Origin of the sequence: Variovorax boronicumulans (assembly GCF_019352895.1) — a bacterium.
Classification (GTDB): Bacteria; Pseudomonadota; Gammaproteobacteria; order Burkholderiales; family Burkholderiaceae_C; genus Variovorax; species Variovorax boronicumulans_A.
Genome location: NZ_JAAAFX010000014.1, coordinates 490499 through 546061, shown reverse-complemented (window position 1 = coordinate 546061; position 55563 = coordinate 490499). Strand labels below are relative to the sequence as shown.

52 protein-coding genes and 1 pseudogene (2 of these 53 only partly in view) are annotated in these 55563 nt (G+C 67.8%); 24 read left to right on the top strand and 29 right to left on the bottom strand.

Translation table 11 applies throughout. The features are described from left to right. The 3 genes and pseudogenes from K0H49_RS28960 to K0H49_RS28955 all read right to left on the bottom strand — a co-directional run. Positions 1-2991 carry the 5' portion of a hypothetical protein gene (locus tag K0H49_RS28960; RefSeq protein ID WP_257625275.1) on the bottom strand. Its footprint begins 11706 nt before the window's first position, so 2991 of the gene's 14697 nt are visible here — the first part of the coding sequence; it begins with the start codon at positions 2989-2991; its stop codon lies beyond the left edge, outside the window. A 3-nt stretch (positions 2992-2994) separates the two neighbouring features. Beyond that, positions 2995-3147: pseudogene (locus tag K0H49_RS31005) on the bottom strand (hypothetical protein); the annotation flags it as partial. After that, the gene (locus K0H49_RS28955) at positions 3144-3716 is read right to left on the bottom strand and encodes an ESPR domain-containing protein (RefSeq protein ID WP_219220123.1); all 573 of its coding nucleotides are present in this window, start codon (positions 3714-3716) and stop codon (positions 3144-3146) included. The gene K0H49_RS28955 and the pseudogene K0H49_RS31005, both read right to left, overlap by 4 nt. An 870-nt stretch (positions 3717-4586) precedes the next feature. Between K0H49_RS28955 and K0H49_RS28950 the strand changes: the two genes are divergently transcribed. After that, positions 4587-5078 carry a dihydrofolate reductase gene (locus tag K0H49_RS28950; RefSeq protein WP_219220122.1) on the top strand — a complete coding sequence of 164 codons (492 nt, stop codon included), beginning with the start codon at positions 4587-4589 and terminating at the stop codon, positions 5076-5078. Then, positions 5075-6109, top strand: coding sequence for an NAD(P)H-dependent flavin oxidoreductase (locus K0H49_RS28945; protein WP_219220120.1), 1035 nt, complete (start codon positions 5075-5077; stop codon positions 6107-6109). The genes K0H49_RS28950 and K0H49_RS28945 overlap by 4 nt, the downstream gene beginning before the upstream one ends. A 22-nt stretch (positions 6110-6131) precedes the next feature. Here the strand turns inward: K0H49_RS28945 and trhA are convergent, their stop codons facing one another. Further along, positions 6132-6746: a PAQR family membrane homeostasis protein TrhA gene (gene trhA / locus K0H49_RS28940; protein WP_219220118.1), complete on the bottom strand. Its 615-nt coding sequence runs from the start codon at positions 6744-6746 to the stop codon at positions 6132-6134. A gap of 221 nt (positions 6747-6967) precedes the next feature. Here trhA and K0H49_RS28935 point away from each other — a divergent pair, with 221 nt between their 5' ends. Continuing rightward, the gene (locus K0H49_RS28935) at positions 6968-8986 is read left to right on the top strand and encodes a sensor histidine kinase (RefSeq protein WP_219220116.1); all 2019 of its coding nucleotides are present in this window, start codon (positions 6968-6970) and stop codon (positions 8984-8986) included. Between the two features lie 182 nt (positions 8987-9168). On the opposite strand, the gene K0H49_RS28930 is transcribed toward K0H49_RS28935, so the two are convergent. Together K0H49_RS28930 and K0H49_RS28925 are read right to left on the bottom strand one after the other, a co-directional pair. Then, positions 9169-9897, bottom strand: a complete 729-nt coding sequence (locus K0H49_RS28930) for a hypothetical protein (protein ID WP_219220114.1) — start codon at positions 9895-9897, stop codon at positions 9169-9171. Positions 9898-10081: 184 nt separating this feature from the next. Beyond that, a complete protein-coding gene (locus K0H49_RS28925; protein WP_219220113.1) occupies positions 10082-12106 on the bottom strand; it encodes a putative bifunctional diguanylate cyclase/phosphodiesterase in 2025 nt (674 codons plus the stop codon). Positions 12107-12377: 271 nt separating this feature from the next. Here K0H49_RS28925 and K0H49_RS28920 point away from each other — a divergent pair, with 271 nt between their 5' ends. The 6 genes from K0H49_RS28920 to K0H49_RS28895 all read left to right on the top strand — a co-directional run bounded on the left by K0H49_RS28920 (position 12378) and on the right by K0H49_RS28895 (position 17258). Then, entirely contained in the window at positions 12378-13205 is an 828-nt protein-coding gene (locus K0H49_RS28920) for an ABC transporter substrate-binding protein (RefSeq protein ID WP_219220110.1), read from the top strand. A gap of 2 nt (positions 13206-13207) precedes the next feature. Then, the gene (locus tag K0H49_RS28915) at positions 13208-14035 is read left to right on the top strand and encodes an ABC transporter substrate-binding protein (protein WP_257625274.1); all 828 of its coding nucleotides are present in this window, start codon (positions 13208-13210) and stop codon (positions 14033-14035) included. An 88-nt stretch (positions 14036-14123) separates the two neighbouring features. Beyond that, positions 14124-14819, top strand: coding sequence for an amino acid ABC transporter permease (locus tag K0H49_RS28910; protein WP_219220107.1), 696 nt, complete (start codon positions 14124-14126; stop codon positions 14817-14819). Beyond that, positions 14816-15535 (top strand): amino acid ABC transporter permease, encoded by a 720-nt coding sequence (locus tag K0H49_RS28905; protein ID WP_219220104.1) that lies wholly within the window; start codon positions 14816-14818, stop codon positions 15533-15535. The genes K0H49_RS28910 and K0H49_RS28905 overlap by 4 nt, the downstream gene beginning before the upstream one ends. Further along, positions 15532-16266 carry an amino acid ABC transporter ATP-binding protein gene (locus tag K0H49_RS28900; protein WP_219220102.1) on the top strand — a complete coding sequence of 245 codons (735 nt, stop codon included), beginning with the start codon at positions 15532-15534 and terminating at the stop codon, positions 16264-16266. The genes K0H49_RS28905 and K0H49_RS28900 overlap by 4 nt, the downstream gene beginning before the upstream one ends. Next, a complete protein-coding gene (locus K0H49_RS28895) occupies positions 16263-17258 on the top strand; it encodes an isopenicillin N synthase family dioxygenase (protein WP_219220100.1) in 996 nt (331 codons plus the stop codon). The genes K0H49_RS28900 and K0H49_RS28895 overlap by 4 nt, the downstream gene beginning before the upstream one ends. A gap of 6 nt (positions 17259-17264) precedes the next feature. Here the strand turns inward: K0H49_RS28895 and K0H49_RS28890 are convergent, their stop codons facing one another. From K0H49_RS28890 to K0H49_RS28875, 4 genes are all read right to left on the bottom strand, one after another. Continuing rightward, positions 17265-17966 (bottom strand): amino acid ABC transporter permease, encoded by a 702-nt coding sequence (locus tag K0H49_RS28890; protein ID WP_219220098.1) that lies wholly within the window; start codon positions 17964-17966, stop codon positions 17265-17267. Next, positions 17963-18703: an amino acid ABC transporter permease gene (locus K0H49_RS28885; RefSeq protein ID WP_219220409.1), complete on the bottom strand. Its 741-nt coding sequence runs from the start codon at positions 18701-18703 to the stop codon at positions 17963-17965. The genes K0H49_RS28890 and K0H49_RS28885 overlap by 4 nt, the downstream gene beginning before the upstream one ends. Before the next feature lie 71 nt (positions 18704-18774). Next, entirely contained in the window at positions 18775-19413 is a 639-nt protein-coding gene (locus K0H49_RS28880; protein WP_219220096.1) for a cysteine dioxygenase family protein, read from the bottom strand. A 5-nt stretch (positions 19414-19418) separates the two neighbouring features. Further along, positions 19419-20249, bottom strand: a complete 831-nt coding sequence (locus tag K0H49_RS28875) for a transporter substrate-binding domain-containing protein (protein ID WP_219220094.1) — start codon at positions 20247-20249, stop codon at positions 19419-19421. 200 nt (positions 20250-20449) lie between these two features. Between K0H49_RS28875 and K0H49_RS28870 the strand changes: the two genes are divergently transcribed. The 6 genes from K0H49_RS28870 to K0H49_RS30855 all read left to right on the top strand — a co-directional run bounded on the left by K0H49_RS28870 (position 20450) and on the right by K0H49_RS30855 (position 25453). After that, positions 20450-21421, top strand: a complete 972-nt coding sequence (locus K0H49_RS28870; RefSeq protein ID WP_219220091.1) for an aliphatic sulfonate ABC transporter substrate-binding protein — start codon at positions 20450-20452, stop codon at positions 21419-21421. Beyond that, positions 21418-22647, top strand: a complete 1230-nt coding sequence (gene solA / locus K0H49_RS28865) for an N-methyl-L-tryptophan oxidase (protein WP_219220089.1) — start codon at positions 21418-21420, stop codon at positions 22645-22647. Before K0H49_RS28870 ends, solA begins: the two co-directional genes overlap by 4 nt. Before the next feature lie 69 nt (positions 22648-22716). Next, positions 22717-23640: a 2-dehydropantoate 2-reductase gene (panE, locus tag K0H49_RS28860; protein ID WP_219220087.1), complete on the top strand. Its 924-nt coding sequence runs from the start codon at positions 22717-22719 to the stop codon at positions 23638-23640. Positions 23641-23664: 24 nt separating this feature from the next. Further along, positions 23665-23994, top strand: coding sequence for a cupin domain-containing protein (locus K0H49_RS28855; protein WP_219220085.1), 330 nt, complete (start codon positions 23665-23667; stop codon positions 23992-23994). Between the two features lie 257 nt (positions 23995-24251). Then, a complete protein-coding gene (locus K0H49_RS30860) occupies positions 24252-24782 on the top strand; it encodes an MFS transporter (protein WP_257625273.1) in 531 nt (176 codons plus the stop codon). After that, positions 24782-25453, top strand: coding sequence for an MFS transporter (locus K0H49_RS30855; protein WP_257625272.1), 672 nt, complete (start codon positions 24782-24784; stop codon positions 25451-25453). The genes K0H49_RS30860 and K0H49_RS30855 overlap by 1 nt, the downstream gene beginning before the upstream one ends. Before the next feature lie 23 nt (positions 25454-25476). Here the strand turns inward: K0H49_RS30855 and K0H49_RS28845 are convergent, their stop codons facing one another. Then, the gene (locus tag K0H49_RS28845; RefSeq protein WP_219220083.1) at positions 25477-25689 is read right to left on the bottom strand and encodes a hypothetical protein; all 213 of its coding nucleotides are present in this window, start codon (positions 25687-25689) and stop codon (positions 25477-25479) included. Between the two features lie 1079 nt (positions 25690-26768). On the opposite strand from K0H49_RS28845, the gene K0H49_RS28840 reads away from it, so the two are divergent. The 3 genes from K0H49_RS28840 to K0H49_RS28830 all read left to right on the top strand — a co-directional run bounded on the left by K0H49_RS28840 (position 26769) and on the right by K0H49_RS28830 (position 30289). Next, positions 26769-27215, top strand: a complete 447-nt coding sequence (locus K0H49_RS28840) for a GNAT family N-acetyltransferase (protein ID WP_219220081.1) — start codon at positions 26769-26771, stop codon at positions 27213-27215. A 121-nt stretch (positions 27216-27336) separates the two neighbouring features. Further along, positions 27337-28689 (top strand): DUF4135 domain-containing protein, encoded by a 1353-nt coding sequence (locus K0H49_RS28835; protein ID WP_219220080.1) that lies wholly within the window; start codon positions 27337-27339, stop codon positions 28687-28689. Then, positions 28676-30289, top strand: coding sequence for an ATP-binding cassette domain-containing protein (locus K0H49_RS28830; RefSeq protein ID WP_219220078.1), 1614 nt, complete (start codon positions 28676-28678; stop codon positions 30287-30289). Before K0H49_RS28835 ends, K0H49_RS28830 begins: the two co-directional genes overlap by 14 nt. 567 nt (positions 30290-30856) lie before the next feature. Here the strand turns inward: K0H49_RS28830 and K0H49_RS28825 are convergent. The 13 genes from K0H49_RS28825 to K0H49_RS28765 form a co-directional block, all read right to left on the bottom strand. Further along, entirely contained in the window at positions 30857-32071 is a 1215-nt protein-coding gene (locus tag K0H49_RS28825; protein WP_219220076.1) for a YeeE/YedE family protein, read from the bottom strand. Between the two features lie 121 nt (positions 32072-32192). Further along, positions 32193-33143, bottom strand: coding sequence for a sulfurtransferase (locus K0H49_RS28820; protein WP_219220074.1), 951 nt, complete (start codon positions 33141-33143; stop codon positions 32193-32195). A gap of 131 nt (positions 33144-33274) precedes the next feature. After that, positions 33275-35203, bottom strand: coding sequence for a family 2A encapsulin nanocompartment cargo protein cysteine desulfurase (locus K0H49_RS28815; protein ID WP_219220407.1), 1929 nt, complete (start codon positions 35201-35203; stop codon positions 33275-33277). Positions 35204-35304: 101 nt separating this feature from the next. After that, positions 35305-36237 carry a family 2A encapsulin nanocompartment shell protein gene (locus K0H49_RS28810; RefSeq protein WP_183023048.1) on the bottom strand — a complete coding sequence of 311 codons (933 nt, stop codon included), beginning with the start codon at positions 36235-36237 and terminating at the stop codon, positions 35305-35307. Between the two features lie 67 nt (positions 36238-36304). Further along, entirely contained in the window at positions 36305-36601 is a 297-nt protein-coding gene (locus K0H49_RS28805) for a helix-turn-helix domain-containing protein (RefSeq protein ID WP_219220072.1), read from the bottom strand. After that, entirely contained in the window at positions 36598-37506 is a 909-nt protein-coding gene (epsC, locus tag K0H49_RS28800; RefSeq protein ID WP_219220070.1) for a serine O-acetyltransferase EpsC, read from the bottom strand. Before epsC ends, K0H49_RS28805 begins: the two co-directional genes overlap by 4 nt. A 30-nt stretch (positions 37507-37536) precedes the next feature. Then, the gene (locus K0H49_RS28795; protein ID WP_219220068.1) at positions 37537-38019 is read right to left on the bottom strand and encodes a rhodanese-like domain-containing protein; all 483 of its coding nucleotides are present in this window, start codon (positions 38017-38019) and stop codon (positions 37537-37539) included. Positions 38020-38147: 128 nt separating this feature from the next. After that, positions 38148-39497 (bottom strand): LLM class flavin-dependent oxidoreductase, encoded by a 1350-nt coding sequence (locus tag K0H49_RS28790; protein WP_257625271.1) that lies wholly within the window; start codon positions 39495-39497, stop codon positions 38148-38150. A gap of 109 nt (positions 39498-39606) precedes the next feature. Beyond that, the gene (locus K0H49_RS28785; RefSeq protein WP_219220066.1) at positions 39607-40482 is read right to left on the bottom strand and encodes a LysR substrate-binding domain-containing protein; all 876 of its coding nucleotides are present in this window, start codon (positions 40480-40482) and stop codon (positions 39607-39609) included. Positions 40483-40571: 89 nt separating this feature from the next. After that, the gene (locus K0H49_RS28780; RefSeq protein WP_219220064.1) at positions 40572-42716 is read right to left on the bottom strand and encodes a phosphocholine-specific phospholipase C; all 2145 of its coding nucleotides are present in this window, start codon (positions 42714-42716) and stop codon (positions 40572-40574) included. Between the two features lie 45 nt (positions 42717-42761). Then, entirely contained in the window at positions 42762-43019 is a 258-nt protein-coding gene (locus tag K0H49_RS28775) for a hypothetical protein (RefSeq protein WP_219220062.1), read from the bottom strand. Positions 43020-43028: 9 nt separating this feature from the next. Continuing rightward, positions 43029-45263 carry an alkaline phosphatase family protein gene (locus K0H49_RS28770; protein ID WP_219220060.1) on the bottom strand — a complete coding sequence of 745 codons (2235 nt, stop codon included), beginning with the start codon at positions 45261-45263 and terminating at the stop codon, positions 43029-43031. Positions 45264-45368: 105 nt separating this feature from the next. After that, a complete protein-coding gene (locus K0H49_RS28765; RefSeq protein ID WP_219220059.1) occupies positions 45369-46274 on the bottom strand; it encodes a LysR substrate-binding domain-containing protein in 906 nt (301 codons plus the stop codon). A gap of 125 nt (positions 46275-46399) precedes the next feature. On the opposite strand from K0H49_RS28765, the gene phnD reads away from it, so the two are divergent. From phnD to phnX, 5 genes are all read left to right on the top strand, one after another. Beyond that, the gene (gene phnD / locus K0H49_RS28760; protein ID WP_219220057.1) at positions 46400-47269 is read left to right on the top strand and encodes a phosphonate ABC transporter substrate-binding protein; all 870 of its coding nucleotides are present in this window, start codon (positions 46400-46402) and stop codon (positions 47267-47269) included. Further along, entirely contained in the window at positions 47266-48066 is an 801-nt protein-coding gene (gene phnC / locus K0H49_RS28755) for a phosphonate ABC transporter ATP-binding protein (RefSeq protein WP_219220055.1), read from the top strand. The genes phnD and phnC overlap by 4 nt, the downstream gene beginning before the upstream one ends. A 2-nt stretch (positions 48067-48068) precedes the next feature. Continuing rightward, on the top strand, positions 48069-48899 hold the full coding sequence (gene phnE / locus K0H49_RS28750; protein WP_219220053.1) for a phosphonate ABC transporter, permease protein PhnE: 831 nt from the start codon (positions 48069-48071) through the stop codon (positions 48897-48899). Between the two features lie 94 nt (positions 48900-48993). Further along, positions 48994-50082: an iron-containing alcohol dehydrogenase PsrA gene (psrA, locus tag K0H49_RS28745; RefSeq protein WP_219220052.1), complete on the top strand. Its 1089-nt coding sequence runs from the start codon at positions 48994-48996 to the stop codon at positions 50080-50082. Between the two features lie 32 nt (positions 50083-50114). Beyond that, positions 50115-50954 (top strand): phosphonoacetaldehyde hydrolase, encoded by an 840-nt coding sequence (gene phnX / locus K0H49_RS28740; protein ID WP_219220050.1) that lies wholly within the window; start codon positions 50115-50117, stop codon positions 50952-50954. Positions 50955-50964: 10 nt separating this feature from the next. Here phnX and K0H49_RS28735 read toward each other — a convergent pair whose 3' ends face one another. Genes K0H49_RS28735 through K0H49_RS28725 form a run of 3 tightly spaced genes read right to left on the bottom strand, consistent with a single transcriptional unit; the run spans position 50965 to position 54010 of the window. Then, entirely contained in the window at positions 50965-51783 is an 819-nt protein-coding gene (locus K0H49_RS28735; protein WP_219220048.1) for a hypothetical protein, read from the bottom strand. Next, positions 51780-53123, bottom strand: coding sequence for an LLM class flavin-dependent oxidoreductase (locus tag K0H49_RS28730; protein WP_219220403.1), 1344 nt, complete (start codon positions 53121-53123; stop codon positions 51780-51782). Before K0H49_RS28730 ends, K0H49_RS28735 begins: the two co-directional genes overlap by 4 nt. Positions 53124-53179: 56 nt before the next feature. Next, entirely contained in the window at positions 53180-54010 is an 831-nt protein-coding gene (locus K0H49_RS28725) for a MetQ/NlpA family ABC transporter substrate-binding protein (RefSeq protein ID WP_219220046.1), read from the bottom strand. 185 nt (positions 54011-54195) lie between these two features. Between K0H49_RS28725 and K0H49_RS28720 the strand changes: the two genes are divergently transcribed. Continuing rightward, positions 54196-54759 carry a GNAT family N-acetyltransferase gene (locus K0H49_RS28720; protein ID WP_219220044.1) on the top strand — a complete coding sequence of 188 codons (564 nt, stop codon included), beginning with the start codon at positions 54196-54198 and terminating at the stop codon, positions 54757-54759. A gap of 18 nt (positions 54760-54777) precedes the next feature. On the opposite strand, the gene K0H49_RS28715 is transcribed toward K0H49_RS28720, so the two are convergent. Further along, the gene (locus K0H49_RS28715; RefSeq protein WP_219220042.1) at positions 54778-55194 is read right to left on the bottom strand and encodes a GNAT family N-acetyltransferase; all 417 of its coding nucleotides are present in this window, start codon (positions 55192-55194) and stop codon (positions 54778-54780) included. A 103-nt stretch (positions 55195-55297) separates the two neighbouring features. After that, on the bottom strand, positions 55298-55563 hold the 3' end of the coding sequence (locus tag K0H49_RS28710; protein WP_219220040.1) for an amino acid permease. Its footprint extends 1237 nt past the window's final position; 266 of the gene's 1503 nt are visible here — the last part of the coding sequence; the start codon falls outside the window, past its right edge; its stop codon occupies positions 55298-55300.

Genomic DNA, 55563 nt, shown 5'->3' with positions numbered 1-55563 from the left:
GCCCACGCTCACCGTGCTGGTGGGTGCGGTGCCCGCGAAGGCGTAGCCGATGCCATTGATCGTCGTGCCCGTGGTCGCCTGGGCAGCCACGGCCGCCGAGCCATCGCCCAGCACCACGGCGCCGGTCAGGCTGGAGCCGACCGAGACGTTGTTGCCCATCACGAAGGCCCTGTCGGCCGCGATGGTGTTGTTGTTGCCGAACGCATACGAGCCCGCGCCGGTCACAGTGTTCGGGTCGCCGAAGGCACCCGAGTTGTTGCCACTGACCTTGTTGCCCGTGCCCACGCTCAACGACTGCGTGCCCGTGGCCTGCGCGCCGTTGCCGATGGCGATCGACTGCGTGCCCGATGCCAAGGCATTGTTGCCCAAGGCCAGCGCGCTGGTGTTGGACGCCTTCGAGTTGATGCCCACTGCCACGCTCTGCGCGCCGGAGGCCGTGGAACTGGCGCCGGCTGCGAGCGCGTCGGCGCCGGACGCCGCGGAGGCATTGCCGAGCGCTGAGGAGTTGCTGCCCGCGGCGTTGGCGTTATTGCCCACGGCCACCGCGTTGTCGAGGCGGGCGGCGGAGTTCGCGCCCACGCTGACCCCGCTGCTGCCGGCCGCATTGGCGCCCGCACCCACCGCCACCGCATTGGTGTTGGAAGCCTTGCTCAGGTAACCGACCGCCAGGCTCTGCAGGCCCGACGCATTGGAGGAGGCGCCGGCGGCCAGCGCGAAGTTGCTGCTCGTCTTGGCGCTTTCGCCCAAGGCCACCGTGCTGTTGCCGGCTGCACTGGCGCTGTTGCCCAGGGCGGTGGCGCTGCCGCCAATGGCGTTGCTGTTGACGCCCAGGGCGCTGGCACCGAAGCCATTGGCATTGGCATTGGCGCCGAGCGCCACGCTCTGGTCGCCTGAAGCCGCGCTGTTTCCCCCCAGCGCAGCGCTGGTGGCACCGGAAGCCTTGGCGTTCGGTCCCACCGCCACCGCATTGGCGTTGGACGCCTTGCTCAGATAACCGACCGCCAGGCTCTGCAAGCCGGACGCATTGGAGGTGGAGCCGACGGCCAGCGCGTAGTCGCTGCTCGCCTTGGCGCTGGCACCCACGGCCACGGCGTTGGTGCCCGTTGCGTTGGCACTTTCGCCCAAGGCCGCGGCGCTGTTACCCGCTGCAACGGCGCTGTTGCCCAGGGCGGTGGCACTGCCCCCCGTGGCCTTGCTGTTGACGCCCATGGCGCTGGCACCGAAGGCACTGGCATTGGCATTGGAGCCGACCGCCACACTCTGGTCGCCGGAGGCGACGCTGTTGACCCCGAAGGCAGCGCTGGTGCCACCCGAAGCACCCGCACCCGCACCTACGGCGATCGCAGCGGCACCGGTCGCATCGGCACTCGCTCCCAACGCCACCGCATTGGTTTTGGTGGCCGTCGTCAGAAAGCCGATCGCCACGCTCTGAAGACCTGACGCATTGGCGCTCGAGCCGGCGGCCAGCGTGTCGTCAGCCAGCGCTCTGGCGGTGTTGCCGAAGGCTGCGGACCGGCTGCCGGTGGCCGTGCTGCTTTCGCCCGCGGTCAATGCGCTGGCGCCGGATGCGACGGCGCTGGTGCCCAGGGCCATGGCGTTGGTATTGGACGCACTCGCACCATTGCCCAGAGCGACAGCACTGTTGCCAGTGGCCTTGCTGTTGACGCCCATGGCGCTGGCACCGAAGGCACTGGCATTGGCACTGGGGCCGACGGCCAGCGCGTAGTCACTGCTCGCCTTGGCGCTGGCACCCACGGCCACCGCGTTGGTGCCCGTTGCGTTGGAGCCTTCGCCCAAGGCCGCTGCGCTGTTACCGGCTGCAACGGCGCTGTTGCCCAGGGCCGTGGCACTGCCGCCAATGGCCTTGCTGTTCACGCCCAGGGCGCTGGCACCGAAGGCACTGGCGTTGGCATTGGGGCCGACAGCTACCGCAAGCTGCCCGGCGGATCGCGCGCCCTGACCTGCGGCCATGGAGTTCGCCCCCCCCGACACGGCATCCGGCCCGATGGCGATGCTGTTGGCGCCCGTGGGCACGCTGTCCGCGCCGCTCGAGTTGGCATTGAAGTACTTGGTGGGCACACCGTTGGTCGCGAGATTGGTCACCGCCAGGTTGGTCGCATTCAACTGGCTGCCATTGACCGCATCGGTGCTGCTGCCGTTCACGCGGCCTGCCGCCACGTTGGTGATCTGGCGCTCCGTCCCCGCCGCCCCCACGCTGACCGTGCTGGCAGGCGCGGTGCCGGCGAAGTTGTAGGTGGTGCCGTTGAGGACGACGTTGGTCACGGGCGCCGCGGCCACGGCGGCCGAGCCGTTGCCGAGCACCACGGTGCCGGCCAGGCCGGCGCCGACCGAGATGTTGTTGCCCATCACAAAGGCGTTGTTGGCCGCGACGGTGTTGTTGGTGCCGATCGCGCCCGAGTTGTTGCCGCTGACCTTGCTGAAATAGCCCACGCCCACGGCCTGCGTGCCCGCGGCCTGCGAGCCGTCGCCAATGGAGACCGCCGAACTGCCGCCCGCGTTGGCGCCCGTTCCCAAGGCGACCGTATTGAGGTTGGTCGCTTTGCTCAGGTAGCCGACCGCCAGGCTCTGCACGCCTGAAGCGGTGGCGGTGGGGCCGACGGCCGATGCGTAGTCATTGGTCGCCTGCGCGGCGGCCCCCACGGCCACGGCGCTGTTGCCGGATGCAGTGGCGCCATTGCCTGCTGCGACCGCGCTGGTGTTGGACGCCGTCGAGTTCACGCCCACGGCCACGCTCTGCCCGCCCGAAGCCGCGGCACTGGGGCCTGCTGCCGTGGAGTCGGTGCCGGACGCCGCGGAGGCGTTGCCAACAGAGAGCGCATTGCCGCCGGTTGCCCTGGCGTTGTTGCCGACCGCCACCGTGTTGGCAAGGCTGGCAAGGGTGTTCGCGCCGACCGCCAAGGCACTGTTGCCGGCGGCATTGGCGGTGTTGCCTGCCGCCAGTGCGTTGGTGTTCGAGGCCTTCGAATTCATCCCGACGGCCACGCTCTGTGCGCCAGAAGCCGTGCTCTGGGGTCCAAGCGCTACAGCTTGCGCTTTCGATGCCAGGGAGTCACGGCCCAAGCCGATGGACCACAATCCCTGCGCTTGCGCAGTTTGACCGATGGCAATCCCACCAACCTGCGTCACCAGGGTTTCCTCCCCAATGGCGACCCCCCCCCTGCATTGGTGAGCGTCCCGGCAATCGCCACCCCCTGCGAACTGTTGGTGACCGTGTTGCGCCCGTTGATGAAGACGAAGCTGTCCTGCGACTTGGTGACCGGCGAGAGGGTCGAGGGCGCCGCCCCGCCGGGCCGAAAGACAGCTGAACCACCCGACTCCCTGTCCAGGGTGAGGTCGTTCCCCATCACGATGGATGCAGCCGAGTTGGCGCGCACATTGAAACCAATGGCAATGGCATTGTTCGCAAAAACCGAGGCATTGCTGCCGATGGCGACCCCCGGGCCGATGCCAAGGACCTCCGAATCGGGACCATAGGCCAGCTGCTGGTTCTTGCTGGCGACGGTGCCACCGTCCAACTCCCCCGCCACCGCCACCGAGGGCGCCATCACCCCCGCCTGCAGCAGGATGCCCGCCGCCAGCACCGCCCGGGTGGCCTTTCGGCTCCGGCTGGATTTGCTTCGACCGGTCGCCAGCTCGGAGGCAGCGACCCAAGCGCCCAGCGACTCGTTCCAGATGGTCTTGTATGACTTGTTCATTTCATGTCCCTCGAAGATTAATCAAATCCAGCAGTGAATATCTTTAAACCAATAGATTGACAAAGAAGCTTGAGCCCCACATTCGTCAACGAATTTTCAAAAAGGTTTGACTGCGAACTTTAGTGGAGGGGAACTTTCCAGAACATGAATTTAGGGAACAGTGAATATGAAAGGTGCGCACACGCATGCGCAAATGCACGCCGCGGAGCACGCATTGGGGACACCTTGGAATGGAGGCTCGGCCCACTCTTCCGAGCCTCGGCACGCCGGGTCCGATGCGCGCCGGATCGTGTGTTTTTTTCGCCTCTTTCAGAGGGAAATATCGCTTTGAAGGCGGCCCCTCTACCCAGTACCGCGCGCGCGGCCCCGGCCTGCCGAACCGGTGCGCGCACCGGCTGAGGGACAGGCCGCCGCCACCTGAAAATAAAGCCAACCGCCGATTCATGACCTTGGCGCCATACGGCATTAGGCCCCCAATATTTGAATATCCTTGTGCAGCGATTCGCACCCATTTTTCTTAAAACTGATGAACTTTTCAGCACAGCGCAACGCAACGGGGCGGACTCCCCCGTCATTGGCACGAGAGGCATAAACGTAAAAAAGAACGGCACCCCAGGCCTTTACCGATCCAAGCACCAATGACTTAATTTCAATTCAATTAAAACGAAAGGGTTTAATTCATTGAAAACACGCGCTCCCGGAGCCCAGGCCATGGCATCGGGCAGGGGCCGCGCTCCGGCGCGCTGGCGCCCCCGCACGCCGGCCGACGGGGATAATCCAGGCGCACACCCGTCCTCCCACGTTCGCGGACCGCCCTGCCGATGCAGCGCCGCGGGCCTCCCCAACGCTCCCACCTTCAGCCCTCCGCCCATGCGCCTCAACCTGATCTATGCACGCGCCGCCAACGGCGTGATCGGCAAGGACAACGCCCTGCCCTGGCACCTGCCGGAGGACATGGCGCACTTCAAGCGCATGACGGCCGGTTGCCCGGTGCTGATGGGCCGCAAGACCTGGGATTCGCTGCCGCCGAAGTTCCGTCCCCTGCCGGGTCGGCGCAACATCGTGCTGACGCGCCAGACCGGCTGGCAGGCCGCGGGCGCCGAGCGAGCGGCCGACCTGGGCCAGGCGATCGCGCTGTCCGCGGACGCGGCCGAGGTGTGGGTGATCGGCGGCGCGCAGATCTATGCCGACGCCGCGGCGTTGGCGCAGCGCGCCGTGGTGACCGAGATCGCACGCGACTTCGAGGGCGATGCGCACGCGCCCTCGCTGGGCGCCGGCTGGCGCGAGAGCGCACGCGAAAGCCATGTGTCGAGCACCGGTCTGCCCTTCAGCTTCGTGACGCTCGAAAGGAGCGACGCATGAACATCCGCGAGCTCTTCGGCATCGACCTGCCGATCGTCCAGGCCCCGATGGCGGGCGTGCAGGGCAGCGCCATGGCGGTGGCGGTGTCGAACGCCGGTGGACTGGGTTCTCTGCCCTGCGCCATGCTCACGCCAGAGACGTTGCGCAGCGAACTGCAGGCGATCACGGCGCAGACCACGCGTCCCTGGAACCTCAACTTCTTCTGCCACACGCCGCCCGTGCCCGATGCCGCGCGCGAAGCCCGGTGGCGCGCGGCGCTCGCGCCCTTCTACGCCGAGTACGGCATCGACCCCGCCACCATCCCCGAGGGCGGCGGGCGCGCGCCCTTCAGCGAGGCCATCGCCGAGCTGATCGCGCCCTTCCGTCCGCCGGTCGTGAGCTTCCATTTCGGCCTGCCCTCGGCCGCGCTGATGGCGCGCGTCAAGGGCTGGGGCGCCAAGGTGCTGTCGTCGGCCACCACGGTGGAAGAAGCGCGCTGGCTCGAGGCGCACGGCGCCGACGCGGTGATCGCGCAGGGCCTGGAGGCCGGCGGCCACCGCGGCATCTTCCTCGGCGACGACCTCTCCACGCAGATCGGCACCTTCGCGCTGCTGCCGCAGGTCGTGCAGGCGGTGAAGCTGCCGGTGATCGCGGCCGGCGGCATCGCCGACGCGCAGGGCGTGGCCGCGGCCATGGCGCTGGGCGCGGCCGGCGTGCAGGTCGGCACCAGCTACATGCTGTGCCCCGAAGCCACGACCACCGCGCTGCACCGCGCCGCCCTGCAGAGCCGGCGGGCCGAGCACACGGTGCTGACCAACCTGATCACCGGCCGGCCGGCGCGCGGCATGCGCAACCGCCTGCTCGATGCGCTGGGGCCGCTCAGCGATGCGCCGCCCGCCTTCCCGCTGGCCACGGCAGCGCTCGCGCCGCTCAAGGCCGCGGCCGAGAAGCGGGGCCGCGACGACTTCTCCACGCTGTGGTCGGGCCAGAACGCGAGCGGCTGCCGCGCGATTGCGGCCGCCGAGATGACGCGCCGCCTGGCCGGCCTCTGAGCGCCGGACCGCAGCCCACACCTCAGGCCAGCAGCGAGCGCAGCGCGATGCAGTGGCTCGCGCTGCCGCCCAGCACGAACAGGTGCCAGACCCCATGCGCATGGCGCCAGCGGCCGTCGCGCGCATAGAAGAGCACGCCACCGGTGTAGAGCAAGGCGCCGGCCAGCAGCCACGGCAGGCCGGCGGCGGGAAAGCGCTCGACGATGGGCAGCACGGCCGCGAGGCCGACCCAGCCCATCAGCACATAGAGCGCGACCGCCGGCGGCCGCTCGCGCGGCGGCAGCAGTTCGCGCGCCACGCCGTACAGCGCCGCGGCCCAGACCGCGGCGAACAGGCCCCAGCCCCAAACGCCGCGCAGCGCGACCAGCGCCAGCGGCGTGTAGGTGCCGGCGATCATCAGGTAGATCGCGCAATGGTCGGCGCGGGCCCAGGCCGCCTTGGCGCGGCCGCGCGTGCCGTGGAACAGCGTCGACGCGGTGTAGAGCGCCACCATCGCGGCGGCGAACACGCTGAAGCTCGCCACCCGCCAGGCATCGTCCGAGGCCGCGGCCTCGCCGACCAGCACCACCGCCGCGCCCAGCGCCAGCAGCAGGCCGAGCGCGTGCGTGCAGGTGTTGAGCCGTTCGCCTTCGTGCATGGGCATGTCCTTTCGGGACTGCGCATCGGACGCGGCCCACGGCGGGCCGCCCGATGCAGGCTGCAAGTCTGGCGTTCGCGGATGTCCGCCGCATGACGGGGTCGCGTCGCGCTCAGATGTGAAAATCGCGTGAGTCCCGACCACCCGCCCCCGGGGGAATTTCCATCGACGCCTATCGCCTGCCCCCGACGCCTCCCCGGTGGCTTCCTGCTGTCTTCTGCGTGCTGCTGCTCTGGCTGGGCTGCGGCCTGCCCGCGCGCGCCTTCGTCGTCGATGCCTCGCAGGGGCTGGCCGGCGCCTTTCCCCTCGATGCCACGCTGCAGGTGTTGCGCGCCCCTGCAGGCCCGGCGAGCGAAGCGCAGGTGCTGTCCGGTGCCCGCGACGCGGCCTTCGAGCGTGTGCCGGCCAAGCAGGCGCTGGACTGCCGCGGCGGGTCGGTGTGCTGGCTGCGCTTCAGCCTGTCGCGCACGCCCGATGCGCCCGCGGACTGGATGCTGCACCTGCGGCTCGCACAGCCGGGCGAGGTCACGCTGTACGCGCGCGCCGGACCTGCCGAGCCGATGGTCGGCCGCAGCGGCCGCGAGTACCCGCTGAACTGGCGCTTCGCCAGCACCGAACTCATGTTCGCGCTGGCACTGCAGACCGAGCCCACGACCTACTACCTGCGGCTCGACGGCCTGAGCACCGCCGGCCATCTCTCGCTGCTGCAGGCCTCGGGCTTCGACTTCCAGCAGCGCAAGCTCGGGCTCTACCTGAGCGTGAGCCTGGGCGTGGCGCTGACGCTGCTGATGATCAACCTGATCCTCTGGCGCTGGCTCAAGGACGAACTGCACCTGCGGTTCGCCTTGTTGATGTTCGCGGCCACGCTGCTGCATGTCTGCCAGCTGGCCCCATGGCTGAGCGGCGTGGAGACCGGGCTCGACACCGACCTGCAGGGCACGGCGCAGTATTTCTTCCAGGCGACGACGGCGCTGTTCGTGCTGCGGCTGTTCGAGTTTCGGCGCCACGCGCCGGGGTTCGCCCTGGTGTGCCATGCCGTGCTGTGGGTCAACGCGCTGGCGATGGTCGCGGCCGTGTCGGGCCACTTCGAGCGGGTCGAGTACGCCATGGCCCTGCTGACGTGCGCCTGGGCCGCTGGCGGCATCGGCGTCGTCGCCTGGCTGCTCGCAGCGCGCGGCCAGCGCCAGCTGTGGCTGCCGGCGGCCGTGATGCTGGTGCCCGCACTGGTCACGATCCTGGCACGGGTGCTGTGGCTCGGCTGGTTCACGCCGAACCACGGTGAAGGACCGGGCCTGGCCTGGCTGGCCTTGCGCATCCTCTTCATGCTGCTGCTGACGATCATGGTGATCGAACGCACCCGACGCACCGAACGGGAACTGCACGGGATCCGCCAGCGTGCGCTGGACGATGCCTTGCGCGCCGAGCGCGAGCTGGAGCACAAGGTCCGATTGCGCACGCAGGAACTCGCACAGAGCAATGCCCAGCTGGTGGACGAGGTGGCGCGCCGGCGTCAAGCCGAGCTCGGCCTGCAGAGCGCGCTGGAAACCGAGCGCAAGGCCGTGGCGCAGCAGCGCCAGTTCGTGGCCATGGCCTCGCACGAATTCCGCACGCCGCTGGCGGTGATCGATGCCGCCGCGGGCTCGATCGACCTGGTGGCCAGCGTGCCCCCGATCCAGTTGCGCACCACCAAGATCCGCCGCGCGGTGGCGCGGCTGTCGGACCTGATCGAGAACTTCCTCACCGAGGACCGGATGCAGGCGCCGGACATGGGGCTGAACCCCGAGACGGTCGACCTGCGGGCCCTGGCGCAGGAAACGCTCGAGATGCCGGGCCGGCAGTCCGAGGACCGGCTGCACCTCGAGGCCCCGGCGCAGACGCTGCACGTGCGCGCCGACCGCTCGCTGCTCGCGGTGGCCTTGCAGAACCTGGCGCAGAACGCGTTGAAATACTCGCCCGCGGACCGGGACGTGACGGTGACGCTGTCCGCACACGACGGCATGGCCTGGGCCGAGGTGCGCGACCAGGGCCCCGGCATTGCGCAGCCCGAGCAGGACCGGATCTTCGACAAGTTCTACCGCGGCCGGACCGCGCTCGCCACGAGCGGCTCGGGCCTGGGGCTCTACCTGGTGCGCGAGATCGCCCGCCGGCACGGCGGCGAGGTGGTGTTGGCGGCCAGCGGGCCGCAGGGCTCGGTGTTCCGGCTGACGCTGCCGTTGGCGCCGAGCGCCGCACGCCTCTGAGCCGACGCCTTCGTGCCGGCATTCTTCGAACGACGCGAATCAGCCTACGCGCCACGACGGCGTCTTGCGTGCCTCAGCGTTTGCCCAACAGCGGCGAACGGCCCCGCTTTTCCACCGGTGCCGGCACCGCGGGCCCCCGATCGGAGAAACGCGCCTGCGCACCGTCAGGGCCGGCGAAAACGTCAGCGCAGAGCGATATCCGTCGACAACGCCACGCGTCGCATCTCGGGTCGTTCGGCCGCAGGCCTGCAGCGCGCCAGGCGCAGCCGGAACTCCTCGTCGTCGAAGGGCGCCAGGATGAAGTCCCGCGGCAGCACCCAGCGGACCTGGTGCACGGCGTCGATCTGCCGCTCTTCGAGGATCAGCAGGCCCGCCACCGAGTTGGAGATCATCCGGCAGACCCGTTCCAGCCCGAGCACGACCCTGGACACATCGCCCGGGAAGGCCATCACCAGCAGATCGAAGCGCTTGGCGCTGGCCAGGCAGGCCGAGACGAGGTCGTCGACACTGGCGAAGGGCTGTGCCTCGTAGCCCGCATCCTCCGCCATCGCGCAGTAGCGGCGACGCAGGAGCTCGTCGCGCGCGAGCACGCCCGCGCAGGCAGGCTTCGGAAATTCGGGGCGGGCGGACATCGTCGTCACGCCCCGGTGCCGCTCAGCCCCGGCGCCCGCCGGATTGCCTGGCGGCCAGCGGGTGCGCCAGCGGGGTCGCCGGCCATCTGTGAAAAGCGGATTGAGATCATGCGTGCAGTCAACATCGGGAGGAACCAGTCCATCGCCACCGCGGCGCAGTTCATGGCGGTGGGCTGGAAAGCTCTCGAAGCGCACGGGACTGCCGCCGTCGAAGACGATCGGGCAAGTCATTCTTATGGCCGGCCCCATGGGCGTCATGGCGACTTCATGACCATTCATGACCATTCATGACGGCCGCGACATTGCGTCGGCTCACCGCCCCTCTGGCGAATGGGCTCGGCGCCGCAAACGCCTGCTGCTGCGGCCAAAGGAGCGAAAACAGAAAACGCCGGTAAGCGTGACATCCGTCACAGCCACCTCAGGGCCCCGGATTCCCGTGCCCGGCCGTCGGCGGCGACGCGCCTCAGGCCATCGACTGCCGCTGAAGCGCCCACGCGGCGATCTCGGGCAGCGGCGCGGGCCGGGCGAAGTGGTAGCCCTGCGCCAGAGTGCAGCCCAGCGCGCGCAGTGCGTCGAGTTCGTCATGCGTTTCCACGCCCTCGGCGACGACCTGGATGTTCAGCGAATGGCCGAGTTGCACGATCGAATTGACCAGCACCGTGTTGCCGGGCGAGGCCGACAGGCCCGAGACGAAGCTGCGGTCGATCTTCACTTGCCCGACGTATTCGCTGCGCAGCGAGGCCAGCGACGAATAGCCGACACCGAAATCGTCGACCACGATCGTCACGCCGGCGGCCGAGAGCGCGGCCAGCCGGGCGCGGGTCGCATGGCTGTCGAGCGCGACCTCCTCGGTGATCTCGATGTGCAGGCGGCTCGGCGCGATCTCGTGCGCCGCCAGCATGCCCAGCACGATCTCGTCGACCGCCAACTGCCCCATCTCGCGCGGCGACACGTTCATCGCGATCGGCACCCGGGCCAGCGCCGAGCCCTCGGCCTCCAGCTGGTGCATCGCCAGGCAGACTTCGTTGAGGATGTGGCGCAGCAGCTGCTCGGCGACACCGGTGCTGGCGGCCGCGAAGACCACGCGCTCGGGCGCGACGCGGCCGTGCCGCGGGTGGTTCCAGCGCAGCAGCGCCTCCAGGCTGTGGATCTGGCCGCCTTCGCTGGTCACGATCGGCTGGTACCAGACGCCGATGGCGCGCGTCTCGATCGCGTGCAGCAGGTCGCGCTCGACATCGCGGCGCGTGGCCAGCCGCAGGTTCAGCGCCTCGTCGACGATCTGGTAGCGGTTGCGTCCGGCGCGCTTGGCCTCGTAGAGCGCTTCGTCCGCCAGGTCGAGGGTCTCGGCCATGTCCACGGCGCCCGTACCATCGGAGACCGCGATGCCGATGCTCACGCCCAGGTGGCCGCCGTAGTGCGCGGTGGCGAAGGGGATCGCGGCGATCAGCGCCTCGGCCACGGCGGCGGGCGTCTCGGCATCGCCGCGCGGGCAGTAGAGCACCGCGAATTCGTCGCCGCCCCAACGGCTGAGGATCGCGTTCAGCGACCACAGCTCGCGCTGCAGCCAGTCGGTCACGTCCCGCAGCACGCGGTCGCCGGCCTTGTGGCCGAAGGCATCGTTGACCGCCTTGAAGCCGTCGAGATCGAGCAGCAGCAGGCAATGCGCACGGCCGGGCCGGGCCGCGATGAAGGAGGCCGTGGCCTGCATGAAGCCCTCGCGGTTGAGCAGCCCCGTGAGCGCGTCGTACGACGCACGGCGGGTCAGCTCCTGCGCCGAAGCCTGAAGCTCCCGATGCGCCTCGCGCAACTGCGACGCCATGGCCGTGGCTTCGTTCTTCAGGCGGCTGCCGGCCCGAAACGCCTTCTGGCTCTGCAGCGAACCGCGCGCCAGCGCGCCCAGGTACAGCAGCACCATGGCCGCCAGGCTCAGCCGGTCGAAGCCGCCCGCGTAGACCAGGCAGCCCATGACCGACAGCAGCGCCGGGATCACGAAGCTGATCGGCACCGCCGCATAGGCGATGCCGTAGGTGGCCGCGCCGGCGCAGATGCCGCAGACCACCGTCAGATAGAACAGGGTCTGCGGCGAGGTATAGCCCGCGCACAGCAGCGGGATCAACGCCCAGACCCCGCCCGACACCGCGGCGCAGAGGGCCGCCAGCCGCAGGTGCCACTCGACCGGCCGCGCGTCCGCCGAGACCGCGACGCCGCGTTCGGGTGTGACGCCGGGCGATGGCGCGAAGGGCATCCGGCAGATGAAGATGCGCGCCGCATTCACCCCCAGCGAAAGCATCAGCCACAGCATGCCGCCCATCGCGCGCCCGGAGTTGAGGGCCACCAGCATCACCGCCAGGCTCAGCGCGATGTTGATCGGAATGGCCGCCAGCACGCTGCGTCGCACCATGACCAGCTGGTCGGTGCGCACCATGCGTGAGAGGACCTCGGCATCGACGGGCGCGACGGGCGCTGGAGGGGACACGCGGAGGTTCATGGCGAGGGAATACGGGGCGCGCCCCGCGGAGGGCGCCCCGCAGGCGCGTCCGGTGGCGTCGGAATAGGCGAGCAGTTTACATAATGGTACAAATCGGCGCCGAACGCGCCCGCTCCCCCGGGGGCATGCGGAATTTGGATATGCCGAAACGGTTGTTCCCAAATCCACCCACCCTGTTTAGTCTCTCGGCCGGGAGAGAGGCCGGCACATCGCCGGTCGGACCCAGAAACGGCAACCGCCGAACGCCAAACGCTTCCCGGAGAACAAGAACATGCGCATCCGCCTCATCGCCTCGCTCCTCGCCGCCACCTTCGGGCTGGCCGGCCTGGCCCATGCCGACCAGCTGGCCGACATCCAGAAGAAGGGCGAGCTCGTCGTCGGCGTGCTCGGCACCGACGAACCGGCCACCTTCATCGACCCCAAGACCCGGCAGATCGTGGGCTACGAGGTCGACCTGGCCAACGCCATCGCCAAGAAGATCGGCGTGAAGACGGTGCTCAAGCAGATCGCCGTGGCCGCGCGCATTCCCGAACTGCAGCAGGGCCACGTCGACCTGGTCGCGGCCGGCCTCACGCACAACAAGGAGCGCGAAGCGCAGATCGACTTCTCGCTCACCACCTTCGTGACCGGCCAGAAGGCCATCGTCAAGAAGAGCAGCGGCATCACCGAGGTGACGCAACTCGCGGGCAAGAAGGTGCTGACCATCCGCGGCGGCACGCAGGAACCCAACATCCGCAAGGCCGTGCCCAATGTCGAGGTCGTGACCTTCGACACCAGCCAGCAGGCCTTCCAGGCGCTGCAGCAGGGCAAGGGCGTAGGCTATGTCGACGACGAGGCCGCGCTGCTGCGCAGCTACGCCAAGCTCGGCACGCAAAAGGCGCAGTACGTGGTGCTCAAGCAGAACCTCAGCACCGAGGCGCTGGCCATCGGCATCAAGAAGGGCGAGACCGGCCTCAAGGCCGTGGTCGACGGCGCGCTGCGCGAACTCGAGACCTCGGGCGAAGCCCAGAAGATCTTCTTCAAGTGGTACGGGCCGAACACGGCCTCGGGCTTCCAGACCCGCGACTTCAAGCTCGACAGCGACAAGATCGCGGAATGAACATGAAGCGCTCCCGATTCCTGCCGCTCGCCGCGGCGGCCGCCTTCTCGTTGGCCGCGCTGGCGGCGCAGGCCGACCAGCTCGCCGACATCCAGAAGAAGGGCGAGCTCGTGGTGGGCGTGCTCGGCACCGCCGAGCCCTACAGCTTCATCGACCCCAAGACCCGCGAACTGGTCGGCTACGAGGTCGACCTGGGCCGCGAACTCGCGCGCAAGCTCGGCGTCAAGCCGGTCTTCAAGCAGCTCGCGGTCGCCGCGCGCATCCCCGAACTGCAGCAGGGCCATGTCGACGTGCTGGCCGCCGCGCTGGCGCGCACGCCCGAGCGCGAGACGCAGATCGACTTCTCGCTGCCGACCTTCGTCACCGGCCAGAAGGTGCTGGTCAAGAAGGGCAGCGAGGTCAAGACGCTGCCGCAGCTCGCGGGCCAGCGCGTGGTCACCGTCAAGGGCGGCACCCAGGAAGCCAACATCCGCAAGGCGGTGCCGACCGTCGAGGTCGTGACCTTCGAGAACGCGCCGCAGGCCTTCCAGGCGCTGCAGCAAGGCAAGGGCGCCGGCTATGTCGACGACGAGGCCGCGCTGATCGATGCCATCGCCAAGCTCGGCCCTGCGGGCAAGAACTACGAGCTGTTGGCGCAGAACGTGAGCACCACCACCGTCGCGGTCGGCCTCAAGAAGGGCGAGCCCGCGCTCAAGACCGCGGTCGACGACACGCTGCGCGAACTCGAGAAGAGCGGCCAGGCCGAGAAGATCTTCTTCAAGTGGTACGGCCCGGGCACGCGCCATCAGTTCGAGACGCGCCCCTTCAAGTTCACCCAAGACGCAAGCTGAACACACCGCCCGCGGGCGGTGGGTACGATGGCGCCCGCGCTCACCCGCGGGCGCTTTCGCGTTCGCCCTCGCCTTTTTGCTTCCTTCCATGCCCACCTTCGACTACGCCCTGCTGCTGACGGGCAAGTACCACGAGATGCTGCTGGCCGGCCTGCTGCTGTCGCTGCAGCTGATGGTGGCGGCGCTGCTGTGCGCGCTGCCCATCGCGCTCTTGGTCGCGCTGCTGCGGCTGTCGCCGCTCGCGTGGCTGCGCGCCATCGGCTTCGCCTACGTCGAGGCGATCCGCAACGTGCCGCTGATCGCCCACATGCTGTTCTGGTATTTCGGCGCCCCCGAGCTGCTGCCCGAGGGCCTCCGCGAGAAGCTCTATGCCGGGCCGGTCGAGGCCATCAGCGCGGTGATCGCGCTGTCGCTCTACACCGCGGCCTTCATGGCCGAGGACATCCGCAGCGGCATCCGCGCGATCCCGACGGTGCAGATGGAAGCCGGCCGCGCGCTGGGCTTCGGCTTCCTCGCAACCATGCGCCGGGTGATCCTGCCGCAGGCGCTGCGCGTGACCGTGCCGCCGTTGATCTCGCAGACGCTCAACCTCTGGAAGAACACCTCGATCGCCACCGTGATCGGCGCGGCCGAGCTCATGTACCAGGCTGGCCAGGTCGAGAGCGAGACCTTCCGCAGTTCCGAGTCCTTCGCCTTCGCCACCCTCGCCTACCTCTCGGTTTCGCTGGGCATCACGGGGCTTGCGGCCTGGTACCACCACCGCTTTCCGGTGCGCACCGCATGATCGAACTCATCGACACCTACTGGCTCTATTTCCTGGTTGGCCAGTACCCCAACGGTCCACTCGGCGGGCTGGCGCTCACCGTGATCCTCGCGGCGCTGGGCCTGGTGCTGGCACTGCCGCTGGGCATCGTCCTGGGCCTGGCGCGTGTGAGCCCCTACCGCTGGCTGCGCTGGCCGGTCACGGCGCTGGTCTTCGTGGTGCGCGGCATCCCGCTGCTGATGGTGATCTTCTGGGCCTACTTCTTCCTGCCCAGCGTCACCGGCGTCAAGACCGACCAGTTCACCACCATGCTGATCGCGCTGGTGGTGTTCGATGCGGTCTACCTGGCCGAGATCGTGCGCGCCGGGATCCAGAGCCTGCCCAAGGGCCAGATGGAATGCGCGCGCGCGCTCGGCCTGGGTTACGGCCGCGCGATGCGGCTGGTGGTGCTGCCGCAGGCGCTGCGCAGCATGCTGCCCTCGCTGGTGAACCAGTTCGTCTCGACCATCAAGGAGACCTCGCTGGGCTACATCATCGGGCTGGCCGAGGTGTCCTTCATCGCCACGCAGATCAACACCCAGGTCTTCACCCGGCCGGCCGAGGTCTACGGCATCCTGGGCCTGACCTACTTCATCCTGTGCTTCGGCCTCTCGCGCTTCGCCTACTGGCTGGAACGGCGCCAGACCCGCCGCGCACCCGCCCTCGCCTCGAAGAAGACAACGAAAATCTCCGCATGATCGAACTGCAGCAAGTCAACAAGTGGTACGGCAACTACCACGCGCTGGTCGACGTCACCGAGACCATCCCGCAAGGCGAGGTGGTGGTGGTCTGCGGCCCCTCGGGCTCGGGCAAGTCGACGCTGATCCGCACGCTCAACCGGCTCGAGCCGATCCAGTCGGGCCGCATCGTGGTCGACGGCAAGGACATCCACGCGAGCGGCACTGACGTCAACGCCTTCCGCTCGCGCATCGGCTTCGTGTTCCAGCAGTTCAACCTGTTCCCGCACCTCACGGTGCTGCAGAACTGCACCCTCGCGCCCTCGCACCTGCTGGGCCTGAGCGCGGCCGCGGCGCAGGAACGCGCGCTCGCGCTGCTCGAGAAGGTCGGGCTGGCGAACAAGGCCCAGGCCTGGCCCAGCGAACTCTCGGGCGGCCAGCAGCAGCGCGTGGCGATCGCGCGGGCGCTGGCCATGGAGCCGCCGCTGATGCTGTTCGACGAGCCCACCAGCGCGCTCGACCCCGAGATGGTCGGCGAGGTGCTGATCGTGATGCGCGACCTGGCGCGCGAGGGCATGACGATGGTCTGCGTCACGCACGAGATGGGCTTCGCGCGCGAGGTCGCCGACCGCGTGCTGTTCATGGACGAAGGCCGCGTGCTCGAACGCGCCACGCCCGACGATTTCTTCAACCGCCCGCAGCATCCGCGCGCCGCGCAATTCCTGTCCGACATCCGTTCGCCGTTCAAATGACCACCCTCCCCCTCATCGACGTTTCCGCCCTCGTCGCCGGCACGCCGGACCGCCACACCGCCGCCGCGCAGATCGGCGAGGCCTGCCGCGCGCACGGCTTCTTCTACGTGGTCGGCCACGGCATCGCCCCGGCCCTCACGCAGCGCCTCGAAACCCTGAGCCGCGCCTTCTTCGCGCTCGACGAGCCGACCAAGCTGCGCTGGCGCATGGAACTCGGCGGGGCGGCATGGCGCGGCTACTTCCCGCTGGGCGGCGAGCTGACCTCGGGCCGGCCCGACTGGAAGGAAGGGCTGTACCTGGGCAGCGAACTGGGCGAGGACGATCCGCGCGTGCAGGCCCGCCTGCCGGTGCACGGGCCCAACCTGTTCCCGGAGGTCGAGGGTTTCAAGCAGACGCTGCTCGACTACATGGCGGCCGTGACGCAGCTGGGCCATCGGCTCATGGAAGGCATCGCGCTGAGCCTGGGGCTGGAGGCCGACTACTTCCAGGCGCGCTACACGGCCGACCCGCTGATCCTGTTCCGGCTGTTCAACTACCCGACGCAGCCGATCCCCGAGGGCTCCAACGTCGAATGGGGCGTGGGCGAGCACACCGACTACGGCCTGCTCACCGTGCTGCGCCAGGACGACATCGGCGGCCTGCAGGTGCGCACCGCCCAGGGCTGGATCGATGCGACGCCCGTGCCCGACGCCTTCGTGATCAACATCGGCGACATGCTCGACCACATGACCGGCGGCCTCTACCGCTCGACGCCGCACCGCGTGGTGCGCAACACCTCGGGGCGCGACCGCTTGTCCTTCCCGCTGTTCTTCGACCCGAACTTCGAGGCTCGCGTGCAGAAGATCGAGGGCCTGCCCGTGCCCGCTGTCGTCGACGACAGCGCCACGCGCTGGGACCAGGCCAACGTGCACGCCTTCAACGGCCGCTACGGCGACTACCTGCTGCAGAAGGTCTCGAAGGTGTTCCCGCAGCTGGTGCAGCAGGTGCTCTGAACAGGGTCAGCCGGCGCGTCCGCCGCGCTGCGGATCGCGCGGCACCAGCGCCCACACGCCGCGCTCGAGCGCGGTGCACAGCAGCCAGTAGATCGCGCCCACCAGCATGAACAGCTCGGCCGGGTAGACCATGGTGCGTGCGTTGACCTGCGTCGCCACGAAAGAGAGTTCGGCCACGCCCACGATGTAGGCCAGCGAACTGTCCTTGACCAGCGTGACCCACTGGTTGATGAACGAGGGCAGCATCATGCGCAGCGCCTGCGGCAGCACGATGTGGCGCAGCGCGCGCCAGCGCCCCATGCCCAGCGACAGCGCCGCGTTCCACTGCCCCGCGGGCACGCCGCGGATGCCCGCATGCACCGCGTGCGACAGGTAGGCGCCGCCGACCAGCGAGAGCGCGCACATCACCGACAGCACGCCCGGCACGTCGATGCCCAGCGCGATGGGCAGCAGGAAGTAGGTCCAGAAGATCAGCATCAGCACCGGGATCGCGCGGAAGAAGCCCAGCACCGCGACCAGCAGGCGATGCGCGGCGCCGCGGCTCATGGCCAGGGCCACGCCGAAGAGCAATCCCAGCACCGCCGACGCCACCGCGGAGCCCGCGCTCAGCAGCACGGTCAGCGCCGCGCCGCCAAGCGGCCCGTCGGGCCAGGCGCCCCAGAGCAGGTACGGCAGGTTGTCGAGCAGGGTCGCGACGGCGCCGCTCATTTCACGGCCTCCGTGCCGCGCGCTGCGGTGAGCGCCGGCTTGGCGCGATCCGGCGCGCCCCGCGGGGCCACGGCGCGCGCGCCCGGCACCGACCACTTCACCGCCCGCGCGCTCAGCCACTCGAGCAGCGCGATGGTCGCGATGTAGAACAGCGTCGCGAAACCGAAGGCCTGGAAGGTCTTGAAGGTGTCGGCCTCGACCTGGCGCGAGGTGTACGAGAGCTCGACCAGCCCGACCGCCATCGCCAGCGAGGTGTTCTTCACGATGTTCATGTACTGGCCGAACAGCGGCGCGAGCGCGATGCGCACCGCCTGCGGCAACACGACGTGGCGCTGCACCTGCGCCGCGCTGAAGCCCATGGCCATGCCCGCATGCAGCTGCGCGGCCGGCACGCCGCGGATGCCGGCGCGGATCTCCTCGCCCACGTAGGCCGTGGCATAGAGCACCAGCCCGACGATGGCGGTGAGGAACTCGAAGGACGGCCAGTGCAGGCGCAGGCCAGCCACGCTCACGTGGTGCCCGGCGTTGAGCCATTCGCGCGCCGCGTCGGGCAAGAGCGAGGGCGCACCGAAATACCAGAAGAAGAGTTGGACCAGCAGCGGCGTGTTGCGAAACAGCGAGACATAGACCGCGGTGGCCCGGCGCAGGCCGGCCCGTGGGCTGCTGCGCGCGGCGGCGAAGACCAGGCCCAGCGCGGTCGAGGCGACGATCACCAGCAGCGATGCGCCGATGGTCATGAGCCAGCCATCGAGCAGCCAGCCGAGGTATTTCGGCGCGAGCAGCTGCTCGCGCGCGCTCTCGAACGCGTTCACGCGAAGGCGGCGTCGGACGAGACGGGCGCCAGCACCTTCGGCTGCGCCGGCTGCGTGACGCAACGGCCCGCCGCCGTGTCGAAGTCCAGCCGCTCGGGCAGCTTCGTCAGGCTGCGGCCATAGAGATGCAGGTGCTTGATCGCACGCTCGCCCTCGATCGCCACGCTGTGGATGTCGTGCGGGCCGAAGGCGATGTGCGCGCCCGGCCCGATGCGCCGCGCCCCGGTGGGTTCGAGCGTGGCCGGGCCCGGGCCTTCGCCGCCACCGGTGCGGCGCCACAGGACATTCGGCTCCTCGCCTTCGATGCCCGCCACCACCGCCCAGGTCGAATGGTCGTGCGGCACCGTGCGAAAGCCCGGCGCAGGCCGCCACAGGTAGAGCGCATGCCCGCGGTCGGCCGATTCGGCCAGCAGGTAGAGCGTCTCGCCGGCGGCCTCGGTCGGCGCTGGGAAATGCGCATCGGGAAACAGCGCGGGCTCCGCGGCCAGCTGGGACAGCAAGGCGCCGACGCGCGCGAGCACCGGAGCCGGCGGGTCGACGTCGGTGCCGACCCAGGCCTGCACCACGGTCATCGTGCGTGCGACCGCGCGCGTCCTGACTTCGGCGATGTCGCCCTCGATGACCGATGCCCTCATCCGGTTCAGCGCGACGCGACGCGTTGGTCGCCGATCTTCAACAGACGCGGCAGCGGCGCCTTGCTGTCGGGGCCGAACCAGGCGTTGTAGATGGCCACGGCACGGCCGTTCTTCTCGATCTCGGTGAGCCAGCTGTTGAGCGATTCGAGCAAACGCGTCTCGCCCTTGGGCACGGCCGCGCCCAGGTATTCCTTCGACACGGTGATCGCCGGGATCTCGTACTTTTCCTTGTCGGGCAACTGGCCCCACTGCGCCGTGAGCTTCACGCCGTCGTTGGTGATGGCCTGCACGTTGCCGTTGCGCAGCGCGGCCAGCGCGAAGGGTGAATCGTCGTACAGCACGACCTTGGCATCGGGGTAGTTGGTGCGCAGGTTGGTCTCCATCGTCGTGCCCTTCTCGGTGCCGATGCGCAGGTCCTTGAGCTGGGCCGCGTCGGTGAGCACGCCCTTCTTCGCGAGGAACTGCTGGCCGACCAGGAAGTACGGCGTGGTGAAGTCCACCACCTTGGCGCGCTCGTCGGTGATGGTGAAGCTGGCGAACACCACGTCGACCTTGCCGGAGGTCAGCAACGGAATGCGGTTGGCCGGATTGGTCGGCACGAACTCGATCTTCACGCCCAGGCTCCTGGCGAATTCGTTGGCCAGGTCGATGTCGTGGCCGACCTGCTTCTTGCTCGTGGCGTCGATGTAGCCGAAGGGCGGATTGCCGTCGAAGGCCGCCACGCGCAGCACGCCGGCCTTGCGGATGTCGTCGAGCTTGTCGGCCCAGGCGCCGGCCGGGAAGGCCAGCGTGCCCAGCAGCGCGAGGCCGCCGAGGATGAATTGTTGGCGCTTCATGCGTCCTCCGTCCTTGTTGGAAAGAGGCGACTCTAGGCAGGCCCCTGCAGCGCGGCAACGAAGCGTTTTTTGCTTGCTTATGTGCCCACACTTCAGGCATGAGCAAATGAGAAATGCGTCGTGGCGTGGCGGCGAGGGGCCGCCTACGCTTGTCCCCCTTTTCGCCAACGAGCGCCCTCGCGGTGCACCAGGACCCTCTCATGCATTCGATTCCCCCGCTGCGCCGCCGTGCCCTCCTGCAAGCCGGCGCCGGTGCCGCCGCCGCCCTCGCGGCCGGCCCGCTGTTCGCCCAGGCACCCGCCAAGGTGATCCGCATCGGCTACCAGAAGTTCAACACGCTCAACATCCTCAAGGGCACGGGCCAGCTCGAGACGGCGCTGGCGCCCGCGGGCATCCAGGTCGAGTGGCGCGAGTTCCTCGGCGGCAGCCAGCTGGCGGAAGCGCTGTCGGCCAATGCCATCGACTTCGGCCATGCCTCCGACGGCATCGGCGTGTTCCAGCAGGCCAGCGGCAAGGGCCTGGTCTACCTCGCGGCCGAGAGCCCTTACCCCGGCGGCGTGGGCTTCCTGGTGCCCAAGGATTCGCCGATCCGCACGGTGCGCGACCTCAAGGGCAAGAAGGTGGTTACTGGCCGCGGCTACAACACGCAGTACGTGCTGATCAAGGCGCTGCAGGCCGCGGGCCTGAGCTACGAGGACATCGAACCGGTCTACATCCTCACCGCCTCCGACACCGTGGCCGCCTACCAGTCGGGCAGCGTGGCGGCCATCGGCCTGTGGGACCCGTTTCTGGCCGGCGCGCAGATCGCGACCGATTCGCGCCTGCTGTTCGACGGCACCGGCCTGAGCGGCAACCGCACCTACCACTTCGCGCAGCCTGGCTACGCGCGCGCCAACCAGGAGACGCTCAAGACCGTGTTCGCCGAACTGCGCAAGGCCAACACCTGGGCGCAGGCCAACCCGAAGCAGGTGGTGGACACGCTCGCGCCGCAGCTCAAGGTCGAGCCCAAGGTGCTGGCCCTGGCGACCGAGCGCCGGCAGTACGGCGTGGTCGCGCTCACGCCCGAGATCGCGCGCGAGCAGCAGGGCCTGGCCGACGTGTTCGCGCAGCTCAAGCTGATCCCGAAACCGATCGAGGTGAAGGACGCCTTCCTGAACCTGCCGATCCTGTGAGCAGCGCGAAGAACCCGAACGGCAGCCACTACGACGTCATCGTCGTCGGCCTCGGCGCCATCGGCGCGGCCACGCTCTACCAGTTGGCGCTGCGCGGCGCGCGCGTGCTGGGCATCGACCAGCACGCACCGCCGCACGACCAGGGCTCCTCGCATGGCGAGTCGCGCATCACGCGGCTGGCCATCGGCGAAGGCGACGCCTACGTGCCGCTGGTTCAGCGCTCGCATGCCATCTGGCGCGAACTCGAGGCCAGCACCGGCCGCGCGATCTTCGAGCAGACCGGCGGCCTGATCCTCGCCCCGCGCGACCGCATCGCCGCGCACCACGGCAAGCCCGACTTCGTGCGCCGGACCATCGCGTGTGCCGAGCGCTTCGACATCCGCCACGAGGTGCTCGATGCCGCGGGCATCCGCGCGCGCTACCCGCAGTTCGCGCTGCAGGGCGACGAGCTCGGCTATTTCGAACCCGAGGCCGGCTTCGTGCGGCCCGAGCAGGCCATCGCGGCGCAGCTCGAGGCCGCGCGCGGGCTGGGCGCCACGCTGCGCACCGGCGAGCGCGTGCAGGCCGTCGAGCCGCTGGGCAACGGCGACACCACCGCGGTGCAGATCGCAGGCACGCGCTTCACCGCCGACCGCGTGGTGATCGCCGCCGGCCCGTGGCTGCCGGAGTTCCTGGGCCGGCAGGCGCGCGCCGACTGGCATGCCGATTTCGCCGTCTACCGGCAGGTGATGTACTGGTTCGACACCGGCACGGCCGCGCCCGACTTCGCGCCGGGCAGGCTGCCCATCTTCATCTGGATGTTCGGCGACGCACAGGAGGACTACATGTACGGCTTTCCGTCGTCCGACCCTTCGCAGGCTGCGCTCAAGGTCGCGACCGAGCAGTACGCGGCCACCACCTCGCCCGACGCACTGCAGCGCGAGGTCAGCGCCGAGGAAGGCGCCGCGATGTACGCAAGCCGCGTGGCCGGCCGCTTCCCGCAGATCGACGGCCGCCTGCTCAAGGCGCGCGCCTGCATGTACACCGTGACGCCCGACCGCCACTTCGTGATCGATGCGCTCGACGGCGCGCCCGGCGTGCTGATCGCCTCGGCCTGCTCGGGCCACGGCTTCAAGCACTCGGCGGGTGTGGGCGACGCCATCGCCGACCAGGTGCTGGGACGTGCGGGCGGGATCGATCTCACGCCTTTTTCGCGCCATCCTGCAGGCGAGCGAGGGTCGGCGTAGAGTACGCCCCCGGGTGATCGCGGCAGCATCGCCGTCGATCTTTCTCTGTCTGACTCGGGAGTGATAAAGATGAGATTCCTCGTGGTGGGTGCGGGTGCACTCGGTGGTTATTTCGGCGGTCGTCTGCTCGAAGCGGGGCGCGACGTCACCTTCCTGCTGCGGCCTCGGCGCGTGGCACAGCTCGCCAAGACCGGGCTCGTGATCCAGAGCCCGCAGGGCAACCTGCAGCTGCCGGCGCCCAGGCATGTGCTGGCCGACGGCATCGACGGGCCCTACGACGTGATCCTGGTCGGCAGCAAGGCCTACGACCTCGCATCGACCATGGACTCCTTCGCACCGGCCGTCGGGCCCGACACCGTGATCCTGCCGCTGCTCAACGGCATGCAGCACATCGACGCCCTGGCCGCGCGCTTCGGCGAGGAACGCGTGCTCGGCGGCCTGTGCCTGATCTCGGCCACGCTCGACGACGAAGGCCGCGTGCTGCACCTCAACGACACGCACGACCTCAACTACGGCGAACGCGCGGGCCGCCGCTCGGCCCGCGTCGACGCCATCGCGGCCCAGTTCGCGGGCGTGAACTTCGGCAGCAACGCCAGCGAGAACATCCTGCAGGAGATGTGGGAGAAGTGGGTCTTCATCGCGTCGGCCGCGGGCGTCACGACGCTGCTGCGCGCGTCCTTCGGAGAGATCGTGGCCGCGGGCGGCGAAGCCGTGTCGCTGTCGATCTTCGACGAGTGCAGCGCCATCGCCGCCCACAACGGCTTCGCACCCCGTGCGGCCGCCGTGCAGCGCGGCCGCGCCTTCCTCACCATGCCCGGCTCGCCGATCACGGCCTCGATGTACAAGGACATGGCGCGCGGCGCGGCGGTGGAAGCCGACCACATCATCGGCGACCTGCTGCGGCGCAAGGCACCGGGGCAGCCGGCCACGCCGTCGGTGCTGCAGATCGCCTACGTCAACCTCAAGGCCTACGAGGCGCGCCGCGCCGCCTGACCCGAGGCACGGCCAGCGCCACCCTTGACCGCTTCACACGCCGCGCCGACGCACCGGGACCTGATCGGCCACGCACGGCTGCTGGGTCCGGCGTGGTCCGGCAAGCTGGTGGGGCGACCCGGCGGCGTGGGCCTGAAGCTGTTCAAGGTCGATGCAGCGGGGCTGGCAAGGGAGATGCATCCGGGCTACGACGAGGCCTTGCTGATGCTCGAAGGCGCCATCGACCTGGTCATCGATGGCGTGCAGGTGCCCCTTCGCGCCGGCGACCTGCAGATCATTCCGGCGGGCAGCTGGCACGAGATCCTGCCGGGCGGTCACGGCAGCTTCTTGCTTGTCGACCCCGAGCCTTGCTGAGCCAGTCCTCGACGCGCTCCGACGTCGATCCTCGGGCAGGCACGCCCTGCTTCGAAGCCGTCGCCGCTAGAATCGCCGCTGCAGAATCGACGCTGAGGTCTTCAGCGCTCGACACGCCGTAAGCGTTTACGTCAACCAACGCATCACCAGTGGCACCCGCGGCCGACTGGCGGTGTGCGTTGGTCGCTTCGGTACCCATCTCTCCCCGCCGCTTCGCCCCGCAGGTGCCTCTTTGAAAACGCAAGGAGCGGCGCTCGATGACGAACGTCCAGGCAAATTCTTCCCTGCGCGAACTGGTCTGGATGACCTTCGCGCTTTTCCTCGGCTACCTGTCGGTCGCGATGTCGATGCCGGCGGTGGCGGTCCATGTGTCGCAAAGGTTGGGCATGGGCAATGTCGCGTCCGGCCTGGCCGTGGGCATCGCCTTTCTGTCCACCCTCCTGAGCCGTGGCTGGGCGGGCCGGCTGGCCGACGAACGTGGCGGCAAGGTCGCGATGTTCAGGGGCCTGTTCCTTTACGCGGCCGCGTCGCTGCTGTGCTGGGCCTCCGCGCTGCCCGCCCTCGGCCATGGCGCCGGTGCGTACCTGGTGCTGCTGGCGGGGCGACTCGTGCTGGGCCTGGGCGAGAGCTTCGCGCTGGTCGGCATGCTGGGCTGGGCCATGGCGGCCATGGGCGCGACGCGCTCGGGCCAGGTCATGGCGCTCGTCGGCACCGGGCTGTATGGCGCGTTCGCGGTGGGCGGACCCCTCGGCCTCTGGCTGTTGGGAAGCTCGGCTTCGCCGACCTGATGGCGGGCAGCATCGTCCTGCCGCTGGTCAGTGGCGCGATGCTGTGGTCCATCGCGCCGGCCCGGTCCGCGCCGGGACGCCGCGCCCCCTTCTCCGACGTACTGCGACTGATCTGGAAGCAGGGTGCGGTCGTGGGCTTGCAAGGCGTGGGTTTCGCGGCCCTGGGCGCGTTCTTTCCGCTGTACTTCCTGGCCCATGGCTGGCAGGGCGCCGGCTATGGGCTGACCTGTTTCGGCCTCGGCTTCGTCGTGCTGCGACTGGTGGCGGGCCGCCTGCCCGACCGCATCGGCGGCAACCGGGTCGCACTGGTTTCCTTGACGGTCGAGGCGCTGGGCCAGGCGCTGCTGTGGCTGGCGCCCCATCCCGCGGTGGCCATGGCGGGAGCCCTGCTGACGGGCATGGGGTGCTCGATGGTGTTTCCCGCCATGGGGCTCGAGGCGGTCAAGCGCGTGCCGGCGCACCTGCGCGGCACGGCCATCGGGGGCTTCGCGGCGTTCCAGGACCTGGCGTACGGCGCGACCGGTCCGCTGGCCGGCCTGATGGCCGACCACCTCGGCCATTCCAGCGTGTTCCTGGGGGGCTTCGTCGCGGCGGTCGTCGGGACCGCGATGGCCTGGCGGCTCGGGAAGGACTCCCGCGTCCAGCGCGCAGCGACGCCCGCCGGAGGCTAGGCGCGGTCTTTCGTCCGGCCGGCTTACCAGGAATGCGCCAGCGCCCCACCCACGGGCAGCCGGCGTTGCGCCGCGATCTGCACGCGCCTCAAGGCACGCAAGGGCACATAACCATGAGGCGCACGTCGCGCTTCGGCACGCTCCGACAACGGCGCCACGCGCCAGGCCTGGCGCGTCACGCCGATCACGTGTCGAGCCTGCTCGACCGGGGAAACGGGGGGGTGCTGTGTGGTCATCGGATTTCTCTCTTCAATGGCTTGCGCCGTGCTCGATTCTGCGAGGCGCGGCGAGCAACCCAAAGACCGATTGCGCATGAGGAATCTCGCTGCGCGCAGACCCGACAACGCGCGCTCAGAGACTCCAACAGAACCGCAGCCCGAGCCATACGGCCAGCAGCACCGCGGCGCCGAAGACCCAGCCCGACATCGTGACCAAACTGCGCCGCAGAGTAGACCTCGGCCTTTCTGCTCTGGCGTTTGCGAGCTTCAGATGACCACCGCGCCTAGGCCCATCGCGGCGCAGTCGACATGCGACATCAGCCGAAGCATTAAGGCGCCAAGGCCGCGGGCCTCGTCAGGCGCCGCCCTCCACGCGCGCATGGATGCGTCAGTCGGCATGGCGTGACAGAGAAATTCGCTCTTCACTGTGCAAGCGGTCGCAACCCATCCACGCGACGAAGCGTCGCCCCCGCGTCCTCCACAGATCGATCGAGGTGTTGAGCCCACTTCTGCCGTCGTCGACGAATCGAAGACCCCCGTCCGCAACAGAATTCGCTACAAAAAATCTCAATATAGCGACGGCTGTCTACTTGGACACAAAACACACAACTTGCCGCATAAAGAATTAACAAATTTCGCACAAAATGCGCACAGAAAAACAATACGAATTCATTACACAGCAACATTGAAAGCAAAGAATCCCGCAATTTGACCAACGCAAATCTATGAAGTACCCTAGCATCGGTCCGATTGGGCCGAATTAACAATCAAAGCACAAAAGGGAAAAAATGCAAAATCTTGCACTTATAGATGTCGAAAGATGCCTGGTCCTGGCAAGTGGATTCGAGAACAGAAGCACTCATACGGTGGTCGATCCGGACGGAAAAAAGAACGAACTCTTTGAGATCTTTCATTCCTACATCGACCCGACCGGGCCCCTTCGATCGATTCTTGCGAATGCAACCACCAAATGCTGCGCCAGCGGCACATGCGAGATCGCACCGCATATGTGCTGACCATATATCGATTCACAAATCAATAAAATAGAAAGGGAGGAATAGCCTCCCTTTTCTTTTAATACACAACAGAGAATACGAATGAATTCGGCCATCATATCTTTTGAACACTCGAGATTTACAGACAAAGAAATAGCCCAACTACTGGAGAAATGCGGCTACGGATTGGCAGCGGAATACCTGCAAATTCAGGATTTTAGTAAGAAGTTCTTTTGCCCCGGGACCATTACCGCCGTCGCCATTCACGACCAAGATCAACGCCTAATCGGAATTTCAAGGGCATTCACCGACAACATAACAACAACGTACCTTGCGGAGATTTGCGTAATTCCACCGCATCGCCACAAAGGCATTGAATCTCAGCTGGTCCGCGCAATTACCATCCGATGCCAACATACAGCGATCTTCTCAATCGCATTCAGCGACGAGCTTTACTTTCTCAATGAAAACTCGATCACCGAGAAAGCAAAAATCATCGCATGCAGTCGAGGACCAAAGCACTTTCGACCCGCCCATCTCACGAATTAAAATGAAGAAAGGAAGTATTCATTGTCGCGCTCAACGGGACGCAACCACCATCTTATCCTCCACCCTTTGCCAACTTATTAACAGAATAAGTTCCGAAAGATCGCTGACAGCCCTATTTGACATGAAGGCCCTTGAAAGAGAAATCGAAATCGATTTTCAGCAGGTCACCCTCCAATTCAAACACTTTGAAAGTCTCAACTCTAGACGCCACGCAGAAATTCAGAAAGAATTCAGTAGCTTTCTCGAAGGAATGCTGATACGCCGCTCAGCTCGAATGTTTCGATTCATCCAAAATCTTCACAATGGGCTGATTGAATTCAAAAAGATGCTGGGCATCGATGCGGAGAAAATATTCATTCAATTTACCAACGGAGATTCGCACGGCGAGTGCGAGCGTGCAGTCATATTCGAAATTTGCGGATCGAAATATGTGTTCAAGTCAAGAGACCCCCGCCCGCATCTCGCCCTACATCTCGTTCTGACAAAAATCAAGGAAAAGACGGCCATTGATGCAGTTCCTCCGAAGTTCTGGAGCTCTCCCAAAAACGATTGGTACGTAATGCCATTTTTAGAAAGTCGGCCCTATGCGTCACCTGCACAAGCACGGGAATTTATGAGATCTCTGGGCGTTGTTACAGCCGTCGCACACGCCCTGCAGATGACCGACGTTCACATTGACAATCTCATCGCCTGGAACGGGAGGCCGGTCATTATTGATGCGGAGTGTATTTTTTACAGCTTCACCGAGCACGGAAAGCCCCCAATAGAAGATCGGCTCTTGAATACCGGCTTGGTTTCACGATGGGCAAATCTGTCCTCCATCTTAGGCGCATACAGAAGCAACAAAGCATTCGGAGCGAAAATCAATAATGGAGATCTCGCATATGTGACAAGCGAGTCCGGCCCCAGCAACAATCGATTAATTAGCAAAAGTGGATTGCCAGTCAATCCCGCTGATTTTTGCGACGAAATAATCGATGGATTTGAAGATGCATACAGGCAAATCTGTTCAAATCGTCAGCACCTCATTCGAGAATTGAAAGAAATTACGATCGGAATGCGCACTCGCTTTTTACTCAAACTAACGGTTCAATATGCCGCAACACTGGAGGTGCTGAGATGTCCATTTTCGGGAGACACTGCGACCAATCTCGGCCGAGCCATCCACCACTTCTCCCATGCCATTGGCCTATCCAACACAGCGGATAAAGAGACTCTGAAGTGCGAACTCAGAGACCTACTTGATTCAGACATCCCATTCTTCTGGACGGAAGAGCAGGAATCGGGGCCTGCACTCATGCATTGGACAGGTCGAGTGAAATACTTTCCCAGTAGAGATTCCTTATCCAAGAGAATCGGCAGATGCATTTATTCTTGCTCAATAAATGACCTTCCAAGGTTGCGCAAAGAACTGAGGAGTTTCTTGCTCAAGCCCTCTCTCATAGAAGAAAAAATAACTCATGTCAGTCTTTGAGTTCTTCGACTCTGGGGTTGCTCGACGATCGCTGTCCGATCTACTGGAGGGGGTCGATTCTCAATTATCTCGCCGGCTGATAAAGGCATTCTTGATAATTTTCTGCTCCTCGGCACTTCTCAGTGCCGCGCCGCTCCTCATGGCTCGGGCAATAAACTCTCTATCTGAAAACAGCCCGCTTTCGACAACGCTTACCTGTGCGTCGCTGTATATAGGCCTAAGATTTTCCGGGCAAATGCTGGTAGATCTAAGATGGAAATTGGTCAATCCCATTCTTTACCAAATTTCCTACACTTTTTGCTCCATTTTTGCAAGCAGGATTTCTCGAATTCCACGGCATGAGGGCCGAAATGGCGACTCCGCTGGATGGATCGCAGAGCAGGCAGCTGCGATGTCAAAATTGGAGGTAGGCTCCATTGGAATTTTGCACGGATTCCTATCCGTCATCATTCCAACGTCAATTGAGCTTCTCATTGCCTGCATCGCCATCGGCATTGTCATTGGCCCATTGGTCGCAGCCTACATGATCGTAGGCGGCATCATATTTATGATTGGAATCTCGTTCAAACGAAACAAAGAATTATCTTTGGCTCGAATCGCGAATCAAGCGGACAACACTGCGTCCTCTTTTCTTTCCGAATACATATCCAATCCTACCCTTGCCCGCGTCTTCAATGCAGCACCCTTTCTTGAAGATCGCCTGTCGGCCGCCGTCGCAAACTCTGTAGAAAGCCATCAGAAATTCTTCTCCGTAAAAACAGAGCGAGGACTTTACCTATCCGCCATCACACTTTTTATTTACACGATAGTATTATCATGGGGAATTTACAACCCTAGCGGAACGGCTGCAACCGCTGGCAGCTTCTTTCTACTTTTAATATATCTTGACAGGGTTTTAAATCCATTATCCAACGCCTCCACCGCAATCAACAATATTCAAAACGGCCTGATTGCAATCGAAGCAGGTTATGAACTCATAGAGAAGTTAAAAAAAGAGAAATTAAACGTCACCTTCTCTCCGGAACGCTCGAAAAATTGGAGCTCGTTATCGCTTTCCAAGTCTCGTGTTTACCACGTAAGTAACGAGCATTTGACTATTGGCGCCGGCGTATGGATCAATGTGCGAGGCCCCTCTGGCACTGGAAAATCAACATACTTGCAAAGGATATATGGCGAATTGCAAGAACTAGCCGGCGCTTCCGTGACAAGGATCCACTATCTAAACCCAACACCACCAACGATTCGAGGATCCATTTTCGAAAATATCGCTCTTGGAGACAAGAGTGTCGATCGTGAGAAAGTAAAATTTCACTGGAACATCTGGGCCAGAGAGATCGGCAACAGTGCCATCAATATAGATGAAGACGTAGAGCAACTCTCCGCAGGCGAGCTTCAATTTCTCGCCATTTCCAGATGCATCTTGAGAAATCCATTTCTAGTCTTCTTTGACGAAGCCACTAACTCCATGGACGTACGCACCGAAGAAAAAGTCTGGCTATTGATAAAAACAACAATCCCGGGCGCGACAGTTTTTGCAGTTTCCCACAGAAATTTATCGGTGATAGATTTCGACTTTCTAGACGACTTCAGCTTCCCGTGAGCGAGGCCGAAGAAAGAAAACTCGACGCGAGATGGCGCATGGCGTAGCGCATTCCAGCGCGTCACGTCTCGTTTGCAAGCCTTGAGCTAGCAAATAAACATTTTCCTGTTAAAGCCAATGTGACGCGAAGACGCCACGCCACATGCGCTCAGAACTGCATACAAATCGTTAAGTGCTGCCACACAAACTCGCAGATGATGAATCGCACGGGCTGGCTGGACTTGAGAGACGTAATCTGCAGTTAAGGCGAATGCCGAAGAAGACACTTGTTAGGCGCCTATCCGCCCGATTTGTAAAGCGTGTTCCTCACCGGGTATCCTGCGCGCCGCGACCTGCATACGCCGCAAGGCACGCAGGGGGCATAGCCGTGCGGCGCACGCCGGGGCCTCGGCATGGTCGGGCAGCGGCGTGACGCGCCTGGTCGACCGGGGAAACGGGGGGGCTGTGTCATCACATTTCTCTTGTAAATGGCCTGCGCCAGACGCAATTCTGCGAGGCGCGGCGAGCAAACCAAAGACCGATTGCGCATGAGGTATCTCGCTGCGCGCAGACCCTCTCCCTACCCTTTCAGAGGCTCCAGCGCAGGCGCAGTCCGGCCCACACCGCGAACAGCACCGCGGCGCCGAAGACCCAGCCCGAGAGCGCGCCGGCCATGGTGCCCGAGAGCAGGTTGCCCACGGTGCAGCCCAGCCCCGTCATCGCGCCCCAGCCCAGCAGCAGGCCGCCGCCCAGGCCGCGCACGGCCTGGCGCAGGCTGGGAACGCGTGGCGTGAACTGGCCGCTCGCCAGCGCCGCCGCCAGCGCGCCGGCCACGATGCCCGCAACGAGCAGGGCGTTGGGTGTCTGCCAGAAGTGCTCGAGCACGGCCGTCACGCAGCCGCCGAAGGTGTCGAGGCCTTCGAGCCGCTGCGGCACCAGGCCTTGATGCTCGCCGACCGTGCGCGCGGCACTGCCCAGCGCCGCGGTCACGCCCAGGGGTCGCAGGCGCAGCACCACGATCACGGCGATGGCGCCGACCGCGACACCGCCCCACACCGCCGGCCAGCGACCGATGAAGGCCCGGCGCAAGGCGGCGCCGAAGCTGGCGGCACGCGGCAAGGGCGCGCCTTCGGCCGGCAGCCGGCGCCACAGCAGCGCGGCGATCCCGGCCAGCAGGCCCAGTTGCACGGCCGCCGACCCCGCATAGCCCAGGTGATGCGGCAGCCAGACCACGGGCGCGGTCGCGATGGTCGCGCTGTAGAGCGCGTTCCAGGTGTTGAAGCCGAGCACGAAGCCGGCCGCGGAACCGACCAGCGCGAAGGGAGCGGTGGGCGAGCCCTCGCCCAGCCGGTACCAGTGCGCGCTGATGCACGAGCCCGACACCACCATGCCCAGGCCGAAGGCCAGGCCGGCCAGGACCAGCGCCCAGCTCACCGGGCCGATGTGGGCGTCGGGTGGCAGCCGCCCCGGCATGGGCACGGGCAGCCAGCCGGTCATGACCACGTGCATGCCCAGCGTGCCGACCGCCAGCGCCGCGACGATGGCCAGCAGGCCGCGCGCATCGCCGCGCTCGAAGTAGTCGCGCGCATGGCAGTAGAAGCAGAAGCGCGAGCGCTGCAGCACCACGCCCAGCAACGCGCCCAGGCCGGCCGCGAAGGCCAGCGCGCGCCCGCCGCTGCGTTCGCCCAATGCCTGCACGCCGGCCACGGTCAGCAGCACGACCAATGCGGCGGCGATCCAGCCCACGCGGCCGGGCCCCGCGGGCGCATCGGCCACCGGAATCTGCGCTGTCGTCGTCGTCATCTTCAAACCCACTCCTCACGAAAAAAGGGCGGACCCCAAGGTCCGCCCGAACGTCGTTACCACACGACGAGGAGACAACGAGTTGTCCCCACCCAAAGAAAAAAGAAAGAAGAAAAGCGGCCTACTTCGACGCCCAGACCGTGCCGCTGGGGTTGCTCACCGGCACGCCCACGGCATTGCCGTACTCGGTCCACGAGCCGTCGTAGTTGCGCACGTTCTGGTAGCCCAGGATCTTGGTCAGCGCGAACCAGGTGTGGCTCGACCGCTCGCCGATGCGGCAGTAGGTGATGACCGGCTTGCTGCCGTCGATGCCGACCGAGGCATAGAGCGCCTTGAGTTCGGCGGCCGACTTGAAGGTGCCGTCTTCGTTGACCGCACGGCCCCAGGGCACGTTGGCCGCGCCCGGGATGTGGCCGGCGCGCACCGCAAGCTCGGCGGCGCCCGGCGGCGCGAAGATCTTGCCGGTGTACTCGTCGGCCGAGCGGATGTCGACCAGCCTGGCGTCGGTCTTGCCTTCGGCCACGCCCAGCACGTCGGTCAGGCGCGCGCGCAGTTCGGGATGCGGGCGCGTGACCTTGTAGCGCGTGGCCACGACTTCCGGTGCGCGGTTCTCGAGCACGCGGCCTTCGGCTTCCCACTTCTTGCGGCCGCCGTCGAGCAGCTTGACGTTGCGCACGCCGTACTGCTCGAACACCCAGGCGCCCCAGGCCGCGAACCAGTTGTTGTTGTCGCCGTAGAGCACCACGGTGCTGTCGTTGTCGACGCCCGCGGCCGACAGCAGCTTCTCGAAATCGGCCTGGCTCACGATGTCGCGGCGCACGCGGTCGTTGAGGTCGGCGTGCCACGAGAAGTTGACCGCGCCCGGCACATGGCCGCGCTCGTAGAGGCCCGGGTTCACGCTGACCTCGATCACGCGCAGCTTGGGGTTCTTGAGGTTCCTGTCGAGCCATTCGGTGGACACGAGCGGACCGCTGCCATCGGCCGAGGCCTGCGCGAAGGCGGCCGGGGCCGCCGCGGTGAAGGTCAGGGTGGCGAGCGTGGCGGCATGCCACCATTTGCGAAGGATCGACATTCGGTCTCCTGTGTTGAAACTGAAACCGACTGTACGAAGACGAAGACCAAAACCAAACGACGCAAATCCGATATGCGCATGCCGAAAACGTCTACCCGCATGGCGCCGCGCGACGCCATGCGGGCCGGCGTTCAGCCCGCGCGCCGCTGCCCCGCGAGCCTGCGCACCACCGCCACCAGGCGATCGATCTCGTCGAAGGTGTTGTAGAAGGCCAGCGAGGGCCGCACCGTGGTCTCGACGCCGAAGCGACGCAGGATCGGCTGTGCGCAATGGTGGCCGGTGCGCACCGCGATGCCCTCGTCGTTGAGCGCATGGCCCACTTCCTCGGTGCTGTAGCCGTCGAGCACGAAGGACATCACGCTGGCCTTGTCGGCCGCCGTGCCGATCAGCCGCACGCCGGGGATGGTGCGCAGCTGCGCCATGCCGTAGACCAGCAGCTCGTGCTCGTAGCGCGCGATGTTCTCGATGCCGACCTGGTTCACGTAGTCGATCGCCGCGCCCAGGCCCACCGCGTCGGCGATGTTGCCGGTGCCGGCCTCGAACTTGTTCGGGATCGGCTGGAACACCGTCTTCTCGAAGGTCACGTCGGCGATCATGTTGCCGCCGCCCTGCCACGGGGGCATGTCCTCGAGCACGTCACGCTTGCCCCAGACCACGCCGATGCCGGTGGGGCCGAACACCTTGTGGCCGGAGAACACGAAGAAGTCGGCGTCGAGGTCCTGCACATCGACCCGCATGTGCGAGACCGACTGCGCGCCATCGACCAGCGCCTTGGCGCCCGCACGGTGCGCCAGCGCGACGATCTCCTTCACCGGCACCACCGTGCCCAGCGCATTCGAGACCTGCGTCACGGCCACGATCTTGGTGCGGTCGTTGAGCAGCTTGCGGTACTCGTCGAGCAGCACCTGGCCCGAGTCGTCGACCGGGATCACGCGCAGCTTCGCGCCCTTGGCAGAGGCCAGCTGCTGCCAGGGCACGATGTTGGCGTGGTGCTCGAGGTTCGAGACGATGATCTCGTCGCCCTCGCCCACGTGCTGCGCGCCCCAGCTCTTGGCGACCAGGTTGATCGCCTCGGTGGTGCCGCGCACGAAGATCACCTCGTTCACGTCGGGCGCATTGAGGAACTTGCGCACCCGCTCGCGCGCACCCTCGTAGGCATCGGTCGCGCGCGCCGCGAGCTCGTGTGCCGCGCGATGGATGTTCGAGTTCTCGTGCGCGTAGAAATACGCGATGCGGTCGATCACCGACTGCGGCTTGTGCGTGGTGGCTGCGTTGTCGAACCACACCAGCTGCTGGCCGTTCACGCGCTCCTGCAGCACGGGGAAGTCGCGCCGCACCGCATGCACGTCGAAGGGCTGGCGCTGGCCCTGCGCCACCGCGGGCCCGTCGCCATGCGGCGCGGGCTTGGCCGGCGTGACGTAGCCGCTGGTCAGGCGCACCGAGTCGACGAAGTAGTACTGGGGCGCCTGCGCTTGGCTGCTGCTCCCTCGCCCCTCCGGGGAGAGAGCTGGGGTGAGGGGCGACCTCGCATCCCGGTTCGTCGGCAGGCCCTCACCCCAGCCCTCTCCCGCGAGCGGGAGAGGGGGCAGGACCTGCAGAGGCGGTGACGCAGCGGGCACGGCACCGGCCGACGGATGGCCATGGCTGCCGTTCAAAAAGTAGAACGGGGACGCCGCCGCCGACGGCTGTGCACTGCCCAGCGCCGGTGCCGGCGCCGGCGCATGCGCCGCATGGCCTTCAGGCACGCCCAGCACCGCGCTGCCCAGCCGCGGCTCGTAGGCGGGCAAGGCACTGTGGAAGGCATCTGGCGCGCCGTTGCCGGCCACCGCGTGCGGCAGCAGCGAGGGCGCGCGGTGGCCCAGCGACAGCACCTGCGTGGGCGAGCCCGGCAGCAGGTTGGTGCCCGGCACCTGCCCCTGCGGGATCGGCGTGCCCGGCACGCTGGGGCCGAAGCCGGCCGGGCTCACCAGCGGCGAACCCGCGGGTGCGAGCTGCGACGGCGCCTGCACGCCCAGCGGCGTCGCCTGGCCCGGCAGGGCCGCGAAGAGCTGGCTCGCCATGCGGGCCAGCACGGCCGGATCGAAGGGCGCCTCGGGCTGCTGCGGAAGTTGCGGCAGCGGCGACAGGCCCGGTGGAGAAAGTGACGTGCTCACGGCGCGCCTTACTTGTAGGTGTCGGGATAGTCGTGGTACTTGCCGATCTCGACGTCGTCGAGCACGGCCAGCGCGTCGGTGGTCAGCACCGCGACCGAGCAGTACAGCGAGATCAGGTACGACGCGATCGCATGGTTGTTGATGCCCATGAAGCGCACCGACAGGCCGGGGCTCTGCTCACCGGTCAGGCCCGGCTGGAACAGGCCGACCACGCCCTGGCGCTTGTCGCCCACGCGCAGCAGCAGGATCTTGCTCTTGCCGTCGGCCACCGGCACCTTGTTCGAGGGAATCAGCGGGATGCCGCGCCAGGTGATGAACTGCGAGCCGAACAGGCTCACGGTCGGTGGCGGCGTGCCGCGGCGCGTGGCTTCGCGGCCGAAGGCAGCGATGGCCAGCGGGTGGGTCAGGAAGAAGGCCGGCTCCTTCCAGACCTTGGTCAGCAGCTCGTCGAGGTCGTCGGGCGTGGGCGCGCCGGTCAGCGGGAAGATGCGCTGCTCGTCGGTCACCTGCGACAGCAGGCCGTAGTCGGGGTTGTTGATCAGCTCGCTTTCCTGGTTCTCCTTGATCGTCTCGATCGTCAGGCGCAGCTGTTCCTTGATCTGGTCGTGCGGGCTGCTGTACAGGTCGGAGATGCGGGTGTGCACGTCGAGCACGGTGCTCACGGCGTTCAGGTTGTATTCGCGCGGATGCTCTTCGTAGTCGACCCAGGTGCGCGGCAGCTGGTTCTCGTCTTCGCGCGAGGTGCAGACCACCTTGATCGACTCGGGGTTCTTGACCTTGTTCAGGCGGTAGGTGCCAGCCTCGACGGGGACCCACTGCAACAGGTGGGTGAGCCAGCGCGGGCTGATGGTCTCGAGCTGGGGAACGCTCTTGGTGGCATTGGCGAGCTGGCGTGCGGCATTGTCGCCAAGGGCGGTGGTTCCACCCACTGTTGCGGTCATAAGGACTCCGTTGATCGATGAAGGAAGAGAAATCGAGGCGGAGTTTCAGGGCGACCGGGTGGTCCCCTCAACAGGCTATAGCCGCCAAGTTGATGCGGCGCACGGTGCGCTGCTGCTCCAGCTGTTCGCAGCGCGAGAGCAGGCTCGCGATGTTGATGTCGAGCGCGCCGGCCAGTTTCTGCGCGGTCAGGATGGAGGCGATCACGCGGCCGCGCTCGACCTCGCCCACATAGGAGCGGTTGAGGTTGGAGCGCTCGGCCAGCTGTTCCTGCGACCAGCCGCGCACTTCGCGCAATTGCCGCACCGCGATGCCGAAGGTCTCGACCAGGTCGTAGAGCGGCCGGGCCTCGGGCAGCGCGCTCATTTCACCGGCCTGGCGTTGAGCAGGCCCGCCTGCGTCACGCTCGCGCCCGCGGGCACGTCGTCGGTGATCCAGACGTTGCCGCCGATGGTCGCGCCCTGGCCCAGCGTCACGCGCCCGAGGATGGTGGCACCCGCGTAGATCACCACGTCGTCCTCCACCAGCGGATGGCGTGGCAGGCCTTTCTGCAGCTTGCCTTCGGCATCGGTCGGGAAGCGCTTGGCGCCGAGCGTCACGGCCTGGTAGACGCGCACGCGCTGGCCGATCACGGCCGTCTCGCCGATCACGACGCCGGTGCCGTGGTCGATGAAGAAGCTCGGGCCGATCTGCGCGCCGGGGTGGATGTCGATGCCCGTCTGGCCATGGGCCAGCTCGGCCACGATGCGTGCCAGCAGCGGCAGGTCGAGCGTGTAGAGCCGGTGCGCGAGCCGGTGGTGGACCATCGCCAGCACGCCCGGATAGCACAGCAGCACCTCGTCGACGCTGTGCGCCGCCGGGTCGCCCTGGTAGGCCGCGAACACGTCGGTGTCGAGCAGCCGCCGGATGTCGGGCAGCGCGGCGCCGAAGGCCCGCACGGCCGCGGTGGCGCGCTCTTCGACGTCGGCCGTCGCCTGCCCGGCGCGCCGGGCCCGGTCGTTCAGTTCGAGCAGCGCCTGGCCGTGCAGCGCATGCAGGGCGGCGTCGAGCGTGTAGGCGACGTAGATGTCCTCGCTGTCCTGACGCAGGTCGACCGGCCCCAGGCGCATCGGGAACAGCACGCCCTGCAGCGAACGCAGGATCTGCGTGAGCGCGTCACGCGAGGGAAACTCGCGCCCGCCGGGCTCGCGTGAGCGCTTCTGCGCTTCGCGCCATTCGTCGCGCGCCGCATGCAGCGCGCCGGCGATGCCGCCGATGTCGAACCGGGCCATTGGTGTCCTTCTTTCGTGGGTCGGGGGATGTCAGCCCTGGGTCCAGGGCAATCGATGAAAGCGCCAGCCGTCGGCCGTGCCGCGATGCTGCTGCGCATCGATCTCGCCCTCGAAGCCTTCGCGCACGTTGAACACGCGCGCGAAGCCGGCCTTGGCCGCCGCTTCGGCCGCAAGGGCCGAGCGCTTGCCGCTGCGGCACAGCAGCAGCACCGTCGCCTCCTTGCCGCCCTGCTTGGCGAGCTTGGCCTCGAGTTCGCGCACGAAGCGCGGGTTGCGGGTGAGCGCGGTGCCGGTGGCCCATGGCACGTGCAGGCTCTCAGGCACCTGGCCGACGAAGGTGCGTTCCTCGCCGGAACGCACGTCGACCAGCACGGCCGCGCCGTCCTGCACGAGCTGCCAGGCCTCGGCGGGCGCGACACCGCCCGCATAGGACAGGTTCTGCGCGGCGGCCTCGGCCTGGGCGCGTTCGAGGGCTTCGGGCAAGGCGACGATCTCGCTGGTATCTGCGGACATGAAATGAAAACTCCTGATCGGGTGGGCGGCCTTCTGGGTGGCCATGGCCATCAATCTAGGGTTCGGGGCCACTTTCACCAACGAATAAAAAGTGGAATCCAAACAACCGCTTCGTCTGTGCACGCGTGTCATGCCACGCGGGCCTTCGGATGGGCGGGCCGCGCCAAGCCCAGGTGATCGCGCAGCGTGCGGCCCGTGTACTTGGTGCGGAACAGGCCGCGCCGCTGCAGCTCAGGAATCACAAGATCCGCGAAATCCTTGAGCCCGTGCGGCAGCGTGGGCGCGAGCACGTTGAAGCCGTCGGCCGCGCCGGTGCTGAACCAGTGTTCGAGCTGGTCCGCGATATCGGCGGCTGTGCCCACCATCGTCCAGTGGCCGCGCGCGCCCGCGACCTTCTCGTAGAGCTGGCGGATGCTCAGGCCGTCGCGCTGCGCGAGCCGGCTGAACAGTTCCTGCCGGCTCTTCCAGCCTTCGGTCACGGGCAGGTCCTGCGGGAACGGGTCGTCGACCGCATAGCCCGACAGGTCGACGTTGCCCAGGAAGGTCGAGAGCAGGCCCACGCCCAGCACCGGATCGATCAGGCCCTGCAGTTGCTCGAACTTGTCCTGCGCCTCCTGCCGCGTGCGGCCCACGAAGGGCGAGATGCCGGGCAGGATCTTGAGCTGGTCGGCCGTGCGCCCGTAGGCCGGCAGCCGGGCCTTGAGGCCGCTGTAGAAGGCGCGCGCATCCTCGGCCGTCTGCTGTGCGGTGAACACCACCTCGGCCGACGCGGCGGCCAGGTCCTGCCCGTCGCCCGAGGAGCCGGCCTGCACCAGCACCGGGTAGCCCTGCGGCGCGCGCGGCGTCTGCAGGCCGCCGTGCACCTTGTAGTGCGCGCCCGCGTGGGCCACGCGGTGCAGCCCGGCCGGATCGAAGAAGCGATTGCCTTCCTTGTCGTGCACGAAGGCATCGTCTTCCCAGGTGTCCCACAGGTCCTTGACCACCTGCACGTACTCGCGCGCCCGGGCGTAGCGGTCGGCATGGCCGATCTGCTGGTCGAGCCCGAAGCTGCGCGCCTCGAAGTCGCTGCCCGAGGTCACGAGGTTCCAGCCGCTGCGGCCTTCGCTCAGCTGGTCGAGCGTGGCGTACTTGCGTGCCAGGTGGTAGGGCGGCAGGTAGGTCGAGGAGACCGTGGCCACCAGCCCGATGCGCTCGGTGGCCTGCGACAGCGCGGCCAGCGTGAGCATCGGGTCGAGCGGATACCAGAGCGCGTTCTTCGCCACCACCGCATCGGGCGGCCCCGGCAGGCCGACGTTGTCGGCGAAGAAGATGGCATCGAACTTCGCCGCTTCGGCGACACGGGCCCATTCGCGGAGCGACGCGATGCGGCTCGCCGCGCCGGGGTCGACCTCAGGATGGCGCCAGGCGGCGAGGTGGTGGCCCACGCCGAAGAAGAAGGCGCCCAGGTGCATCTGGCGCGGGAGATCGGAAACGGGCATGGCGTGGGGCAAGGGGAACGGAAAGGCGGGAGTGCCCGGCCATTCTTCCGCCCGGCGCGGCGATCGCCAAGGAACAAGAAGTCACTTGCATATGCCCAGGGCCCGGGGTTCAGGGCGACGCACCCGGGCAGGCGGCGATGGCATCGAAGAAGGACGCGATCAGCCGGCTCTCGCGCCGCTCGCGCAGGCAGCACACGTGGATGTGCGTCGAGACCAGGTCGCCCTCGATGGGCACGGGCTTGAGGCGCGGGTCGGCCACGTACTCCGACTGCGACACGGTGCCGATGCCCAGGCCCCGGGCCACCGCCTCGCGCAGCGCCTCGCGGCTGCCGATCTCCATCGCGACCTGCACGTGCACGCCCTGCGCCTGCAGCGCGTCTTCGAGCGCCTTGCGGGTGGTCGAGCCAGGCTCGCGCATCAGCAGCGGCTGCCCGGCCAGCTCGTGCAACGCGATGGATTCGCGCTTGGCGAAGGGATGCGCCACATGGACGAAGGCGATCACCGGGTAGCGCGCGTAGAGCTGCATGTGATAGCGCGCGTCGGGGAAGCGGCTGGCCACCACGCCCACGTCGCTCACGTACTTGTCGAGCGCGTCCAGCACCACTTCGGAGTTGCCCAGCGTGACCGACAGCTTGATGCGCGGATGGACCGCGTGGTAGGCCTCGATCATCTCCGTGACGTGGAAGGGCCCGACCGCGCCGATGCGCAGCGAGCCGCGGCGCAGCTTGCCGCTGTCGTCCAGCAGCGAGGCCATGTCGCCCTCGAGCGCGGCCATGCGGCGCGCCATGGGCAGCATCTCCAGGCCCAGGGCCGAGAGTTCCACGCGCCGCCCGCGGCGGTGGAACAGCTCGGCGCCGTACTCGCGCTCGAGCATCTGGATCTGCGAGTTGAGCGTGCTGTGGCTCATGCCCAGCGCACGCGCGGCGGCGGTGAAGCCGCCGTCGTGCGCGACCGCGATGAAGGCGCGGATCTGGTTGAGCGTCATCGCGGGGGGTCTCGTTCCTGGTGGCTGCGCATGCAAGGCACGCGATCATGCCCACCGATCATGAAGGGCGTGTGCAAGGCTGCATCGCCTCAGGCCACGCCCATCGCCGGATCGCTGACGCCGTCCTTTCCGGTCTCCAGCCGGCCCGCGAAGCGCCGGCTGAAGCCGCCATCCATGGTCAGCGTGAAGTCATACCAGCTCTGCGTATCGGCCAGCGACCACGAGGGTTCGAGCTGCATGCCGGGCACCACCGTGTAGGTCCATGGGCCATCGTTTCGGTAGGCGTTGGGCTGGACGCTCACGGTGGCCGGCGCGTCGCCCATGTTCATGATCGTCAGGCGGACCGCGTTCCCCTCGGGGTCGTAGCACACGCGCACTTCCGGGTTCGGCCCGCTGCGCAGCGCATTCAGGTCGCCCGCGAAGTGCCGGTGGTAGCCGTTGGGCCCGAGCACCCAGAGCCGGTACTTGCCTGCGTTGTCGGCCACGGCCTTCCAGGCGTCCGAGATCATCTTGCCGGGCTCGACCGTGTAGCGCTGCGGACGGCGCGACAGGTTGAGCTCGTCGTAGACGTGGAACACCGCGCCCTGCGTGCCGGTGTTGCTGAAGCTGAGCCAGACCTGGCCATTGGACAGGTCGACGTTGGCGCTGGTGTGCAGGCGGTAGGGCAAGGCGCGCGAAGGCCGCACCACCAGGGCCTGCGTCGGCAGCGGCACCGTGCCCACCGCGGGCACCGGCACGCCCGGCGAAGCCACCTGCTGCGAGTAGGTGGCGTCGGCCTGCGCCTTGGTCGGCGCGGTCGTCAGCGTGGGCTTGGCGCGGTTCGGGTTCTTGAAGTCGAAGCAGGACATCAGGTCGCCGAACACCGCGCGCCGCCATGGGCTGATGTTGGTCTCGCGCACGCCGAAGCGCTGCTCGAGGAAGCGCAGGGTCGAGGTGTGGTCGAACACCTGGGAGTTGACCCAGCCGCCCACGCTCCACGGCGAGATCACCATCATCGGCAGGCGCGAGCTGGCGCCGAAGGAGCGGCCGTCGGGCGTGCGCTGGCTGGTGTCGCCCGGCGGGGCCCGCATCGTGTAGTACTCGCTCGCGATGTCCACCGTCGACTTGCCCTGGTAGGTGCCGTCGTCGTTGCGCCACGGCGGCGAGGGCGGCGGCACATGGTCGAAGAAGCAGTCGTTCTCGTCGAAGTTGATGATCAGCACGGTCTTGCTCCAGACCTCGGGGTTGGCCGTGAGCATGTCCAGCAGCGTCTGGATGTACCAGGCACCCTGCTGCGGCACCGACATGCTCGGGTGCTCGCTGTAGGCGCCGGGCGCGACGATCCAGCTCACCTGCGGCAGGGTGCCCGCGGCGATGTCGTCGGCCACGGCCTGCAGGAAGCCGCCGTCGGGCATGGTGTTGCCGAAGCCCTTGTAGAGCGGCGACATCGCCTCGATCGCCGGCGAGTAGGCCACGTTGGGCGAGCCGATCGACTGCAGCTGCTCGTTGACCGCGCGGTACGAGGCGAAGGCCACCAGCTGGTTGTTGTTGCTGTTGTTGCCCGGCCGGTTGTAGACCTTCCAGCGCACGCCGGCCGCCTGCAGCCGCTCGGGGTAGGTGGTCCAGCTCAGGCCGTCGGACGACGGGCCCAGGCCGCCCCAGTTGGCGTTGGTCACGCAGGCCTGGCCGACCACGTTGGCGCCATTGGTGCCGCTCCACAGGAACATGCGGTTGGTGAAGGTGCCGGTGTGGATCGAGGTGTGGTACGCGTCGCAGACCGTGAAGGCGTTGGCCAGGGCCCAGTGGAAAGGCAGGTCGGACTCGCGCAGGTGGCCCATCGAGATCTTGGTGTTCTTGGCCTTGGGCCAGGCCGCCATGCGGCCGCCGTCCCAGGCGGCCTGCTGGTCGCCCCAGTCGTGGGCGCCGCCCACGCGCAACGCGTTGCCCTTGGTGGCGTCGAGGTAGAAGGGCTGCACGGTGTCGGCGCTGCCCTGCTGGATCCACACCGGCTGGCCCGAGGCCATCGGGATGGTGAAGCGGTCGCTGAAGCCGCGCACGCCGGGCAAGGTGCCGAAGTAGTGGTCGAAGGAACGGTTCTCCTGCATCAGGATGATCACGTGCTCCACATCATTGATGGTGCCCGTGGCGTTGTTCGCCGGGATGGCGAGCGCGCGCTGGATGGCCGGCGGAAAGGGGCCGAGCGCGGCGCTGGCCGCGGCGGCGCGCAGCAGGGTGCGGCGGTTCAAGGTGGTCATGTTGTTGGGGTCGACGATAAGGGTTGTCGGACGGTGCGTGCGTTGTCAGGGCGCGCAGTCGAGCTTCGAGTTCGGGCGCGGCGCATCGGCGCCGGCTTCCGCGCCCGGGCCCGGCGTGGGCGCCGTGACGATCGGCACCGCGGGGGGCGCGGCGCCGTCGCCGCTGGCCGCAGGCGGCGGTGCCGACGGGGCGGGGCCGCCCCCTCCTCCACCGCAACCCGCCACCAGCACGCAGGCCATGCCCGCCACGGCCACCGCCTTGGCGCAGGCGCGCCAGCCGGACGAAAGGATCTGGGATGTCATCGTGCGTCCTCAGGGTGCGGGCGTCGCGGGCAGCGTCGACAGCGGCTTGTTCGACAGGAAGATGGACTGCAGTTCGGCGTCGCTCAGCACGCGGTTCCACATCGCCAGGTCGCCGAAGTGCTGCTGGTAGGTGGGCGCGGTCGCGCACTTGCCCGCGAAGTACGGCGGCGTGACCGTGCCGTTGCACTTGTTCATCAGGAAGGTGCCGGTGCCGTCGTCGCCGATGCCCCACTGCGGATAGGGCGAGAGCTTCGACAGGTCCACGCTGCCGGTCGACTTGCCCGTGGCCACGCGGTTGGTGGTGCCGGTGACCGGATCGAACACGACCATGTTCATGGTCTTGGCCACGCCGTCGACCGAGAAGGCGATGTACACCCAGCGGTTGACCGTGATCTGCGTGTAGGGCCCGGTCGGCCCGTCGGCGCGCACGCCGCCGCCCGAGCCGATGTTGAAGGCCACGCCGCACTGGTTGCCCGAGCTCGCGAACAGGCCGACCGCGACGCCGGCATTGCCGCCGCTCACGTAGCTCTTGTTCGAGAGGATGGTCACGTTGTTGCGGTCCACGCACGCAGGCGTCTTGAACCAGAAGCCCAGCGTGAACTGCGGCGCGCTGCCCTTGCCGATGTCGAAGCCTTCGGCCGGCGTGAGCCGGTAGCCTTCGAGGCCGCTGGCGGTCACGAAGTTGGTGTCGACCAGCAGGCCCTGCGTGCCCGCGAGCGGGCCGGGCACGACCAGGCCGGCGCCGGCGGGCAGCTCGCTGGAGGCCGGGCCCATCGTGCTGTGCGCCATCGCGTCGACGGGCGGCAGCGTGGCGCTGAAGGGGTAGTACGACACCAGGCCGTTGCGCAGGGTGGGCGCCAGCGGCACCGGCGGCACGTACGACACGGACGGCGTGAGCACGGCGCGCGTGGCGGCCTCGGCGCCATCGCCGGCCTGCACCGTGTACGCGAGCTGGTAGGTGCCCTTGGCCACCAGCAGCTGCGACAGCTGGGTGTCGATGTACGACGTGGTGCCCGCGGGCAGTTGCGAGGCGATCACCTCGCCGCCGCGCAGCACCGTGATCGCGCCCTTGGCCGGCGCGGTCCAGCCCAGCGCCACGCGCACGTCGGCCGAGTTGTTGTCGAGCACCGTCGCGTTCAGCTGCGACACCGGCTGCGCGCCGACCAGGCGTGCGCCGTCCATCGCATAGCTCCGGGTGTCGGGCAGCGCATCGAGGTAGCCCAGCAGCGTGGGCGTGACGTCGGCGATGCTGGCGTGCGCGTACAGCTCGGCCAGCGTCTGCGGCAGCGGCGCGCCGACGCCGTCGGCGCCGATGTTGGCGGGCTGGTTGAGGCCGATGAAGGTGGCGGATTCGGGCAGCAGCGGCAGGCCGTCGTCCTGGCTGTTGGCGCTCAGGCCGTGGTTGCCGGTGACCACGATCAGCCAGCGTTCGCTGCCGCGTTTGGCGGTCTCGGCCACCAGCGTGCCGACGGCCTGGTCGAGCCTGGCCAGCGTGCCCGCGTATTGCGGCGCGTTCTGGCCGAAGTCCAGCGCCGCGTCCTTGGCCGCGCGGTACTGCGCGAGCACCGTGGTGTAGCTGCCGCCGATCATCTGCGTGGCCTGCGTGGTCACGCAGTCGGTCGCCGCGGCGTCCTTCGAGCAATCGCCCAGCGTGTCGAGGTTGCCGCTGTCGTGTTCCGACGCCAGCAGCTGGGCCAGGCCCTGCGATGCCACGGCCGCGCCATGTTGGCCCTTGGCGTCGTTCTGCTTGAGGCGCTGGTACAGCGTAGGGCCGCGCATGACCTGCTTCGGCGCCTGCGACAGCACCTGGTGCCGGCTGGCCCAGGCGCCGGTCAGCAGCGTGGCCCAGCCCGGCGTGTCGAGCGTGGGCTGCTGCGAGGGCGTGCCGACCCTGCCGCCGCTGTAGGCCAGCCGCGGCTCCAGCTTCGCGAGGTTCGGCAGGCTGCCGTTGGCGATGCCGGCCTGCACTGCGGCGTAGGTGGCGCCGTCGATGTCGATCAGCAGCGTGCGGCGCACCGTCGGCGTGCCCGGCGCTTCGGGTTGCGCGGGGTCGGTGGGCGGGGTCGGCGTGGGCGATCCGGTGCCACTGCCGCTGCTGCCGCCGCCGCAGGCGCTCAGCACCGCGCCCAGGGCGGCGGCGAGCGCCAGGGTGCGCCAGCGCGCGAGGGAGGGCCGTGCCGGCCGATGCCCGCGGCCGACGGTGGCGCGCGGGAAGGTGAGTGTGCGGGATGACGCGACGGACATTTTTCGACTGCCTTTGTGAATGGGGTGGTCGAATTACAGAAGAGCGCGGTGACGTGCCAGAGACGAAAGCCCATGGGTATTTCGATCTTGCTGTCGGCTTTCTCGTCAGGTCGCATCGGGCCAGGGCCTCGCGTGGTCGTCCACCCCTTTGCGCAGCGCGAGCGCCACGTCGAAGAAGGAGGCCAGCACGCGGCTCTCGCGCCGCACCTGCAGGCAATAGAGATAGGTCTGCGTCACGGCCGGGTCGCCCTCGATGCGCACGGTGCGCAGCCGCGTGTCGGGAATGAACTCGGCCTCCGACACCGCGCCAATGCCGATGCCGCGCGCCGCCGCTTCGCGGATCGCCTCGCGGCTGCCGATCTCCATCGCGGGCCGGGGCCGCACGCCCGCGCGCGCCAGCGCCTCGTCGAGCGCGCGCCGCGTGCTGGAGCCGCTCTCGCGCTGCAGCAGCGGCTGGCCGTGCAGTTCCTCCAGCCGGATCTGGCCACGGTTCGCAAAGGGATGAGCGCGATGCACGAACAGGATCAGCGCATGCCGCGCATAGGGCGTGGCGCTGAAGCCGGGCGTCTCGTGGAAGCGCGCCAGCACGCCGATGTCGATGGCGTAGTCCTCGAGGTCCTTGAACACCGACGAGGAGTTGCCCATGCGGATCGACACGTCGAGCCGCGGATAGCGCTGGCGGTAGGCATCGACCATCTCGATCACGTGGAAGGGGCCGACCGCGCCCAGCCGCAGCTCACCCGACTGCAGGTCGCCGCTGTCGTGCAGCAGGTTCCAGGCATCGAGTTCGAGCGAGGCGATCTGGCGCGCGACCGGCAGCAGCCGCTCGCCGACGCTGGTGAGCTCGATGCGATGGCCCTGGCGATGGAACAGCACCACCTTGTGCTGGCGCTCCAACCCCTGGACCTGGGTGGTCAGCGTGGGCTGGCTCAGGCCCACGGCGCGCGCGGCGGCGCTGAAGCTCCCATGCTGGGCGACGGCAAGGAAGGCACGGAGTTTGGCGGCTGACATCCATAGATTGTGTGAATCGAACGATGACAAATTCGTGATCGAGTTGATATGAGGCTGTCACATGGCGTTCTTAACCTTGTGCCAGTTCCCACACGTCCAACCCCCTCACTCCACCGCCCACCCCCATGAACACCCTCTTCCGCCTGCGCCGCAGCCTGATCGCCCTGACCCTGTCGACCCTGGCCGCCGTGCCCGCCCTGGCGCAGCAGCCGTTGACCATCGGCCTGATCCCGGCCGAGGATTCGCAAGCCATGATCGAGAGCAGCCGCCAGGTGCTCGACAGCCTGCAGCAGCAGCTCGGCATGCCGGTCAAGCCCTTCGTCGCCACCGACTACAACGGCGTGATCGAGGCGCTGCGCTCCAAGAAGCTCGACGTGGCCTACCTCGGCCCGTTCTCGTACGTGCTCGCGAACCAGGTCGCCGACGTCGAAGCCTTCGCGGTGGCCGTCACCAAGAAGACCGGCCAGAGCGCCTACAAGAGCGTGATCATCGCGCGCAAGGACAGCGGCCTGGCCAAGACCGCCGACCTCAAGGGCCGCACCTTCGCCTTCGTCGACCCGACCTCGGCCTCGGGCCACCTGTTCCCCAAGGCCGGCCTGCTGCAGGCCGGCTACGACCCCGAGAGCTTCTTCGGCCGCGTGATCTTCTCCGGCTCGCACGACGCCAGCATCCTGGCCGTGACCAACAAGAAGGTCGATGCCGCCGCCGTGGCCGATCGCATCCTCGCGAGCGCCATCGCCAAGGGCCAGGTCAAGGCCGACGAACTCGAGATCGTCTGGTCCTCGAACCCGATCCCCGAGTCGCCGATGGTCTGGCGCAAGGACCTCGACCCGGCGCTCAAGGCGCGCATTGCCAAGGCCCTGGCCAACGTGAAGGACCTGCCCTGGGGCGACCAGGGCGTGCTCAACGGCTTCCAGCCCACCAACGACGCGGCCTACAACGTGGTGCGCGACACGGCCAAGGTGCTCAAGCTCGACCTGCGGAGCATGAAGTGATCCGCATCCGGGCACTCACCAAGCAGTACGGCGACAACACCGTGCTGCGCGGTGTGGACCTCGACGCCGCGCCTGGCGAGTTCGTCGTGGTGCTCGGCGAATCGGGCGCCGGCAAGTCGACGCTGCTGCGTTGCGTGAACCGGCTGGCCGTGGCCGACGGCGGCGAGCTCGAGGTCGACGGCATGGACGCGGTGCACTGCGCCGACACCCGCGCGCTGCGCCAGCGCGTGGCCATGATCTTCCAGCACCACAACGTGGTGCCGCGCCTGAGCGCGCTGAAGAACGTGCTCACCGGCCGGCTCGGCGCGGTCTCGACGCTGGCCTCGGTGCTGCACTTCTTCAGCCGCGAGGACATCGCGCTGGCGCACGAATGCCTGGGCCGCGTGGGCCTGGCGCACAAGGCGCACGCGCGCACCGATTCGCTGTCGGGCGGCCAGATGCAGCGCGTGGGCATCGCACGCGCCCTGGCGCAGCGCCCGCGCGTCATCCTGGCCGACGAGCCCGTGGCCAGCCTCGATCCGCAGACCTCGCGCAAGGTGCTGCAGTACCTGCACGACGCCTCGCGCGCGCTGGGCATCACCGTGCTGTGCAACCTGCACCAGGTCGACTACGCACGCGAGTTCGCCGACCGCATCGTCGGCCTGGCCCAGGGCCGCGTGGTGTTCGACGGCCCGCCGCAGGAGATGGGCCAGGCCGACATCGACCGCATCTACATGGCACCCCCTTCGCCCGAGCGCGCGGAGGCGGCCCTCCAGCCCGCGCTGGCCCTGCCTTCGATGGCCCGCACCGGAGCATGAACATGAACGCCCCATCGACAACAAGCAAGTACGCCTGGACCGGCCCGCTGCCCGAGAGCCGCCGCAGCTGGGCCCAGCTGATGATCGGCGCCTGCGTGATCGCCTGGGCGCTGCAGTGGAGCGCCGCCGGGGCGCAGCTGAGCTGGTCCGAGCTGGCCGCGGGCCTGCCGCAGATCCTCGACTTCCTGGGCCGCACGCTGCCGCCCGACCTGCGCATCCTCGACCGCCTGGTTGCGCCCGCACTGGAGACCGTGCAGATCGCCGTCTGGGGCACGCTGCTGGCGGTGCTGCCGGCCATCCCGCTGTCCTTCCTGGCCGCGCGCAACCTGCAGAGCCGGCGCTGGGTCTACCAGGGCACGCGGCAGGTGCTCAACGTGGTGCGCAGCATCAACGAACTGATCCTCGCGCTGGTCTTCGTCTCGGCCGTCGGCCTGGGTCCCTTCCCCGGCGTGCTGGCCCTCGCGCTGCACGGCGCCGGCATGCTGGGCAAGTTCTTCGCCGATGCCATCGAGGAGATCGACCAGGGTCCGCTCGAGGCGCTGCGCGCCACCGGTGCGCGGCCGCTGCAGGTGATCGTCTTCGGCGTGCTGCCGCAGGTGATCACGGCCTGGATCGCGGTCGTGCTCTATCGCTTCGAAGTCAACCTGCGTTCGGCCACCGTGCTGGGCATGGTCGGCGCGGGCGGGCTGGGCTTCGAGCTGGTGAGCAGCCTCAAGCTGTTCCGCTACCCCGAGACCGCCACCTGCATCATCGTGATCACCGTCATGGTGGTGGTGGCCGACACGCTGTCGAGCCAGCTGCGCCACCGCATCCAGAACAGCGGGCGCCATTGACCCCACCGCGCGGCGCCCGCGTGCGCCGCGCCCTCCTTCTTTTTCCTGCCGTGCGCGTCACCGCGACGCGCGCCTTCCCTGAACGACACCCGCCATGTGGACCTCCTACAACCCCGTCGACGTGCATGCCGGCTGCGGCTCGCTGACGGCCCTGCCGCAACTGCTCGGCGCGCGCCGCGCGATCCTGATCGCCTTCCCCGAAGCGCTCGGGCTCGGGCTCGTCGAGCGCATCCGTGCGCTGCTGGGCGAGCGCCTCGCCGCGGTCGAGACCGACGTGCGGCCCAACCCCGATGTGGCCTGGCTCGCGCCGATGTACGAGCGGCTGTGGCGCGATCACGCCGACGTCGAGTGCATCGTTGCGCTGGGCGGCGGCAGCGTGATCGACTGCGCCAAGGTGATGCTCACCCGCCCCGCCACGGGCCGCTTCGACGAACTGCAGGCACTGCTCGAAGGCGCGCAGCCCGATCCGGCCTCGACGCTGCGGCATCGCCGGCTGCTGGCCATTCCGACCACCGCGGGCACCGGCAGCGAAGTCACGCCCTGGGCCACCGTGTGGGACCAGGCGCGCGCACGCAAGCTGTCGCTGCAACTGCCCTGGACCTGGCCGCAGGCAGCCATCGTCGACGCCGACCTGATGCTGAGCCTGCCGCACGCGGCCACGCTGGCCAGCGGACTCGATGCGCTGTCGCATGCGCTCGAATCGCTGTGGAACGTGCACCGCAACCCGGTGTCGGCCAGCCTCGCAGTCAGCGCGGTGCGCAGCATCCTGGCCACGCTGCCCGCCCTGCTGGCGGCGCCCCAAAGCCGCGACCTGCGCGAGCGCCTCGCCACCGCGGCGCTGCAGGCCGGCCTGGCCTTCTCCAACACCCGCACCGCGCTCGCGCACTCGCTGTCCTACGACATCACGCTGCAGCACGGCACGCCGCACGGCATCGCCTGCTCGTTCAGCCTGCCGCGGATCATGCGGCTCGCCGCTGGCCGCGATGCCGAGCTCGATGCGCTGCTGCGCTCGGCCTTCGGCGCCGGCCACATCGACGAGGCGATCGACACCCTGACCGCCTTCCTGCAGGACCTGGGCGTGAGCGTGGACCCCGCGAGCTACGGCATCGCCGAAGCCGACTGGAGCGCACGCATCGCGCAGGCGCTGGCCGGTGCGCGCGGGCGCAATTTCATCACCGCCTGAATTCCTCCCTCACCTTTTCCGACGCACCGACCATGAACAACTCCGCACTCCCCACCGCATGGCCTCCCCGCCGCCTCGAGGCCGTCATCTTCGACTGGGCCGGCACGCTGGTCGACTTCGGCTCGCTGGCGCCCACGCAGATCTTCGTCGAGGCCTTCGCCACCTTCGGCATCGCCATCACGCTGGTGCAGGCGCGCGGTCCCATGGGGTTGTCGAAGCGCGACCACATCCGCACGCTGCTGGAGGAGCCGAGCATCCTCGCGCAATGGCAACAGCGCTTCCATGCAACGCCCGCCGAGCAGGACATCGACGCGCTGTACCAGCGCTTCATGCCGATGCAGATCCAGAAGGTCGGCGACTACTCGCAGCCGATCCCGGGTGCGGTCGAGACGCTCGCCTGGCTGCGCGCGCAGGGCCTGAAGATCGGCTCCTGCTCGGGCTACCCGCGCCAGGTGCTGGACGTGCTGCTTCCGCTGGCCGCCGCGCGCGGCATCGCGCCCGACCACGTGGTGGCCGGCGACGAGCTGCCCGCGGGCGGCCGCCCCGGCCCGTACATGGCGCTGGCCAACGTGCTGGCCTTGAAGATCGGCGACGTTCGCGCCTGCGTCAAGGTCGACGACACCACGCCGGGCATCGAGGAAGGCCGCAACGCGGGCATGTGGTGCGTGGGCATCAGCCTGGCCGGCAACGAGGTCGGCCTGACCGAAGAGGCGCTGGGCCGCCTGCCGCCCGCGGAGGTCGGTGCGCTGCGCGAAGCCGCGGCGCAGCGCCTGTACGCAGCGGGCGCGCATGTCGTGATCGACAGCATCGCGGACCTGCCGCGCGCGCTGCAGGAGATCGCGCAGCGCGGCGGCGAGCCGGCTGCGCTGTAATCGCGCCGCCTCAGTGCTCGATGCTGGTGAGCGCGCCCAACGCCGAGGCATCGGTGTCCAGCAGCTTCGCCAGCAGCGTGCGCCGCCAGTCATCGTAGATCGCATGGGCCTCGGCCAGGTCGGCGCCGTAGACCCGCGCCATGTCGGCCAGCTCGTGCCGCAGGAAGGGGTTGAGCCGCTGCTGCAGCGCCTCGTCCTGCGCCAGGATCTCGCGTGTGAAGCGCGCGCGTTCCTCCTGGCCCATGGCCTGCAGCCTGTCGAGCCACCAGCCCATGATCTGGCTGCGATGGAAGGCTTCGTCGGGCCGGATGCGCGACTCGGCGAAATCCTTCATGGCCGTATCGGCGATGCGCGCGGTGCGCCGCACGATCTGCATGCGCGCCAGGATGTAGAGCTCGTAGTGGAACTCGAAAGCCAGGAAGCCGGCCACGCTGCGAAACGGGATGTCGCCCGCGCGCGCCCAGTGCTCGGCCAGGTGGCGCCGGATCTCCGGCAACGGGTCGCTGCCGCGCAGCGCCCACAGGTGGCGGCGCGCCTCCACCGCGTGGTCGCCGTCGTCGCCCAGCTGGCGCGACAGCAGCAGCTGCACATGCGGATCGTCTGCGAACACGGTGTGCATCGCGCGCGCCACGGCCTGCACGATGAACAGGTCGTGCGCGGCGGTGCGCACCCAGTCGTCGCACAGGGCCTGCACCTCCGCGGGCGTTTCGGGGCCGCGCGGCGGCGCGGCACGGCGCGCAGGCAGGCCGGGCACATGCCGGTGCGCGACGGTGAGGAACAGCGCGTCTTCCAGCGCCGGGCCCCAGTCGGTCGAAGCGGTGGCGCTCATGCCGTGGCTGCGTCGTAGCGCCGCGCCGCGCCCGCATGGCGCGTGGGCAGCTTCGCGCCTTCGCCGAAGAGCTTGTGCCGCAGCGTGCCTTGGGCATAGTCGCGCTTGTAGACGCCGCGGTCCTGCAGCACCGGCACCACCAGGTCGACGAAGTCGACATAGCTCTCGGGCGTCACGGTGCGCATCAGGTTGAAGCCGTCGATGCCGCTGTGCGCCACGCGCGCCTGCAATTCGTCGGCCACCTGCTCGGGCGAGCCCACGATGGCGGCCGTGCGGCTGCCCAGTTCCATCAGCGCGAGCAGCTTGCGCACGGTCCAGACCTTCTCCGGGCTGCGCTGCGTGATCGACTCGACCGCCGACACCATGGCCTGGGTCGGGGCGTAGCGGATCGGGTCGTCCAGGCCGTAGGTCGAGAGGTCGATGCCGGTCGAGGCGCTGAAGTGCGTCAGGCCGGCCTGCGGACTCGCGTACCGGCGGTAGTCCTCGTACTTCTCGCGTGCCTCGCGCTCGGTGGCGCCCACCACCACGATCGCGCCCGCGAACACCTTGATATCGTCGGCCCGCCGGCCATGCCGCACCGCGCGGGCGCGGATGTCGGCCGAGATGAAGGCGTTGAGCTCGGAAGTCGGTGCGTTGATGAACACGCACTCCGCATGCGTGGCCGCGAACTCCCGCCCGCGCTCCGAGCCGCCGGCCTGGAACAGCACCGGTGTGCGCTGCGGCGAGGGCTCGCTGAGGTGGATCGCATCGAGCTTGTGGAAGGGCCCGTCGTGCACGATGCGGTGCACCTTGCCGGGCTGCGTGAACACGCGTCCCGCGCGGTCGCGCACCACGGCGTCGTCTTCCCAGCTGCCTTCCCACAGCTTGTAGACCAGGTCCATGTAGTCGTCGGCCATGTCGTAGCGCTCGTCGTGCCGGATCTGCTCGGTCAGCCCGTGGGCGCGCGCGGCGCTGTCGAGGTAGCCCGTGACGATGTTCCAGCCCACGCGGCCCTCGGTCAGGTGGTCGAGCGTCGACATGCGGCGCGCGAACAGGTAGGGCCGCTCGTAGCTCACGTTCGAGGTCACGCCGAAGCCCAGGTGCTGCGTCACCGCGGCCATCGCAGGGATCAGCAGCAGCGGGTCGTTGATCGGCACCTGCACCGACTCCTGCAGCGCGGCTTCGGGCGACTGGCCGAAGACGTCGTTGACGCCGACGATGTCGGCCAGGAACAGGCCGTCGAACTTGCCGCGCTCCAGCGTGCGCGCGAGCTCGGTCCAGTAGCCGAGGCGCCGGTAGTCCTCGGAACGGTCGCGCGGATGCGTCCAGAGGCCGTGCGCGATGTGGCCCACGCTGTTCATGTTGAACGCGTTAAGCAGGATGTGCTTCTTGTCTGCCACGGGCGTGCCGCTTCCGCTCACCAGCCGAAGGCGATCAGCTCGCCGTACTGCTTGCGCAGGATTTCCTTGACCTCGGGCGTGCTGTTGTAGAGCGCGATGAAGCGCTTGACGCGCGGGTCGTTCGCATCGGCCGTGCGCGTCACCCAGTGGATGGCGTAGAGCGTCGAAGGCTTTTGGTAGACGATCGCGCCGTTCGGGTCCTTGCCCGCGAGCTTGATGAAGGACGGGAAGGTCACGCCCAGGTCCACGTCGCCCAGTGCGCGCGCCACGTGCTGCGCCTCCACCGGCACCAGCTTGAGTTGCTTCGGGTTGCCGATCACGTCGGTCACGGTGGCGCGGAAATCGGAACCGTCGCGCAGCTTGATCAGGCCCACGTCGTCGAGCATGCGCAGCGCCCGGCCAGTGTTGACCGGGTCGTTGGCGAAGGACACGGTGGCGCCCTGCTTGACGTCCTCCAGCCGCTTGACGCGGTCGGAGTAGATGCCGAGCCAGGTGATGTAGCCGGGCGCGACGGCCTTGAGGTCGTAGCCCTTGGCCGACTTGACGTTCTCCAGGAAGGGGATGTGCTGGAAGTAGTTGACGTCGATCGCGCCTTCGGCCAGCGCGGTGTTGGGCGTGACCCAGTCGTTGAACTCGATGATCTCGACCTTGATGCCTTCGGCTTCGATCTTCCTGGCGATCAGCTTCACGGCGTCGTTGGCCGGGCTCGCGGCCAGGCCGATGCGCAGGGGCTTGCTCGCCTGCGCCGATGCGATGCCCGGCCCCGCGAGCCCGGCCGCCAGGGCCGCGGTGGAGAGGACGGAATGGAGAAGCAGCCGGCGACGGCTGGCCAGAAGAGGCGTCTGCATGAAAGGACCCAGGCGTTGTGAAGAGGGAGCGCACTGTTTCACTTCCGCGCCGGGAGGCCAAGGAATCAAATCGACTTTCGATAGACGGAACAGACAGGCGGGGCAAGCGCTGCCGCCCATGGGCCGGCAATCCGTAGGCCGAAGGTCAGGTCTTCGGCGCCTCGCTCCTGTAGCCTTGCGCGCCGATGAAATCTCCTGCCCCGCAAGACAACCCTTTCCTTCCGCACATCGCCACCGAACGCCTCGCGCTGCGGCCGCTGGCCGCCGCAGATGCCGATGCGCTGTTCGCCATCTTCTCCGACCCCGAGGTCATGAAGTACTGGAACACCCCGCCCTGGCCCTCGGTCGACATCGCGGCGCGCTTCATCGCGGAGCGCCGCGAGGAGATGGACCGCCAGGCCGCGCTCACGCTGGGCATCTGCCTGAAGGGCGGGGACCCACCGATCGGAAAATGCATGCTCTTCGCCATCGACAAGGCCTCCAGGCGGGCCGAGATCGGCTTCGGCATCGGCCGCAGCCACTGGGGCAAGGGCTACATCGCCGAGGCGGGCCACGCGCTCATCGCCCATGGCTTCGAACGGCTCGGCCTGCGCCGCATCGAGGCCGAGATCGACCCCGACAACGGCGCTTCGGCCCAGGCGCTCGAACGGCTGGGCTTCCGCCGCGAAGGCCTGCTGCGCCAGCGCTGGGAGATCGACGGCGTGGTGTCCGACTCGGCGCTCTACGGGCTGCTGGCCAGCGATCGCTAGCCGGAGCCGCGCCCCGGCTCAGGCGTTCGCGTCGCCCGAGCGCGTGAACGAGTAGCGGTGGATGTCGGTGCGCAGCTTCCATCCCTTGCCGGCCCAGTACTGCTGGGCCAGCGCATTGGTCTGTAACACGTCGATGTGCGTCTTGAGGATGCCCAGCGACGCGAGGCCGGCCAGGCAGCGTTCGACCAGCGCCGAGGCGATGCCGGCGCGACGGTGGGCCGGCTGCACCAGCAGGTGCTGCAGATAGCCGCGGCGGCCGTCGTGCCCGCACATCACGCAGCCGACCACGGCACCCGATGCCACGGCAACGAAGCTCAGGCCCGGATTGCGCTGCAGGTAGCGCTCGGTGGCGGCGAGCGAGTCGGCGTCGCGCAATGAGATGCCGGGCGTCTGCTTCATCAGGGCGATCACATCGTCGTAGTCGTCGATGGTCATGGTGCGGATGAGCGTGTGGGAGGGGGCGTCAGGTCCGGTCACGGAGGGCATGGGCACAGTGGATGGGAAGGCGATTGTGCAGCGGCCGGGCGACGCGCCGGACTCAGAACTTCGGCGCCGGAAACTTCATGTCCCGGTAGCGCACGATGCCGCCGCCGCGCACCAGCCGGTAGCCCAGCCAGATCGCGAAGAACAGCGGCAGGCCGATGTAGGTCGCGACCACGCCGGCCCAGTCGATGCGGCCGTTGAGGAAGGCCTGGTAGTTCTGGCCCAGCGTGATCACCAGGCACAGCAGGAAGGCGAACACCGGCCCGAGCGGGAACAGGCCCGCGCGGTAGGGCAGCGCGCCCAGGTCGAGGCCCTGCGCCG

Excerpts from the sequence above, each read along its gene's own strand:
- K0H49_RS28715 (WP_219220042.1), bottom strand. The coding sequence starts at position 55,194 with ATGACCATCGACGACTACGACGATGTGATCGCCCTGATGAAGCAGACG.
- phnX (WP_219220050.1), top strand. The coding sequence starts at position 50,115 with ATGAACAACTCCGCACTCCCCACCGCATGGCCTCCCCGCCGCCTCGAG.
- panE (WP_219220087.1), top strand. The coding sequence starts at position 22,717 with ATGAGATTCCTCGTGGTGGGTGCGGGTGCACTCGGTGGTTATTTCGGC.
- K0H49_RS28820 (WP_219220074.1), bottom strand. The coding sequence starts at position 33,143 with ATGTCGATCCTTCGCAAATGGTGGCATGCCGCCACGCTCGCCACCCTG.
- K0H49_RS28915 (WP_257625274.1), top strand. The coding sequence starts at position 13,208 with ATGAAGCGCTCCCGATTCCTGCCGCTCGCCGCGGCGGCCGCCTTCTCG.
- K0H49_RS28930 (WP_219220114.1), bottom strand. The coding sequence starts at position 9,897 with ATGAATGGTCATGAAGTCGCCATGACGCCCATGGGGCCGGCCATAAGA.
- K0H49_RS28795 (WP_219220068.1), bottom strand. The coding sequence starts at position 38,019 with ATGTCCGCAGATACCAGCGAGATCGTCGCCTTGCCCGAAGCCCTCGAA.
- K0H49_RS28765 (WP_219220059.1), bottom strand. The coding sequence starts at position 46,274 with ATGTCAGCCGCCAAACTCCGTGCCTTCCTTGCCGTCGCCCAGCATGGG.
- K0H49_RS28895 (WP_219220100.1), top strand. The coding sequence starts at position 16,263 with ATGACCACCCTCCCCCTCATCGACGTTTCCGCCCTCGTCGCCGGCACG.
- K0H49_RS30855 (WP_257625272.1), top strand. The coding sequence starts at position 24,782 with ATGGCGGGCAGCATCGTCCTGCCGCTGGTCAGTGGCGCGATGCTGTGG.
- K0H49_RS28955 (WP_219220123.1), bottom strand. The coding sequence starts at position 3,716 with ATGAACAAGTCATACAAGACCATCTGGAACGAGTCGCTGGGCGCTTGG.
- K0H49_RS28790 (WP_257625271.1), bottom strand. The coding sequence starts at position 39,497 with ATGCCCGTTTCCGATCTCCCGCGCCAGATGCACCTGGGCGCCTTCTTC.
- K0H49_RS28840 (WP_219220081.1), top strand. The coding sequence starts at position 26,769 with ATGAATTCGGCCATCATATCTTTTGAACACTCGAGATTTACAGACAAA.
- trhA (WP_219220118.1), bottom strand. The coding sequence starts at position 6,746 with ATGCACGAAGGCGAACGGCTCAACACCTGCACGCACGCGCTCGGCCTG.
- K0H49_RS28810 (WP_183023048.1), bottom strand. The coding sequence starts at position 36,237 with ATGACCGCAACAGTGGGTGGAACCACCGCCCTTGGCGACAATGCCGCA.
- K0H49_RS28900 (WP_219220102.1), top strand. The coding sequence starts at position 15,532 with ATGATCGAACTGCAGCAAGTCAACAAGTGGTACGGCAACTACCACGCG.
- K0H49_RS28945 (WP_219220120.1), top strand. The coding sequence starts at position 5,075 with ATGAACATCCGCGAGCTCTTCGGCATCGACCTGCCGATCGTCCAGGCC.
- phnD (WP_219220057.1), top strand. The coding sequence starts at position 46,400 with ATGAACACCCTCTTCCGCCTGCGCCGCAGCCTGATCGCCCTGACCCTG.
- K0H49_RS28720 (WP_219220044.1), top strand. The coding sequence starts at position 54,196 with ATGAAATCTCCTGCCCCGCAAGACAACCCTTTCCTTCCGCACATCGCC.
- K0H49_RS28905 (WP_219220104.1), top strand. The coding sequence starts at position 14,816 with ATGATCGAACTCATCGACACCTACTGGCTCTATTTCCTGGTTGGCCAG.
- K0H49_RS28830 (WP_219220078.1), top strand. The coding sequence starts at position 28,676 with ATGTCAGTCTTTGAGTTCTTCGACTCTGGGGTTGCTCGACGATCGCTG.
- K0H49_RS28880 (WP_219220096.1), bottom strand. The coding sequence starts at position 19,413 with ATGAGGGCATCGGTCATCGAGGGCGACATCGCCGAAGTCAGGACGCGC.
- K0H49_RS28825 (WP_219220076.1), bottom strand. The coding sequence starts at position 32,071 with ATGACGACGACGACAGCGCAGATTCCGGTGGCCGATGCGCCCGCGGGG.
- K0H49_RS28770 (WP_219220060.1), bottom strand. The coding sequence starts at position 45,263 with ATGTCCGTCGCGTCATCCCGCACACTCACCTTCCCGCGCGCCACCGTC.
- K0H49_RS28910 (WP_219220107.1), top strand. The coding sequence starts at position 14,124 with ATGCCCACCTTCGACTACGCCCTGCTGCTGACGGGCAAGTACCACGAG.
- K0H49_RS28730 (WP_219220403.1), bottom strand. The coding sequence starts at position 53,123 with ATGAACAGCGTGGGCCACATCGCGCACGGCCTCTGGACGCATCCGCGC.
- psrA (WP_219220052.1), top strand. The coding sequence starts at position 48,994 with ATGTGGACCTCCTACAACCCCGTCGACGTGCATGCCGGCTGCGGCTCG.
- epsC (WP_219220070.1), bottom strand. The coding sequence starts at position 37,506 with ATGGCCCGGTTCGACATCGGCGGCATCGCCGGCGCGCTGCATGCGGCG.
- K0H49_RS28785 (WP_219220066.1), bottom strand. The coding sequence starts at position 40,482 with ATGACGCTCAACCAGATCCGCGCCTTCATCGCGGTCGCGCACGACGGC.
- phnE (WP_219220053.1), top strand. The coding sequence starts at position 48,069 with ATGAACGCCCCATCGACAACAAGCAAGTACGCCTGGACCGGCCCGCTG.
- K0H49_RS28885 (WP_219220409.1), bottom strand. The coding sequence starts at position 18,703 with ATGACCATCGGCGCATCGCTGCTGGTGATCGTCGCCTCGACCGCGCTG.
- K0H49_RS30860 (WP_257625273.1), top strand. The coding sequence starts at position 24,252 with ATGACGAACGTCCAGGCAAATTCTTCCCTGCGCGAACTGGTCTGGATG.
- K0H49_RS28725 (WP_219220046.1), bottom strand. The coding sequence starts at position 54,010 with ATGCAGACGCCTCTTCTGGCCAGCCGTCGCCGGCTGCTTCTCCATTCC.
- K0H49_RS28835 (WP_219220080.1), top strand. The coding sequence starts at position 27,337 with ATGAAGGCCCTTGAAAGAGAAATCGAAATCGATTTTCAGCAGGTCACC.
- K0H49_RS28875 (WP_219220094.1), bottom strand. The coding sequence starts at position 20,249 with ATGAAGCGCCAACAATTCATCCTCGGCGGCCTCGCGCTGCTGGGCACG.
- K0H49_RS28805 (WP_219220072.1), bottom strand. The coding sequence starts at position 36,601 with ATGAGCGCGCTGCCCGAGGCCCGGCCGCTCTACGACCTGGTCGAGACC.
- K0H49_RS28735 (WP_219220048.1), bottom strand. The coding sequence starts at position 51,783 with ATGAGCGCCACCGCTTCGACCGACTGGGGCCCGGCGCTGGAAGACGCG.
- K0H49_RS28845 (WP_219220083.1), bottom strand. The coding sequence starts at position 25,689 with ATGACCACACAGCACCCCCCCGTTTCCCCGGTCGAGCAGGCTCGACAC.
- K0H49_RS28920 (WP_219220110.1), top strand. The coding sequence starts at position 12,378 with ATGCGCATCCGCCTCATCGCCTCGCTCCTCGCCGCCACCTTCGGGCTG.
- K0H49_RS28925 (WP_219220113.1), bottom strand. The coding sequence starts at position 12,106 with ATGAACCTCCGCGTGTCCCCTCCAGCGCCCGTCGCGCCCGTCGATGCC.
- K0H49_RS28775 (WP_219220062.1), bottom strand. The coding sequence starts at position 43,019 with ATGACATCCCAGATCCTTTCGTCCGGCTGGCGCGCCTGCGCCAAGGCG.
- K0H49_RS28870 (WP_219220091.1), top strand. The coding sequence starts at position 20,450 with ATGCATTCGATTCCCCCGCTGCGCCGCCGTGCCCTCCTGCAAGCCGGC.
- K0H49_RS28780 (WP_219220064.1), bottom strand. The coding sequence starts at position 42,716 with ATGACCACCTTGAACCGCCGCACCCTGCTGCGCGCCGCCGCGGCCAGC.
- K0H49_RS28890 (WP_219220098.1), bottom strand. The coding sequence starts at position 17,966 with ATGAGCGGCGCCGTCGCGACCCTGCTCGACAACCTGCCGTACCTGCTC.
- K0H49_RS28950 (WP_219220122.1), top strand. The coding sequence starts at position 4,587 with ATGCGCCTCAACCTGATCTATGCACGCGCCGCCAACGGCGTGATCGGC.
- K0H49_RS28815 (WP_219220407.1), bottom strand. The coding sequence starts at position 35,203 with ATGGCGAGCCAGCTCTTCGCGGCCCTGCCGGGCCAGGCGACGCCGCTG.